Annotated in this window: 52 protein-coding genes and 1 pseudogene (1 of these 53 cut by a window edge); 41 read left to right on the top strand and 12 right to left on the bottom strand. The window is 65.4% G+C overall.

The annotated features are described in order from the left end of the window. Positions 1–925: 925 nt before the first annotated feature. The 3 genes from gspD to gspF are packed head-to-tail and all read left to right on the top strand — an operon-like array spanning position 926 to position 5965. Positions 926–3247 (top strand): type II secretion system secretin GspD, encoded by a 2322-nt coding sequence (gene gspD, locus AQ611_RS01580; RefSeq protein ID WP_059517062.1) that lies wholly within the window; start codon positions 926–928, stop codon positions 3245–3247. Next, entirely contained in the window at positions 3244–4743 is a 1500-nt protein-coding gene (gene gspE, locus AQ611_RS01575; RefSeq protein WP_059517064.1) for a type II secretion system ATPase GspE, read from the top strand. Before gspD ends, gspE begins: the two co-directional genes overlap by 4 nt. A 4-nt stretch (positions 4744–4747) precedes the next feature. Continuing rightward, positions 4748–5965: a type II secretion system inner membrane protein GspF gene (gene gspF / locus AQ611_RS01570; protein WP_059517066.1), complete on the top strand. Its 1218-nt coding sequence runs from the start codon at positions 4748–4750 to the stop codon at positions 5963–5965. A 326-nt stretch (positions 5966–6291) separates the two neighbouring features. Here gspF and AQ611_RS01565 read toward each other — a convergent pair whose 3' ends face one another. Beyond that, positions 6292–6702: a hypothetical protein gene (locus tag AQ611_RS01565; RefSeq protein ID WP_059517069.1), complete on the bottom strand. Its 411-nt coding sequence runs from the start codon at positions 6700–6702 to the stop codon at positions 6292–6294. Positions 6703–6885: 183 nt separating this feature from the next. Between AQ611_RS01565 and gspG the strand changes: the two genes are divergently transcribed. The 8 genes from gspG (at position 6886) to AQ611_RS01525 (ending at position 13137) form a co-directional block, all read left to right on the top strand. Further along, positions 6886–7338: a type II secretion system major pseudopilin GspG gene (gene gspG, locus AQ611_RS01560; protein WP_059517071.1), complete on the top strand. Its 453-nt coding sequence runs from the start codon at positions 6886–6888 to the stop codon at positions 7336–7338. A 39-nt stretch (positions 7339–7377) separates the two neighbouring features. Then, positions 7378–7929, top strand: a complete 552-nt coding sequence (locus tag AQ611_RS01555) for a GspH/FimT family pseudopilin (protein WP_082711923.1) — start codon at positions 7378–7380, stop codon at positions 7927–7929. A gap of 107 nt (positions 7930–8036) precedes the next feature. Beyond that, the gene (gene gspI, locus AQ611_RS01550; protein ID WP_059517906.1) at positions 8037–8390 is read left to right on the top strand and encodes a type II secretion system minor pseudopilin GspI; all 354 of its coding nucleotides are present in this window, start codon (positions 8037–8039) and stop codon (positions 8388–8390) included. Beyond that, a complete protein-coding gene (locus AQ611_RS01545; RefSeq protein ID WP_059517073.1) occupies positions 8368–9129 on the top strand; it encodes a PulJ/GspJ family protein in 762 nt (253 codons plus the stop codon). Before gspI ends, AQ611_RS01545 begins: the two co-directional genes overlap by 23 nt. Before the next feature lie 4 nt (positions 9130–9133). After that, the gene (gene gspK / locus AQ611_RS01540; protein ID WP_059517075.1) at positions 9134–10267 is read left to right on the top strand and encodes a type II secretion system minor pseudopilin GspK; all 1134 of its coding nucleotides are present in this window, start codon (positions 9134–9136) and stop codon (positions 10265–10267) included. Positions 10268–10293: 26 nt separating this feature from the next. After that, positions 10294–11793 carry a type II secretion system protein GspL gene (gene gspL / locus AQ611_RS01535; protein WP_069233559.1) on the top strand — a complete coding sequence of 500 codons (1500 nt, stop codon included), beginning with the start codon at positions 10294–10296 and terminating at the stop codon, positions 11791–11793. Continuing rightward, complete coding sequence (gene gspM, locus AQ611_RS01530) at positions 11790–12296, top strand: type II secretion system protein GspM (RefSeq protein WP_059517908.1); 507 nt, start codon at positions 11790–11792, stop codon at positions 12294–12296. Before gspL ends, gspM begins: the two co-directional genes overlap by 4 nt. A 67-nt stretch (positions 12297–12363) precedes the next feature. Further along, complete coding sequence (locus AQ611_RS01525; protein ID WP_069235086.1) at positions 12364–13137, top strand: type II secretion system protein N; 774 nt, start codon at positions 12364–12366, stop codon at positions 13135–13137. Between the two features lie 119 nt (positions 13138–13256). On the opposite strand, the gene AQ611_RS01520 is transcribed toward AQ611_RS01525, so the two are convergent. Both AQ611_RS01520 and AQ611_RS01515 read right to left on the bottom strand, forming a co-directional pair. Then, the gene (locus tag AQ611_RS01520) at positions 13257–14825 is read right to left on the bottom strand and encodes an efflux transporter outer membrane subunit (protein WP_069233558.1); all 1569 of its coding nucleotides are present in this window, start codon (positions 14823–14825) and stop codon (positions 13257–13259) included. 246 nt (positions 14826–15071) lie between these two features. Beyond that, positions 15072–15347: a hypothetical protein gene (locus AQ611_RS01515; RefSeq protein ID WP_059517081.1), complete on the bottom strand. Its 276-nt coding sequence runs from the start codon at positions 15345–15347 to the stop codon at positions 15072–15074. Positions 15348–15547: 200 nt separating this feature from the next. Between AQ611_RS01515 and AQ611_RS01510 the strand changes: the two genes are divergently transcribed. Further along, on the top strand, positions 15548–16054 hold the full coding sequence (locus AQ611_RS01510; protein ID WP_069233557.1) for a MarR family winged helix-turn-helix transcriptional regulator: 507 nt from the start codon (positions 15548–15550) through the stop codon (positions 16052–16054). A gap of 167 nt (positions 16055–16221) precedes the next feature. Beyond that, complete coding sequence (locus tag AQ611_RS01505; protein WP_059517085.1) at positions 16222–17778, top strand: DHA2 family efflux MFS transporter permease subunit; 1557 nt, start codon at positions 16222–16224, stop codon at positions 17776–17778. 81 nt (positions 17779–17859) lie between these two features. On the opposite strand, the gene AQ611_RS01500 is transcribed toward AQ611_RS01505, so the two are convergent. Continuing rightward, positions 17860–18789, bottom strand: coding sequence for a LysR family transcriptional regulator (locus tag AQ611_RS01500; RefSeq protein WP_069233556.1), 930 nt, complete (start codon positions 18787–18789; stop codon positions 17860–17862). Positions 18790–18955: 166 nt separating this feature from the next. On the opposite strand from AQ611_RS01500, the gene AQ611_RS01495 reads away from it, so the two are divergent. From AQ611_RS01495 to fliR, 10 genes are all read left to right on the top strand, one after another. Continuing rightward, a complete protein-coding gene (locus AQ611_RS01495; RefSeq protein WP_069233555.1) occupies positions 18956–19417 on the top strand; it encodes a CidA/LrgA family protein in 462 nt (153 codons plus the stop codon). A gap of 48 nt (positions 19418–19465) precedes the next feature. Next, a complete protein-coding gene (locus AQ611_RS01490; RefSeq protein ID WP_069233554.1) occupies positions 19466–20188 on the top strand; it encodes an LrgB family protein in 723 nt (240 codons plus the stop codon). Positions 20189–20398: 210 nt separating this feature from the next. Continuing rightward, entirely contained in the window at positions 20399–20899 is a 501-nt protein-coding gene (gene fliL / locus AQ611_RS01485; RefSeq protein ID WP_069233553.1) for a flagellar basal body-associated protein FliL, read from the top strand. Between the two features lie 22 nt (positions 20900–20921). Beyond that, the gene (fliM, locus tag AQ611_RS01480; protein WP_059517095.1) at positions 20922–21920 is read left to right on the top strand and encodes a flagellar motor switch protein FliM; all 999 of its coding nucleotides are present in this window, start codon (positions 20922–20924) and stop codon (positions 21918–21920) included. Continuing rightward, positions 21913–22401, top strand: a complete 489-nt coding sequence (fliN, locus tag AQ611_RS01475) for a flagellar motor switch protein FliN (RefSeq protein WP_059517097.1) — start codon at positions 21913–21915, stop codon at positions 22399–22401. Before fliM ends, fliN begins: the two co-directional genes overlap by 8 nt. Positions 22402–22445: 44 nt before the next feature. Beyond that, the gene (gene fliO / locus AQ611_RS01470; RefSeq protein ID WP_069233552.1) at positions 22446–23294 is read left to right on the top strand and encodes a flagellar biosynthetic protein FliO; all 849 of its coding nucleotides are present in this window, start codon (positions 22446–22448) and stop codon (positions 23292–23294) included. After that, positions 23291–23581 (top strand): hypothetical protein, encoded by a 291-nt coding sequence (locus AQ611_RS26010; RefSeq protein ID WP_197517122.1) that lies wholly within the window; start codon positions 23291–23293, stop codon positions 23579–23581. The genes fliO and AQ611_RS26010 overlap by 4 nt, the downstream gene beginning before the upstream one ends. Beyond that, a complete protein-coding gene (gene fliP, locus AQ611_RS01460; protein WP_059517102.1) occupies positions 23578–24339 on the top strand; it encodes a flagellar type III secretion system pore protein FliP in 762 nt (253 codons plus the stop codon). The genes AQ611_RS26010 and fliP overlap by 4 nt, the downstream gene beginning before the upstream one ends. Before the next feature lie 19 nt (positions 24340–24358). After that, a complete protein-coding gene (gene fliQ, locus AQ611_RS01455) occupies positions 24359–24631 on the top strand; it encodes a flagellar biosynthesis protein FliQ (protein ID WP_069233550.1) in 273 nt (90 codons plus the stop codon). A gap of 84 nt (positions 24632–24715) precedes the next feature. Beyond that, a complete protein-coding gene (gene fliR, locus AQ611_RS01450) occupies positions 24716–25498 on the top strand; it encodes a flagellar biosynthetic protein FliR (protein WP_069233549.1) in 783 nt (260 codons plus the stop codon). 86 nt (positions 25499–25584) lie between these two features. Here fliR and AQ611_RS01445 read toward each other — a convergent pair whose 3' ends face one another. After that, entirely contained in the window at positions 25585–26019 is a 435-nt protein-coding gene (locus AQ611_RS01445; protein WP_069233548.1) for a helix-turn-helix domain-containing protein, read from the bottom strand. Positions 26020–26093: 74 nt separating this feature from the next. On the opposite strand from AQ611_RS01445, the gene AQ611_RS01440 reads away from it, so the two are divergent. The 13 genes from AQ611_RS01440 to AQ611_RS01380 all read left to right on the top strand — a co-directional run bounded on the left by AQ611_RS01440 (position 26094) and on the right by AQ611_RS01380 (position 44487). Then, the gene (locus tag AQ611_RS01440) at positions 26094–26993 is read left to right on the top strand and encodes a class I SAM-dependent methyltransferase (protein WP_059517109.1); all 900 of its coding nucleotides are present in this window, start codon (positions 26094–26096) and stop codon (positions 26991–26993) included. Then, complete coding sequence (locus AQ611_RS01435; RefSeq protein ID WP_374755068.1) at positions 26977–27507, top strand: DUF2938 domain-containing protein; 531 nt, start codon at positions 26977–26979, stop codon at positions 27505–27507. The genes AQ611_RS01440 and AQ611_RS01435 overlap by 17 nt, the downstream gene beginning before the upstream one ends. A gap of 943 nt (positions 27508–28450) precedes the next feature. Then, a complete protein-coding gene (locus AQ611_RS01430) occupies positions 28451–30181 on the top strand; it encodes a S10 family serine carboxypeptidase-like protein (RefSeq protein ID WP_180978127.1) in 1731 nt (576 codons plus the stop codon). Positions 30182–30446: 265 nt separating this feature from the next. Beyond that, on the top strand, positions 30447–31469 hold the full coding sequence (locus tag AQ611_RS01425; RefSeq protein ID WP_069233546.1) for an ABC transporter substrate-binding protein: 1023 nt from the start codon (positions 30447–30449) through the stop codon (positions 31467–31469). Between the two features lie 97 nt (positions 31470–31566). Then, positions 31567–32364, top strand: a complete 798-nt coding sequence (locus tag AQ611_RS01420; RefSeq protein ID WP_069233545.1) for an ABC transporter ATP-binding protein — start codon at positions 31567–31569, stop codon at positions 32362–32364. A 27-nt stretch (positions 32365–32391) separates the two neighbouring features. Next, complete coding sequence (locus AQ611_RS01415) at positions 32392–33240, top strand: ABC transporter permease (protein ID WP_059517117.1); 849 nt, start codon at positions 32392–32394, stop codon at positions 33238–33240. Between the two features lie 77 nt (positions 33241–33317). After that, on the top strand, positions 33318–34700 hold the full coding sequence (locus tag AQ611_RS01410) for a sensor histidine kinase (RefSeq protein WP_069233544.1): 1383 nt from the start codon (positions 33318–33320) through the stop codon (positions 34698–34700). Positions 34701–34710: 10 nt separating this feature from the next. Continuing rightward, complete coding sequence (locus AQ611_RS01405) at positions 34711–35388, top strand: response regulator (protein WP_059517121.1); 678 nt, start codon at positions 34711–34713, stop codon at positions 35386–35388. A 202-nt stretch (positions 35389–35590) separates the two neighbouring features. Then, positions 35591–36718 (top strand): porin, encoded by a 1128-nt coding sequence (locus AQ611_RS01400; RefSeq protein ID WP_069235084.1) that lies wholly within the window; start codon positions 35591–35593, stop codon positions 36716–36718. A gap of 173 nt (positions 36719–36891) precedes the next feature. Then, on the top strand, positions 36892–38913 hold the full coding sequence (locus AQ611_RS01395) for a site-specific DNA-methyltransferase (RefSeq protein ID WP_069235083.1): 2022 nt from the start codon (positions 36892–36894) through the stop codon (positions 38911–38913). A gap of 40 nt (positions 38914–38953) precedes the next feature. After that, positions 38954–41989 carry a type III restriction-modification system endonuclease gene (locus AQ611_RS01390; protein WP_069233543.1) on the top strand — a complete coding sequence of 1012 codons (3036 nt, stop codon included), beginning with the start codon at positions 38954–38956 and terminating at the stop codon, positions 41987–41989. A 271-nt stretch (positions 41990–42260) separates the two neighbouring features. After that, complete coding sequence (locus AQ611_RS01385) at positions 42261–43361, top strand: porin (protein ID WP_069233542.1); 1101 nt, start codon at positions 42261–42263, stop codon at positions 43359–43361. 169 nt (positions 43362–43530) lie between these two features. Beyond that, positions 43531–44487: an AraC-like ligand-binding domain-containing protein gene (locus AQ611_RS01380; protein ID WP_059517921.1), complete on the top strand. Its 957-nt coding sequence runs from the start codon at positions 43531–43533 to the stop codon at positions 44485–44487. A 67-nt stretch (positions 44488–44554) separates the two neighbouring features. Here AQ611_RS01380 and AQ611_RS01375 read toward each other — a convergent pair whose 3' ends face one another. From AQ611_RS01375 to AQ611_RS01345, 7 genes and pseudogenes are all read right to left on the bottom strand, one after another. Then, on the bottom strand, positions 44555–46060 hold the full coding sequence (locus tag AQ611_RS01375; RefSeq protein ID WP_059517125.1) for an aldehyde dehydrogenase family protein: 1506 nt from the start codon (positions 46058–46060) through the stop codon (positions 44555–44557). 38 nt (positions 46061–46098) lie between these two features. Further along, complete coding sequence (locus tag AQ611_RS01370; protein WP_059517127.1) at positions 46099–46491, bottom strand: nuclear transport factor 2 family protein; 393 nt, start codon at positions 46489–46491, stop codon at positions 46099–46101. A gap of 118 nt (positions 46492–46609) precedes the next feature. Beyond that, a pseudogene (locus AQ611_RS01365) lies at positions 46610–48274 on the bottom strand (GMC family oxidoreductase); the annotation flags it as partial. A 143-nt stretch (positions 48275–48417) separates the two neighbouring features. Beyond that, the gene (locus AQ611_RS01360; protein WP_069233541.1) at positions 48418–49407 is read right to left on the bottom strand and encodes a fatty acid desaturase family protein; all 990 of its coding nucleotides are present in this window, start codon (positions 49405–49407) and stop codon (positions 48418–48420) included. A 26-nt stretch (positions 49408–49433) separates the two neighbouring features. Beyond that, positions 49434–50279, bottom strand: a complete 846-nt coding sequence (locus AQ611_RS01355) for a PaaX family transcriptional regulator C-terminal domain-containing protein (protein WP_059517131.1) — start codon at positions 50277–50279, stop codon at positions 49434–49436. Between the two features lie 181 nt (positions 50280–50460). Continuing rightward, on the bottom strand, positions 50461–51213 hold the full coding sequence (locus AQ611_RS01350; RefSeq protein ID WP_069233540.1) for an anti-sigma factor family protein: 753 nt from the start codon (positions 51211–51213) through the stop codon (positions 50461–50463). Continuing rightward, positions 51210–51728: an RNA polymerase sigma factor gene (locus tag AQ611_RS01345; protein WP_069233539.1), complete on the bottom strand. Its 519-nt coding sequence runs from the start codon at positions 51726–51728 to the stop codon at positions 51210–51212. The genes AQ611_RS01350 and AQ611_RS01345 overlap by 4 nt, the downstream gene beginning before the upstream one ends. A 171-nt stretch (positions 51729–51899) precedes the next feature. Between AQ611_RS01345 and AQ611_RS01340 the strand changes: the two genes are divergently transcribed. The 5 genes from AQ611_RS01340 to AQ611_RS01320 all read left to right on the top strand — a co-directional run. Then, positions 51900–53069 carry a catalase family peroxidase gene (locus tag AQ611_RS01340; protein WP_069233538.1) on the top strand — a complete coding sequence of 390 codons (1170 nt, stop codon included), beginning with the start codon at positions 51900–51902 and terminating at the stop codon, positions 53067–53069. Further along, complete coding sequence (locus tag AQ611_RS01335) at positions 53066–53593, top strand: cytochrome b (RefSeq protein WP_069233537.1); 528 nt, start codon at positions 53066–53068, stop codon at positions 53591–53593. Before AQ611_RS01340 ends, AQ611_RS01335 begins: the two co-directional genes overlap by 4 nt. 225 nt (positions 53594–53818) lie before the next feature. Then, on the top strand, positions 53819–54721 hold the full coding sequence (locus AQ611_RS01330; protein ID WP_059517139.1) for a phytanoyl-CoA dioxygenase family protein: 903 nt from the start codon (positions 53819–53821) through the stop codon (positions 54719–54721). Positions 54722–54731: 10 nt separating this feature from the next. Next, positions 54732–55973, top strand: a complete 1242-nt coding sequence (locus tag AQ611_RS01325) for an ATP-grasp domain-containing protein (protein WP_069233536.1) — start codon at positions 54732–54734, stop codon at positions 55971–55973. Between the two features lie 35 nt (positions 55974–56008). Further along, positions 56009–56902, top strand: partial view of an N-acetyltransferase DgcN family protein gene (locus tag AQ611_RS01320; protein WP_069233535.1) — the 5' portion only. 204 nt of this gene lie beyond the right edge of the window; 894 of the gene's 1098 nt are visible here — the first part of the coding sequence; its start codon is at positions 56009–56011; its stop codon lies off the right edge, out of view.

Below are 56902 nucleotides of genomic sequence, written 5' to 3'. Positions count from 1 at the left end.
TATGTTTTTCCATCGCTTGGGCAGTAATATTGATGTGCCTGTAAAAAGGTGTGGAAGCAAGATATAGCGGATTTGCCGGACAAGACGGATTGATGCGGGGACGGTGCGCGATCAGGATTTTTGACAAGGCGGAATGAATTCCACGCCTGCCATGATTGGTGAATTTGTCAATGGAATGCATTGTGGGTCACAGGATAATTAAAGGGTTTTGGCGAAGTAATCCACAGGCCCATCTGGTTTGACTTGGATACGAAAAGCGATTGCCGAGAGATGGTGATTTCGAGAGGCGGAAATTTTGCCGGCAGCGGTTGGAACAATCGAAAAGCCAATTGGCTTTTCAAGAAGACAGGCGATTCGCACTGGATTTGTTGCTCATGGGAAGGAACCGGCGCCACACCGTCATGGCTGCGGAGTGGCCGTGCAGGGATATTGTCTGCGTCAACAATACCAATGCGGGCTGCGAACCGGCTTTCTTTCAAAAATAATATGTATTATTTACATATTTATTGTCGCGACGGAAATGAGGGGTGGGAAAACCCGCACGCGGTTTTCGCCCGGCATCCTGCTGGCGGCCCGTATCATATCCGCACAACGGGTTGCGTCGATGTGACAAGCAGCCGTGCGGCCTGTAACCGCCCGTGCTGTTGTTGGTTCGGACTGCTATCAGGCCGGTGGCGCTGCAGTTGCGAGACGGCCTTGCCGCGGGCTACATGCCTGTTCGGTTCGAGCTTCGTATGCGGCCCGGCAAGAAACCTTACATTTTCCATGCGGAGCGTGCTCCCGATTGTTTTTATGGCATAAGTGAGACAGCCCTCAGTCGAATGTGATATTTCGGACATGAAAAACTGCTAATGTCTGCTCTTTTGATATCGACCTTATGTAATACCGTCGGACACGGCCGCCGCCGGCATTGATCCATCACTCCATGACAAGAACTCGCTTTGTTTTGCGACGCGTCGCAACGGCGCTCATCGTTGCCGGCATTGTCGCCGCTCAGGCCGCTCACGCTCAGGTCACGCTGAATTTCGTCAATGCGGACATCGACCAGGTCGCCAAGGCGATCGGCGCAGCCACGGGTAAGACGATCATCGTCGATCCGCGTGTCAAGGGACAGTTGAACCTGGTGTCGGAGCGTCCGGTGCCCGAGGATCAGGCATTGAAGACGCTGCAATCGGCGTTGCGGATGCAGGGTTTCTCGCTGGTGCAGGACCACGGCGTGTTGAAGGTCGTGCCGGAGGCGGACGCGAAACTGCAAGGCGTGCCTACCTATATCGGCAATGCGCCGCAGGCGCGCGGCGACCAGGTGGTCACGCAGGTCTTCGAGTTGCGTAACGAGTCGGCGAACAACTTGCTGCCGGTGCTGCGGCCGCTGATCTCGCCGAACAACACGATCACCGCCTACCCGGCCAACAATACGATCGTCGTCACCGATTATGCCGACAACGTGCGGCGCATCGCGCAGATCATCGCGGGCGTCGACGGCGCGGCGGGTGCGCAGGTGGCCGTGGTGCCGCTCAAGAATTCGAACGCGATCGACGTGGCCACGCAGCTCTCGAAGCTGCTCGATCCGGGCGCGATCGGCAACACCGACGCGACATTGAAGGTGACGGTGCAGGCGGACCCGCGCACTAACGCCCTGCTGTTGCGCGCGTCGAACAAATCGCGGCTCGCGGCGGCCAAGAAGCTCGCGCAGCAGCTCGACTCGCCGAGCGGCGTGCCGGGCAACATGCACGTGGTGCCGCTGCGCAACGCGGATGCGGTGAAGCTGGCGAAGACGCTGCGCGGGATGCTCGGCAAGGGCGGCGACAGCGGCTCGTCGGCAAGCTCGAACGATGCGAATTCGTTCAATCAGAACAGCAGTTCGTCGTCGAGCGGCTCGAATTTTTCGACGGGCATGTCGGGCACGCCGCCGCTGCCGTCGGGGCTTTCGTCGGGATCGACGGGCAGCGGCGGGTCGGCTAGCTCGAGCGGCGGGCTCGGTACCGCGGGGCTTCTGGGCGGCGATAAGGATAAGGGCGATGACAATCAGCCGGGCGGGATGATCCAGGCGGACGCAGCGACGAACTCGCTGATCATCACCGCGGCGGACCCGGTGTATCGAAACCTGCGGGCGGTGATTGACCAGCTCGACGCGCGGCGCGCTCAAGTGTATATCGAGGCGTTAGTGGTCGAGTTGCAGGCGACGACGCAAGGCAATCTCGGGATCCAGTGGCAGATCGCAAACAATGCGCTTTATGCGGGCACTAATCTGGTAACGGGACAGAGCGGGCTCGGCAACAGCATCGTCAACCTGACGGCGGGGGCGCTGACCGGTCAAGCCGCTGGCCAGAGCGGCACGCTGGCGTCGCTGGGCAATATTACGGGCGGCCTGAATATCGGTTGGCTGCGCAACATGTTCGGTGTGCAAGGACTTGGCGGCCTGTTGCAGTTCTTCGCTGGCTCAAGTGATGCGAACGTGCTGTCGACGCCGAATCTCGTCACGCTCGACAACGAGGAAGCGAAGATCGTCGTCGGTCAGAATGTGCCGATTCCGACGGGCTCGTACTCGAACCTGACCAGCGGCACGACAGCCAATGCGTTCAACACGTATGACCGGCGCGATGTCGGCCTGACGCTGCACGTGAAACCGCAAATCACCGAGGGCGGCATCCTGAAACTGCAGTTGTATACGGAAGATTCGGCGGTGGTGCCCGGCACGAATACGACATCCGCCAATTCGCCAGGCCCGACGTTCACGAAACGCTCGATTCAGTCGACCGTGCTGGCCGACAACGGCGAGATCATCGTGCTGGGCGGATTGATGCAGGACAACTATCAGGTATCGAACAGCAAGGTGCCGCTGTTAGGCGACATTCCGTGGATCGGTCAGTTGTTCCGCTCGGAAGGCAAGACTCGCCAGAAAACCAACCTGATGGTGTTCTTGCGTCCCGTGATCATCAACGATCGCGAGACTGCGCAGGCCGTGACCGCAAATCGCTACGACTACATTCAAGGCGTATCGGGCGCATACAAATCGGATAACCGCGTGATCCGCGACAAGGATGACCCGGTGGTGCCGCCGATGCCGATTGGTCCGAGCCAGGGCGGCTCGCCGGCGATGAATCTGTTCGATCTGGACCAAATGCGGCGCTCGCAGGCGTGGCCGCCGAAGCCGGGAAGCGGCGCGGCCGCCCCTGCCCCGGCGCCGGCCAATGCAGCGCCCTCGAGCGCTTATCCGCCGGCCGGAGCGCCTGGAGCGCAGCCATGACCGAAGCACTCGCCGCCGCTGCCGCCGCCGCCGCGTCCGGCGAACGGGCCGCACCGTCGCCGCTCGCCGCGCGGCTGCTGCCGTATGGGTTCGCGAAGGCCGGTCAGATTCTGGTCGCGCATCAGCACGCGGACGCGCTCGAAGTATGGATCAGCGAGCGCACCAACACCGCGGCGCTCGCGGAGATCGCGCGCAACTTCGGTGCCATCTCCGCCGTGCGCGTGCCGGCCGACGAACTCGCGCTCGCGATCAATCAAGCATACGCAAGGCAGGACGGCAGCGCGGCGCAAATCGTCGGCGAGGTGGAGGGCGAAGTCGATCTGTCGCGGTTGATGCAGGATATTCCCGAGGTCGAGGATCTGCTTGAATCGGAAGACGATGCGCCGATCATCCGAATGATCAACGCGCTCCTGACGCAGGCCGCGCGCGAGCAGGCATCGGACATTCACATCGAGCCGTTCGAGAACGCGTCGGTGGTGCGGTTCCGGGTCGATGGCACGTTGCGCGACGTGGTGCGGCCGAAAAAGGCGCTGCACGGCGCGCTGATTTCGCGCATCAAGATCATGGCGCAGCTCGACATCGCGGAAAAACGGCTGCCGCAGGACGGCCGCATCACGCTGCGCGTGGGCGGGCGGCCGGTGGACGTGCGGGTGTCGACTCTGCCAACCGGGCATGGCGAACGGGCGGTGCTGCGTCTGCTCGAGAAAGACGCGCAGCGGCTGAACCTCGAAGCGCTCGGCATGGGACGGGATACGCTCACCCAGTTCGACAAGCTGATTTCGCGGCCGCACGGGATCGTGCTGGTGACCGGCCCGACAGGCTCGGGCAAGACCACGACGCTGTATGCGTCGATGTCGCGGCTCGAGACGGCGACGACCAATATCATGACGGTGGAGGATCCGATCGAGTACGACTTGTCCGGAATCGGGCAAACGCAGGTGAACGAACGGATCGGCATGACGTTCGCGCGTGCGCTGCGCTCGATTTTGCGGCAAGACCCGGACGTGATCATGATCGGCGAAATCCGCGATCTGGAAACGGCGCAGATCGCGGTGCAGGCGTCGCTCACCGGCCACCTGGTGCTTGCGACGCTGCATACGAACGATGCGGCCTCGGCGGTGACGCGGTTGACCGACATGGGCGTGGAGCCGTATCTGCTGGCGTCGTCGCTGCTGGGCGTGCTCGCGCAGCGTCTGGTGCGGCAGCTGTGCCCCGCGTGCAAGGAAGAGCGGCACGAGGACGGCCGCTCGGTCTGGCATCCGGTGGGATGCGACAAATGCGGGCACTCGGGCTATACGGGCCGGCGCGGCGTCTACGAGCTGTTAGTGGTGGACGAAGCGATCCGCACGCTGATCCACCGCAACGCGGCCGACGCGGAGATTCTCGCCACCGGCCGGGCAAGCGGAATGCGCACGCTGCGCGACGATGCGCAGCGCTGGCTTGCCTCGGGCGCGACGTCGCTCGAAGAAGTGCTTCGGGTGACAGGAGGCGCGTAGCGTCATGCCGGCATTTCGTTTCGAAGCGATCGACGCGTCGGGACGTGCGCAAAAAGGCGTCGTCGAAGCCGACAGCGCGCGCAATGCGCGCGGACAACTGCGCACGCAAGGGCTGACTCCGCTCGTCGTCGAGCCGGCCGCGAGCCGCTCGCGCGGCGAGCGCAGCCAGCGCCTCGCGCTCGGGCGCAAGCTGTCGCAGCGCGAGCAGGCAATTCTCACGCGTCAGCTCGCGAGCCTGCTCGTCGCCGGGTTGCCGCTCGACGAAGCGCTTGCCGTGCTGACCGAGCAGGCTGAGCGCGATTACATTCGCGAATTGATGGCCGCGATCCGCGCCGAGGTGCTCGGCGGCCATTCGCTCGCGAACGCGCTCGCCGAGCATCCGCGCGATTTTCCGGAGATTTACCGTGCGCTCGTCGCGGCCGGCGAGCATACCGGCAAGCTCGGCATCGTGCTGTCGCGGCTTGCCGATTACATCGAACAGAGCAACGCGCTGCGGCAGAAAATCCTGCTCGCATTTACGTATCCGGCGATCGTCACGCTGATCGCGCTTGGCATCGTCACGTTCTTGTTGAGCTACGTGGTGCCGCAGGTCGTCAACGTATTCGCGAGCACGAAGCAGCAATTGCCGATGCTGACGATCGTGATGATGGCGCTGTCCGATTTCGTTCGGCATTGGTGGTGGGCGATCCTGCTCGCGATCGCGGTCGTTGTTTACGTGGTGCGCACGACGCTGTCGCGCGACGGGCCGCGCCTCGCGTTCGACCGGTGGCTGTTGACCGCTCCGCTCGCCGGCAAGCTGGTGCGCGGCTACAACACGGTGCGCTTCGCGAGCACGCTGGGCATTCTGAGCGCCGCCGGCGTGCCGATTCTGCGCGCGCTGCAGGCCGCGGGCGAGACGCTGTCGAACCGCGCGATGCGCGGCAACATCGACGACGCGATCGTGCGCGTGCGCGAAGGCTCCGCGCTGTCGCGCGCGCTCAACAACGTGAAGACGTTCCCGCCGGTGTTGGTGCATTTGATCCGTTCGGGCGAGGCGACCGGCGACGTGACGACGATGCTCGATCGCGCGGCCGAAGGCGAATCCCGCGAGCTGGAACGCCGGACGATGTTCTTGACGAGCCTGCTCGAACCGCTGCTGATTCTGGCGATGGGCGGTATCGTGCTCGTGATCGTGCTGGCGGTGATGCTGCCGATCATCGAGTTGAACAACATGGTGCAGTGACGCAACGCAGTCGGTGTGGCTGGGCCGGTGCGCTGATTTCAGATCTCGGGCACGGCGGCCGATGCGGAGGTGGCCGGTTGCGCGGCTTGACGCGATGCGATGCGATGCGAGTGCGGTGGCGTGAAGCGGGCAAATTGCGCGAGGCGGCCGGAGCGCTCAGGCACGCTGCGGCGTGGCGCGGTCGGATGCCGCAGCCGCGCGACACGGCACCACGAGCCGGGTTCGAGCGCAGCGGCGGCGCGCGGTGATCGCGTCCGCGATGCGCGGTCGAACGGTCCGGCGTCGCGCAGGCTGTGCGTCGGTGGAAGTCAGTCCGCGAACGGGAATCAGCGGACGTAAATCGCGGGCGACGGCGTGTTGGTCGGCAGGAAGATTTCGGAGCGTGCGCCGTTGCGCTCGACGATGATCGAACGGTCGCGCACTTCGGCGAGCTTCGCGCCCTGCGCGATCTCGCTGCCGAGCGACACCGCGTGCGGCGCGTCGCCGCCGATGCCGACAATCGCGGACGCGCCGCGCCGCAGCGCGAGAATGCCGAACAGATGGATGTCCTGTATCGGATTGCGGGTGAGCTGTCCGCCGAACAGCGCTGCGGCGTCTTCCGTGCGCACCGGCGCGCGGGCGGCGGCGGCAGGCAGCGGAGCCTGATGCGCGGACAGCGTGATGACCCAATAAGTGGCCGTCGCGCAAAGTACCGCGAACAGGGCGAGGGAAAGGAGCCGGATCGATAGCGCGTTCATGCGCGTTATTGTACGGAGGATTATGAAATTTGCGTTGAGTGGAAGCCCGAAGTGAGCCACGCCTTACAATGCGGCTTCACGCGGACGGGCGTATGCGGCATGTGCCGCATACGTCGGAAGGCGGCCCCTTCGTTGGGGCATCGTCCGCTCATCGCACTTTTTTGAACGAAAAGGAAGGCACTCATGCAAATGTGGATTACTCGCCGCTCGCAGGCAGCCCGCCGTCAGCGCGGCTTCACGCTGATCGAAATCATGGTGGTGGTGGCGATTCTCGGCATTCTGGCGGCGCTGATCGTGCCGAAGATCATGAGCCGCCCGGACGAGGCGCGCCGGATCGCCGCCAAACAGGACATCGGCACCATCATGCAGGCGCTCAAGCTGTATCGCCTCGACAACGGCCGCTATCCGACGCAGGACCAGGGTTTGAACGCGCTGATCCAAAAGCCGACGACCGATCCCATCCCGAATAACTGGAAGGACGGCGGCTATCTCGAGCGTTTGCCGAACGATCCGTGGGGCAATGCTTACAAGTATCTGAACCCCGGCGTGCATGGCGAGATCGACGTGTTCAGCTACGGCGCCGACGGCAAGGAAGGCGGCGAAGGCAACGATACCGACATCGGCTCGTGGCAGTAAGCCGCTGACGCCCTGCCTGCCCGACGCCCGATTCTTCCGATGTACGCACGACCCGGCATCCGTTCCGCCTGCGTCCCACAGCGTGGCGCGTGCGAGCGCGCCGCCCGCCCGTCCGCCGGATGGGGCGCGCGGGCAGCGCTCGCGCAGCGCGGCTTCACGCTGCTCGAGATGCTTGTGGTGCTTGTGATCGCGGGCATTCTCGTCGGCGCCGCGTCGATCACGATGCGGCGCAACCCGCGTACCGATCTGCGCGAGGAGGCGCAGCGCATCGCGATGCTGTTCGAGACGGCCGGCGACGAAGCGCAGGTGCGCGCACGGCCGATTTCGTGGCGTCCGACCGATCATGGCTTCGTGTTCGACGTGCGCACCGGCGACGGCTGGCGCGCGCTGCGCGACGATCTTTTGCGCGCGCGCGATTGGGACGGTGGCGTGACAGGCGCGGCGATCGATTATCCGGGCTCGGATACTCATCCCGAGCGGGTCGTGTTCGGCACCGAAAGCGTCGATATGCCGGTGCGCGTGACGCTTTACTCGGCGGTCGGCAGCGTGACGATCGTCGGCACCGGCAATGGCCGCTACGAGGTGCGCTGACGATGCGCCCTCCCGTCCACCTCGTTTTGCGCACGCGCTCGCGTGCCGGTGACGCGCGCGGCCGCGCGCATTCCCGGCGGCGGCGTTTCGCGCAACGCGGCTTCACGATGATCGAAGTGCTCGTCGCGCTCGCGATCATCGCGGTTGCGCTGGCGGCGTCGATTCGCGCGGTGGGCTCGATGGCGACGAGCGAAACCGATCTGCACGCGCGCTTGCTTGCCGGCTGGAGCGCCGATAACGCGCTCGGGCAGCTTAAGCTCGCGCACGCGTGGCCCGAGATCGGCACGCAGACTTTCGATTGCTCGCAAGGCAATGTCGCATTGACCTGTACGCAGCGGGTGAGCGCGACGCCGAATCCGGTCTTCCGGCGCGTCGAGATCGCGGTGTCGATGAACGGTCATGTTGGCGTGCTCGCGCAAATGGTTACGGTGGTCGCGAATGAAACCAACCGTTCGCTTTAAACGCCGCGTTTGCGCAGACGGCTGCCCACGGCAGGTTCCCGGACGGGGCCGCGCCCGGCCTGCTCGCTTGGCCGCCGGGCCTGGCGCGCGGGCGCGGTCCGCGCAGCGCGGCTTCACGCTGATCGAGATGATGATCGCGATCACGATTCTCGCGGTGATCGCGATCCTGTCATGGCGCGGGCTCGACCAGATCATTCGCGGCCGCGAGAAGGTGTCGGCCGCGATGGAGGACGAGCGCGTGTTCGCGCAGATGTTCGACCAGATGCGCATCGACGCGCGCCTTGCCGCGACCGACGACGAAGCGGGCCAGCCCGCCGTGCGCGTCTCGGGCGATACGTTGCAGATCGTGCGCGCGCTCGACGCGCCGGGCGTTGCGCCGCGGCTCGTGGTGGTGCGTTACCGGATTTCCGGCGGCCGCGTCGTGCGCTACGCGTCGCCGCCGGTCGGCGATGCCGATACGTTGCGCCGCACGCTGCAAGGCGGCGACACCGAAGGCTGGAGCGCGGTGCCGCTGATGCGCGGAGTCGGCATGATCAATGCGCGCCTTTATGTGCCGAAAGTCGGCTGGACGACCAGCATGCCCGATGCCGACAGCGCGCTCGCGCAGAACAACGATGCGATCAAGGTGCCGCAGCTCGGCAATGCGCCGCCGCCGCGCGCGGTGACGGGGCTGGAGGTCAGCATCGGTGCGACGTCGCTGCATGCGCCGATCACCCGCGTTTTTTTGGTCGGGGAGTAGCGGCATGCGCGCATTTGCCTTCGTCGTGCGTCTGACTTCACGCCGCCACGCGGCCACGCCGGCATGCCGGCCCGCTCGCGCCCGCGAGCGCGGCGTCGCGATCATCAGCGCGTTGCTCGTCGTCGCACTGTCGGCGATCCTCGTCTCCGGGATGCTGTGGCGCCAGCAGGTGCAGGTGCGTCGGATCGAAAACCAGCGGCTGCTCGCGCAGGCGCAGTGGATCGCGCGCGGCGCGCTCGACTGGACCCGGATGGTGCTGCGCTCAGAAGGCGATACGGCGCCGGGCGTCACGTATCTCGGCGGTATCTGGGCCGCGCCGATTGCGAAGACGAAGCTGTCGGATTTTCTCGGCAAGATCGGCGTGACCGACGCGACCGATACTTCCGATACCTATTTGTCCGGCTCGATCGAGGATGCGCAGGCGAAGTTCAATTTGCGCAATCTGGTGTCGGCGGCCACGCCGGGCGCGCTGCAATTGAATGCGTCGCAGGTGCAGACGTTCCAGCGGCTGTTGACGAGCCTCGGCCTCGACCAGCAGCTTGCCAAGGTCATCGCGCGGCGCGTGCGCGCGGGGCTCAAGCAATCGGCCACGCGTTTCCAGACCGCCACGCTGCCCGGTGCCGCGAATGCGCCCGAGCCGATGCCCGATAGCGGCGGCAGCAGCAATTTCACCGACGATCCGGGGCTCGCGGGCGGCGACGGCCGCGGCCCCACGCCGCTCGTGATGACGAGCATCGATTCGCTGCTCGACGTCGAAGGCGTGACGCCCGAGATGGTCGAGCGCCTGCGCCCGTTCGTCACGGTGCTGCCGACGACGACGCCGGTGAACCTGAATACCGCGCCCGCCGAAGTGGTCGCAGCGCTCGTGCCGGGGATGTCGGTGTCGTCGGCGCAGGCGCTCGTGTCGCGGCGCGAGACGGTGTTTTTCCGCAACGTCGGCGAAGTGCAGCTTGCGTTGCGAGGCGCGGGCGCACCGAATGTGAATGTCGATTCGACGCAGATCGACGTCAATTCCAGCTATTTCCTCGTGCATGGCCGCATCGAGCACGATCGCGCGACAATCGATCGCACGTCGCTCGTGTATCGTGATCCGACCACGCATACGACGCGCATCGTGCGCATCCGCGACCAGTTATAACAACGCCATTCTCTGGAGATGAGCCCTTGAGCACGTTGATTGTCCTATTGCCGCCGCGCGAGCCGGCCGTGCCGTTGCAGGAATGGCAATGGCCGGAGCTGCCGTTTGCGCTCGTCGACAAGAGCGGTCACGCGCAGCGCGCGGGCCGCGCGTCGCTCACGTTGCTGCCGCAGGCGACGACGACGGTGCTCGTCGTCGCCGCGCGCGATTTGCTGCTGCTCGAGCAGACGGTGCCGCCGTTGAAGGGGCCGAAGCTCAAGCAGGCATTGCCGAACATCATCGAGGATCAGTTGATCCAGGATCCGCAGGGCTGCCATATCGCGGTCGATCCGACAGCGGCAGCCGACGGGCGGCGCGTGCTCGCGGTGATCGATCGCGCGTGGTTCCGGTTCATCGTCGATGCGTTTACGGCGGCGGGCCATCGCCATTTGCGCGCGGTGCCCGCGACCCGCTGCCTGCCGCCGCAGCAGCAGCAGCGTGCGGCAGCGCGCGCCGATGCCGAAGCCGATGCTGTGCAAGGCGCGCACGGCGCGCCACGCGAGCATGCCGCCGTGGCAGCCGCGCACGACGCTGCGCTTGGCACCGCCGCCGGCGCGGCGGGTTCGGTGCTCGCGCCGCCCAGCGTGGACGACGGCGCAGCCGTATCCGGCGAACCCATGCTGGGCGCGCAGTTGCACGAACCGATCGTCGCGCTCGCGCTGGGGCTGGCCGCGACGGCGAGCGCGCCGTCGCTCGCCGAGGAATCGGCCGATGCCGTGCCGCCGACGGCCGCCGCGCCGCGCGTCGAGCTGGCGCTTGCGCGCGGTGCGCTCGGCGAAGGCTTCGCCGCGCCGCTGCCCGCCGTGGCCGCGACGCTCGAAGCGCTCGCGGACGGCACGCCGCTCGAACTGTACGAACTCGGCGAGCCGGGCGCGGAGCCGCAACTCGCGTCGGTGCGCCCGCTCGACGACAAGCGGCTCGTGCCGGGCGCCGCGATCTGGCCGTTCGATGCATTTGCGCGCCGCGCGCTCGACGAGCGTTTCGATCTGTGCCAGTTCGAATTCGAATTCGCGCCGTGGCGCTTCGACCGCGCGACGCTCACGCGCCTGCGCGTTCCGCTCGCGCTTGCGGCCGCCTCGCTCGTGGTCGCGGTGATCGGCGTGAACGCGCATTGGTGGAAGCTCGCGCGCGAGCGCGATGCGTTGTCGGCGCAGATCACCGAGACGCTTCTGACGGCGTTCCCGAAGACGACGACCGTGCTCGATCCGGCCGCGCAGATGACGCGCCAGCTCGACCAGTTGCGCATCGCGGCGGGCGAGCTGTCGCCGAACGATTTTCTGTCGCTTGCGAGCGGCCTCGCCCGTTCGCTCGGCCCGCTGCCGCCGAACGGTATCGCGTCGCTCGACTATCACGATCGCCGGCTCGACGTCGGCTTCAAGCCTGAGACGAAGGTCGATCCGGATTTCGGCCAGCGTCTGTCGCGCAACGGCCTGACGGGCGAAATCGACAGCAGCACGGGTAAATGGACGATTCGGAGCCGGTCATGAAAACGGAGTTGAATGAAGCGCTGAGCCAGTTTTGGGATGCCCGCACGACGCGCGAGAAGCAGCTGCTCGGCTGGGGCGGCGCGGTGCTCGCGATCGCGATCGCCTATTCGGTGCTGTGGTCGCCCGCACAGGAGGGCCGCGCGCGCATTCAGCGCGAGTTGCCGACGATGCGTCACGAACTCGCGCAGATGAACGCGCAGGCCAACGAGGCGCGCACGCTTGCCGCCGCCGCGCAAGGCGTCGCGCCGACCGGCCTCGCGTTGAAGGACGCGCTTGCATCGTCGCTGTCCGATCACGGTCTCGCGGTCGCGGGGCCGCCGCAGCTCGTCGGCAGCGGCGTGCAGATTCAGCTCAAGAACGCGGCGTTTCCCGTGTGGACGCAGTGGCTCGACGACGTGCGCCACCAGTTCAAGGCGCAAGTTGTCGAAGCGCACGCCACGGCGTTGAAGGACGACGGCCAAGTGGATCTGACGGCCGTGCTGCAGCCGGCGTCGACGAAGTGAGCGCCGGCATGTTCAGGGCCATTCATGTCAGCGGCACGCGGGGATGCGCGCGCCGATGACCGTTGCCATGCGTATTCGCCGCCTGTTGCCGTGGGCGCTGGTCGGCGGCTTGTCGATTCTCGTTGTGCTCGTCGCGCTATTGCCCGCCGCGTGGGTGACGCCGCAGTTCGCCAAAGCGACGGGCGGCCATGTCAATCTCGTCGATCCGGACGGCTCGCTGTGGCAAGGCTCGGCGACGCTGCTGCTCGCGCCCGGCACGGATCGCAGCGCATCGACGCTGCTGCCGGGGCGCATCGAATGGCGCACCGAGTTTTGGCCGCTTTTCACGGGGCGCGTGCGGATGCGGCTGCGCCACACCGATGCGATGCCCGATGCTGTCGTGCTCGACGCGACGCCGCGCAGCGCGGTGCTGTCGGCGGGCACGATGGCCGTGCCGGCCTCGCTGCTCGCGGGCCTCGGCACGCCGTTCAACACGCTCGACCTGCAAGGCGACGTGCGGCTCGATTGGACCGATTGGCGGCTTATCGGCAACGATGCCTTCGGCCAGCTTACCGTGACGATCACCGACATGAGTTCGCGCCTGTCACGCGTGAAGCCGCTCGGATCGTACCGCGCCGTGCTGCAAGCAGGCGGCGCGAATTCGACGCTCGATCTGTCGACGGTGAAGGGGCCGCTGATGATGTCGGGACAAGGGAATTTCGGTGCGGCCGGCGCATCGTTTCACGGCACCGCGAGCGCGACGCCCGAGCAGCGCGACAATCTCGCGGGCCTGCTGAACCTGCTCGGCCGGCCGACCGGCGACGGCTCGGTGTCGCTCGTTTATGGGGACGGCGCGCGCTGAGCGTGGCGGCGGGGCCGTGCCGCTCGAGTGGGCGCAAGCGGCTGGTCGAGTCGTGCCGGCCGCCGAGCCGGCCGCCCGCGCCGCGCCGCGCGGTTACGGGCAAAGCTGAACCGGCGGCGTTAGCGTTGTGCGACGGCAGGCGCGTTCGTCCGCGTCGCGGCCTCGGGAGCGGCCGATGTCGCGCGCGTGTTCGCAGGTGCTGCGTTGACCGGCGCTGATCCTGGCGCTGGCGTGCGCGCCGCCTCGCCGGCGATCTGCGAGACGTCCCAGCCGCCGCCGAGCGCTTTCACGAGACCGACCGACGACACCATCCGCTGTCCGGCGATCGTCGTGAGCTTCTGCCGCGCGCTGAACGCGGTCGTCTGCGTGGTCAACACGTTCAAATAGCCGACCGTGCCCGCCTTGTATTGATTGAGCGCGATATCGAGCGCGTGCTGAGCGGAGTCGACCGCTTGCCGCTGCACGCCGATCTCCTGCTCGAGGATGCGCTGCGATGCGAGGTTGTCCTCGACATCCTGGAATGCGGACAGCACGGCGGCCCGATAAGCGGCGACGTCCTGATCGTAGGTCGCGCGCGCGGCCTCGGTCTGCGCGGCGCGCAAGCCTGCGTCGAACAGCGTCGCGGCGAGTTGCGGCCCGACCGACCAGAAGCGCGCCGGCAGCGTGAAAAGCTGCGACCACACGGAGCTTTGAAAGCCGCCGGACGCCGACAGCGTGAGCGTCGGAAAGAACGCGGCGATCGCCACGCCGATCTGCTCGTTCGCCGCGGCCGCGCGCCGCTCGGCGGCTGCAATGTCGGGCCGCCGTTCGAGGATCGCCGACGGCACGTCGATCGGCATGGCCGGCGGCTCGGCGGCGAGCGGTAGCGGCGGCAGCGAAAACGTCGACGCGGGCTCGCCGATGAGCGTCGCGATCGCGTGCTCGTATTGCGCGCGCGCAATGCCGTTATCGATCGCGCTCGCTTGCGCCGACTGCAATTGCGTTTGCGCCTGGATCACGTCCGAGCGTGCGGCCACGCCCTGCGCATACTGGTTTTCCGTCAATTGCAGCGATTTCTGGTATGACGCGACGGTATCGTCCAGCAGCTTCTGCGTCGCATCGGCGGTGCGCAATTGGAAGTAGGTTTGCGCAAGCGTTGCCTGCGCGGACAGCCGCGCGTTCGCAAGATCGGCGGCGGCCGCCGCTTCGTTCGCCTTCTGCGCGCTGACGGTGCGGCTCACCTTACCCCACAGGTCCGGCTCCCACGATGCGTCGAGGCCGACGTTGTAGCTATTGCTGACGGTGTTGCGCGCGATTGAGCTTGTCGTTGCCGCGCTGCCCGCGCGCGAGCCGCTTGCCGTTACGCCGAGCGTCGGGAAATACGACGCGCGCGCTTGCGCGACGAGCGCGCGCGCCTGGCGGTACGCCGCCGCATATTGCGCGACCGTTTGATTCGATGCGTTGAGCTTGTCGACCAGCGCGTCGAGTTGCGGATCGCCGTAGATCGTCCACCATGGGCCGCGGTCTGCGCGATCGGCCGGCTGCGCCACTTTCCAGCCGGGCGGCGCTTCCTTGTAGGCGGCGGGGATCGTGGCGGCGGGACGCTGATAATCAGGCCCGAGCGCGCAGCCGGCGACGAGCATGGCCGTCGCGGCGGCGACGGCCATGCTCAGCGCGCGGCGCGCACGTGGGCAGGGGACATGCGGCATGCTTTGGATTCCTGTCGAGGCTGCCGCCCTGGGCGGGCAAGCGGGCGACGCGGCCTGCGATTCGCATAAACAGGCCGTGACGCCGGCGGCGTGGCCAAATGGTAACTGACGGCTGCGCAATTGCGCAGCCGCTAGGGTAAAGCGCGTGCGCCGCAGGATGTGTTACCGGCTCAAGGGGACGGATTACCGTGCGTTACGGATGTAAACGCGGATGTCAAACGCGCCGCGCGCCTGCTGCCCGGCTTATTACGGGCAGCGCACCGGCTGAGGAGGCGCGGCGGGCAGGCAAAGCTGCGCCGAAGGCTCCCGGGTGGATGCCGCCCGCGTGCTGCCGCGAGCCGTGCGCTGCCGGCGATGGTCGAACCACGCGAACCCGAGCGCCGCGAGCGAGCCGCCGGGCACGATCAGCATCGCCACATAGAGCGCGATCTTCCAGCCGCGATGCGGAGCGCAAAGCGTATGGCGAGCGGTATCGGTCAGGTTGCGGCGCAATGTGCGCGCGGCTCGTTTCAGGGGCGGCATGGCGGTCAATCCTCGGTACGCACGCCGAAACACGGCGTGCGTAAGCAAACGGTCAGAACATCGTCTCGGGCAGCGCATCGCGCGTAACTCATTGCCTGAAATAATATTGACTAAGCAACCAATATTCAAGATACTGGCGGCGTCTTTCCTTGGAATGCACTGTTGCAGCAACCGCAATCAACGCAGGCGTCCCGGCGAGCATGAGCGGCCTCTACGACCCCGAACACATCGAGCTTGAATCGAACGTCGGCTTTTATTTGACGAAGGCGCGGCAGTTGCTGATCGAGCGGCTGGACCGCGCGCTTGGCCCGCTCGAGCTGACCGCGCAGCAGATCGGCGTGATTCTGCTGCTGGCGCGCGGCTATGCGCGCACGCCGTTCGAGCTGTCGCGCAAGCTGTCTTACGACAGCGGCTCGATGACGAGGATGCTCGACCGGCTCGAACGCAAGGGCTTCATCGCGCGTGCGCGCAGCGAATCGGACCGCCGTGTGATCGAGCTTGCGTTGACCGAACGCGGCGCGCAAGCCGCGCAGGCATTGCCGGGCGCGATCGCGGCCACGCTGAATGCGCAGCTCGAGGGTTTTACGGCAGACGAACTCAAACTTCTGACGGCCCTGCTGCAGCGCGTCATCGCGAACGGATCGGTCACGGCCGATTCGTGCGGCAACGCGCTCGAGACCGCCGGCGCGCAGACGCTCGGCGGCTGACGGAGCCGGGTTGCGCCGGAAAAGACGCAGGATCGTGGCGGACTGGCCGGATATTTATCTGTCTGAGCAGAAGCTGACAAGTCACTTACTTATTGATTGAAATGATCGACCGGAGCATGGTCGATGCGCAGGATGCCGGGGCAATTGAAGCCCGTTAGGAGGCCAGCATGGCGACGGTTCCCGTCACCCCTTCCACTGCCGAGCCCGCGCCGTTTTCGGGCGCCGCGCTCGTGCTTTTGACTGCCGGGCTCGCCTTCGGCACGTTCATGGAGGTGCTCGACACGTCGATCGCAAACGTCGCGGTGCCGACGATCTCGGGCAGTCTCGGCGTCGCGACGAGCGAAGGCACGTGGGTCATTTCGTCGTACTCGGTCGCCTCCGCGATCGCGGTGCCGCTGACCGGCTGGCTGGCGCGGCGCGTCGGCGAGGTGCGGCTCTTCACGCTGTCGGTGCTGGCGTTTACGATCGCCTCGGCGCTGTGCGGCCTCGCCGAGAATTTCGAATCGCTGATTGCGTTCCGGCTGCTGCAGGGCCTGGTGTCCGGCCCGATGGTGCCGTTGTCGCAGACCATCCTGATGCGCAGCTATCCGAGCGCGAAGCGCGGGCTCGCACTCGGCTTATGGGCGATGACGGTGGTTGTCGCGCCGATCTTCGGCCCGGTGATGGGCGGTTGGATCACCGACAACTACACGTGGCCGTGGATCTTCTACATCAATCTGCCGATCGGCCTGTTCTCGGCCGCGTGCGCGTATTTCCTGCTGCGCGGCCGCGAAACGAAGACGAGCAAGCAGCGCATCGACGGGATCGGGCTGACCTTTCTCGTGCTCGGTGTCGGAAGCCTGCAAATGATGCTCGATCTCGGCAAGGACCGTGATTGGTTCAACTCGACGTTCATCACGACGCTCGCGCTGATCGCCGTGGTCTCGCTCGCGTTCATGATCGTCTGGGAGGTGACCGAGAAGGAGCCTGTCGTCGATCTGTCGTTGTTCAAGGACCGCAACTTCGCGCTGGGCGTGCTGATCATCGCGTTCGGCTTCATGACGTTCTTCGGCATCGTCGTGATCTTCCCGCTGTGGCTGCAGACCGTGATGGGCTACACGGCCGGACTCGCGGGCCTGGCCACGGCGCCCGTCGGGCTGCTCGCGCTGGTGCTCTCGCCGATCATCGGCCGCAACATTCAGCGGCTCGACGCGCGGATAATCGCGTGCTTCGCGTTCATCGTGTTCGCGGGCGTGTCGTATTGGAACGCGACGTTTACGCTCGACGTGTCGTTCGGCCAGGTGATCATGCCGCGGCTTGTCCAGGGGATCGGCGTCGCGTGCTTCTTCGTGCCGATGACGACGATCACGCTGTCGAGCATCCCCGACGAGCGGCTCGCGAGCGCGTCGGGGCTGTCGAATTTTCTGCGCACGCTGTCCGGCGCGATCGGCACGGCGATCAGCACGACGTTTTGGGAAAACGATGCGATTTATCACCATGCGAGGCTGTCGGAGGCGGTGAGCGTCTATGCGCAGAACACGCAGGCGTACCAGGATGCGCTCGCGCAGCTCGGTATCGCCGGCCAAGTGTCGTCGGCGCAGATCAACCAGATCGTTACGCAGCAGGGCTACATGATGGCGACGAACGATTTCTTTTTTCTGTCGACGCTCGCGTTCGTCGCGCTGGCCGCGCTCGTCTGGGTGACCAAGCCGAAAAAGGGTGCGGGCGTGGCGATGGGGCATTGACGCGGCGCGCCGGCGCGGGCGGCCGCTGCGTAACGCGCCCCCTGCACTGCACATCGCGCATCGGGCCGCACATCGCAGATCTCAACGCGGATGCATGCGCAAGCCGCCGAACGCGAGATCGTCGCCCGGATCGATGGGCAGCGTCTCGCGCGCGACGTCGAGCCATGCGCGCGCCGCGTGCGACAGGTAGCCCTTCTTCAGCCAACCGATCGCGATCGCCCAGGTGATTTCCGGCTCGACGATCGGCCGGCACGTGAACTGCGCGGCGTCGAGCCGCCGGCAGTATGGTGCGGGCAGCAACGCGATGCCGACGCCTGCGTGCACGAGTGCCGCCATGAAATCCCAATGCCCGCTGCGGCTCACGACCTGCGGCGCGAAGCCGGCTTGCCGGCACGCGTCGAGCACGGCGTCGTGCAGCGCGAGGCTTTCCGCGTAGAACACGAACGGCTCGCCTGCCAGATCGGCGAGCGGCACTGTCGCGACGGTGTCCCAGCGGGCGCCGCGGCGCGCGACGAGCCATAGCGGCGCGCGCACCATCGGCAGCACGTCGAACACGGCGGGATCGACCGGCTCGAGCACCCCGCCCAGCTCCAGCTCGCCCGACACGAGCGCGGCTTCGATCATCCGCGCGCCTTGTTCGAACAGCTTCAGCTCGATCTTCGGATAGCGTGCGCGGAATTCGGCGATTGCCGGCGTGAACAGCGCGCCGCCCAGCGGCGGAATGCCGATCGTCAGCTCGCCGCGCCCGAGCGTGCCCAGGTCGTTCAGCTCGGCCTGTAGCTGCGCATGCGCGGCGAGCACGTCCTGGCCGCGCTGGAACACGATGCGGCCGGCATCCGTCAATATCATCTGGCGGCCGTCGCGCAGCAGCAGCGGCGAGCCGATCTCGTCTTCGAGCGATTTCACCATCTTGCTGATCGTCGGTTGCGTGACGTGCATCTGCTCGGCCGCAACCGTGAAACTCTGCTGTCTGACCACTTCGATGAAATAACGCAGCGCGCGCAGCTCCATCGATATCTCCTTCGGCGAACGGGCCGTCACGAGTCACGAGTTCGATAAGGAATTCGGCAAAGAATTCCAAAATGGAATGATTTTTATAAAATCAAGTCATTTTATTTATGTCTGCGTGAATCCTATACTGACTCCGTTTGGTAATGCAAGGGATCAGGAGGACGTCATGACGAAACGCCCGGCCGCGACAGCGCCGCGCGCAGCGGGCCTGCACCGCACGGCGCGCATCGTGCTGCAGACCGTCGCGCTCGCCGCGTTGTGGGCTGCGACCGACTGGGCCGTCCGTAAGCTCGGCGTGCCCGTGCCGTCGGGCGTGGTCGGGCTCGCGGTGTTGCTTGTCCTGCTGCTGTCGGGCGGTATCGCGCCCGGCTGGGTGAAGGACGGCGCGAACTGGCTGCTGTCCGACATGCTGCTGTTCTTTATCCCGGCGACTGTCGCGGCGGTCCAATATGGCGGGTTGTTTCGCGACGACGGCTGGCGGCTGGCGCTCGTCGTCGTTGCGGGCACGGTGTTCGTGATGGGCTCGGTTGCCGTCGCGGTCGATATCGCGGCGGGCTTCGAGCGGCGGCTCGCGCTTTCGCGCACGCGGGCCGAACGCCGCCGCGCGCGCCCGTGCGCGGGGTGCTGAGCGCGTTACCCGCCCGTTGTCCGGCGCTCCATTTCATTCGACGACATCATGACGACACCCGCCTGCGCGCTGCTCGCCGAGCCCGCGAACACGGCGATCTCCGCCGGCTGCTTCGTGCTGACGATCGCGCTTTATTTCGCGTCGAAGCGCCTTTATGCGTACCGCAAAACCTTGTTTTTCTCGCCGCTCGTGTTCGTGCCGGCGCTGCTCGTTGCGTTCGTCGCGCTGACGGGCATTCCCTACGCGGTCTACTTGCGCGATACGCGTTGGCTGATGTGGCTGCTCGGCCCGGCGACAATCGCATTCGCCGTGCCGATCTACGAATACCGCGAGCTGATGCGGCGGCACTGGTTCTCGCTGTCGGTCGGCGTCGTGGTGGGCATTGTTGCCGCGGTGTGCGGCTCGCTGCTGCTCGCGAAGGCGCTGCATCTGTCGCCCGAATTGCAGCGCAGCCTCGTCACGCGTTCGATATCGACGCCGTTCGCGCTCGCGGTGTCCGACCGGATTCACGCGCCGCGCGATCTGAGCGCGCTTTTCGTGATCGCCACCGGCATTTGCGGAATGCTCGTCGGCGAACTGGTGCTCGCGCTCATGCCGCTGCGCTCCAGGCTCGCGCGCGGCGCGTTGTTCGGCGCGGCCGCCCATGCGGTCGGCACGGCGAAGGCGCGCGAGATCGGCAGCGAGGAAGGCGTCGTGTCGAGCCTCACGATGATGATCGCGGGTGTCGCGATGGTGCTGATCGCGCCATTGCTGACGTACTTGCCGATCTGAGCCGAGCCCGTCACGCCGGTTACGCTCGCCCCACCCGCTCACCCGCTCACCCGCTCACCCGCGGCGTCGGCCGTGCGCGTTGGCAAACGCCGCCGCCGTCCTCCCGCCGGACAAACGAACGAGATAACCGCAAATCCCCCTTCTATTCCGCCCATCGCGCCGGCCGCCGATGCCGAACAATGCAGGCTACCTAAAGTCTTCCCGCATGCCATGGCTATCACGACCGCAAACCTGTCCGCCGACAAACCGGCTTCGTCCGGCAAGTTCAAGCGAGTGGCGCTGCTCATGCTGATCGGATTCGGCGCGGCGGCGGCGGCCGCGGCCGGCACGTATTTCGTGCTGACGGACGGCGGCGTGCGCCACGACAGGCCCGGCGCGCCAGCGCCACTTGCCGTGCCGGTCTTTTTCGCGCTCGAGCCGCTCACCGTGAACCTGCAGTCGGACGACGGCATCCAGCATTATCTGCGCGTCGGCTTGTCGCTGAAGCTCACCGATCCGAAGGCGCAGGAGTACCTGAGCCGGCACATGCCCGAGCTGCGCAGCCGGGTCCTGCTCGCATTGTCGAACAAGCGTCCGGACGAGCTTGCGACGCTCGCCGGCAAACGCGCGCTCGCCGACGAGCTGAAGGCCGTGATCGAGCAGCCGACCCAGCCGGGCAACCAGAGCGTGCGCGTCGACGACGTGTTGTTTACCGAATTCGTCGTCCAGTAACGCCGCGGGCGAAGGAGCGCGTATGGGCCACGAAGAGTTCATGTCCCAGGAGGAGGTCGATGCACTCCTGAAGGGCGTGACGGGCGAGGACGAATCGGCCGACGAGCCCGCGGACACGTCGGGCATCCGTCCGTACAACATCGCGACGCAGGAACGGATCGTGCGCGGCCGGATGCCCGGCCTCGAGATCATCAACGACCGCTTCGCGCGCCTGTTGCGCATCGGCATCTTCAATTTCATGCGGCGCACCGCGGAGATTTCGGTGAGCCAGGTGAAAGTGCAAAAGTACAGCGAATTCACCCGCAACCTGCCGATCCCCACCAACCTGAACCTGGTGCACGTGAAGCCGCTGCGCGGCACGTCGCTGTTCGTGTTCGATCCGAACCTGGTGTTCTTCGTGGTCGACAACCTGTTCGGCGGCGACGGGCGTTTTCACACGCGCGTCGAGGGCCGCGACTTCACGGCAACCGAGCAGCGAATCATCGGCAAGCTGCTCAATCTCGTGTTCGAGCACTACACGAGCGCGTGGAAGAGCGTGCGGCCGCTGCAGTTCGAGTTCGTGCGCTCGGAGATGCATACGCAGTTCGCGAACGTCGCGACGCCCAACGAAATCGTGATCGTCACGCAGTTCTCGATCGAATTCGGGCCGACGGGCGGCACGCTGCACATCTGCATGCCGTACTCGATGATCGAGCCGATTCGCGACGTGCTTTCGTCGCCGATCCAGGGCGAGGCGCTGGAGGTTGACCGCCGCTGGGTGCGCGTGCTGTCGCAGCAGGTGCAGGCGGCCGAGGTCGAGCTTGCCGCGGATCTCGCCGAGATACCGACGACCTTCGAGCAGATTCTCAATCTGCGCGCGGGCGATGTGTTGCCGCTCGACATCGCGGACACGATCACCGCGAGAGTGGACGGCGTGCCGGTGATGGAGTGCGGGTACGGCATTTTCAATGGCCAATACGCGCTGCGCGTGCAGAAGATGATCGGCGCGAGCGATACGATGAAGGAAGGTGGATATGACTGAGCTGAACTCCACGCCCGAGGCGGGCGGCGCGGACGACGACGCGTTCGCGCAGGCCGCGGCGGCGGCCGGCGAGCCGGTGGCGGACGCGCCGCGAGAGGACGCCGGCATGGACGACTGGGCGGCGGCGCTCGCCGAGCAGAACCAGCAGCCGATCGAGGCCGGTGCGACCGGCGCGGGCGTGTTCCGGCCGCTGTCGAAGGCGGGCGCGGCGCCGACGCACAACGATATCGACCTGATTCTCGACATCCCGGTCAAGATGACGGTCGAACTCGGCCGCACGAAGATTGCGATTCGCAACCTGCTGCAGCTTGCGCAGGGCTCGGTCGTCGAACTGGACGGCCTCGCTGGCGAGCCGATGGATGTGCTGGTCAACGGCTGCCTGATCGCGCAGGGCGAGGTGGTGGTGGTCAACGACAAGTTCGGGATTCGGCTCACCGATATCATCACGCCGTCCGAACGCATCCGGAAGCTCAATCGGTGAAACCAGGCGCCAGGCTGAGATGGCGCGGCGGGAAGCGCCGGGACATGGTTGCGCGTGCCGCCGTGAGTGCCGTTGCACCGCGTGCGGCGCAACGGCGGCGGCCGGTATTGCACGGCGGCACGCCCGCATGGGCCGACGGTTCGCGCATTCGGCGCGCGCCGTTCGCGAGACGCTGCGTTGGCGCGGCCGCGCGCGTCGCGGCACGCGTGGCCGGCATATTCGGCATATTCGGCGCGGCCGTACCGCGCGCGTTTGCCGCCAGTGTCGCCAGTCTCGATACGGTGAATCATGCATCGCCGCTTGCGTCGAGCGTCGTCGCGGGTTCGGCCGCGCCGTCGCTTGGCGCCGGCGCGGTGCTGCAAACGCTCGTTGCGCTCGCGCTGGTGATCGGCGCCGTGTTCGGCTGCGCGTGGCTCGCGCGCCGCTTCGGCTTTCAACCGGCACGCGGCGGCAATGTTGCGCTGAAAGTCGTCGCGAGCGTCGCGGTCGGCGGCAAGGAGCGCGTGACGATCGTCGCGATCGGCGATACGTCGCTCGTGCTGGGCGTCGCGCCGGGCAACGTGCGGCTTTTGCATGCGCTGTCCGCGCCGGCCGCGAGCCCGGCGGGCGGCGCGCATCCGGCGAACCTGGCCGGCGCGGCAATTGGCAGCGTGGCGGCCGGTGGCGCGGCTGAGCGCACGTTGGATGCGGCCGGCATGTCTTCGCCCGGTGCGACGTCGTGCGTTGCATCGGCCGATGCGGATGGAAGCGCCGCAAGCGCGGGGGGCGCCGTCAGCCCGGCATCGGCCTTCCCGCACCGCCCTACCCTTGCCGGCGCATCCGCCCAGCGTTTTCGCGACGCGCTGCTGGAGGTCGCCGCAAAGCGTTTCCGGATGGGCGGCGAAAGCCGTTGAAGACGATGCAACCGGCCTATTCACTGCTTACGCCATCCTTTTTGCTCATGGCGCTTCCTTTGCGAAGCGAACGCCAGCGCCGGCGTGCTTGGCGCCGCCGGGCGCATGCCGGGGCCGCGCATTCCCGGCGTTCCTCCGGTTCGCCGCTTTCTTTGCCGGCGAGATTGCCTTCGCGGCGCGAGCGCGTGCGCCAGCACATTCGCGGCGGCCCGGCGTTCGCCGGAATGCCGCATTTGCGTTGCGCCGCGCGCCCCGCGCTTTTCGACATTTCCGCCATTACTCGATGAAAACCCCTCTGTTGCGCGCTGCCGCGCGCTGGTTGCCCGCGCTCGCGATCGGTCTCGCGCCCGCGCTCGCCTGCGCGCAGGCGGCGGGCCTGCCTGCGTTCAACGCGGCGCCCGGCCCGAACGGCGGCACCACCTATTCGCTGAGCGTGCAGACGATGCTGCTGCTCACGATGCTGTCGTTCCTGCCGGCGATGCTGCTGATGATGACGAGCTTCACGCGAATCATCATCGTGCTGTCGCTGTTGCGGCAGGCGCTCGGCACGGCGACGACGCCGCCGAACCAGGTGCTCGTCGGCCTTGCTTTGTTTCTGACGCTGTTCGTGATGACGCCCGTGCTCGACAAGGCTTATGCCGACGGCTATAAGCCGTTCTCAGAAGGCACGCTGCCGATGGACCAGGCGGTGCGCGGCGGCGTGGCGCCGTTCAAGACGTTCATGCTGAAGCAGACGCGCGAGACCGATCTCGCGTTGTTCGCGAAGCTTGCGAAAGCCGCGCCGATGCAAGGTCCGCAAGACGTGCCGCTGTCGCTGCTCGTGCCCGCGTTCGTCACGAGCGAGTTGAAGACGGGGTTTCAAATCGGCTTCACGATCTTCATTCCGTTTCTCATCATCGATATGGTCGTGGCGAGCGTGCTGATGTCGATGGGGATGATGATGGTGTCGCCCGCGACGGTGTCGCTGCCGTTCAAGCTGATGCTGTTCGTGCTCGTCGACGGCTGGCAGTTGCTGATCGGCTCGCTCGCTCAGAGTTTCGCGTGATCGTGGGAGGCATATCGAGATGACTTCGGAAAACGTGATGACGCTCGCACATCAGGCGATGTACGTCGGCCTTCTGCTTGCCGCGCCGCTATTGCTCGTCGCGCTCGCGGTGGGCCTCGTTGTGAGCTTGTTTCAGGCCGCGACGCAGATCAACGAGGCGACGCTGTCGTTTATCCCGAAGCTGCTCGCGGTTGCCGCGACGATGGTGATCGCGGGCCCGTGGATGCTGTCGACGATGCTCGATTATCTGCGTGAGATTTTGCTGCGCGTCGCGACGCTTGGCGCGAGTTGACGCCGGTGTCGCGCGCTTGCGTCCGCTTTGTCCGTTTCGCTTTTTTCAAGGTTCCGCGGCAGTCCGCGGTTGCGATCCCGACCGATGTTTTCCGTCACTTACGCGCAATTGAACGGCTGGCTCACGGCGTTTCTGTGGCCGTTCGCGCGGCTGCTTGCGCTCGTCGCGACGGCGCCGCTCACGGGCCATCGCGCGACGCCCGCACGCGTGAAGATCGGGTTGGCGGCTTTCATCGCGTTGGCCGTCGCGCCCACGCTCGGGCCGGTGCCGGCCGTCACCCTGTTTTCCGCGCAGGGTGTGGGGATCATCGTCAATCAGTTTCTGATCGGCGTGGCGCTCGGTTTTGCGATGCAGGTCGTGTTCGCTGCGATCGAGGCGGCGGGCGACTTCATCGGCCTGTCGATGGGGCTCGGCTTCGCGACGTTCTTCGATCCGCACGCGAGCGGCGCGACGCCCGTCATGGGGCGCTTTCTGAACGCGATCGCAATGCTTGCGTTCGTCGCGCTCGACGGGCATTTGCAAGTGTTCGCGGTGCTCGTCGATTCGTTCCGGCTCGTGCCGGTGTCGGCCGATCTGCTGCGCGCGCCCGGCTGGCGAACGCTCGCCGCGTCCGGCGCGGCGATCTTCGAGATGGGGTTGCTGCTCGCGCTGCCTGTCGTCGCGGCGCTGCTGATCGCGAACCTGGCGCTCGGCATCCTCAATCGCGCGGCGCCGCAGATCGGTGTGTTCCAGGTTGGCTTTCCGGTGACGATGCTGGTCGGGCTGTTGCTCGTGCAACTGATGGCGCCGAATCTGATTGCGTTCGTCGGGCGGGTGTTCGAGATGGGAATCGATCTGGCCGGGCGCGTGGCGGCGGGGTTGCGCTGAGCACGGCGCCCGGCACGGTGCGTGCGGATGCGCACTGATGCGCGTCGCACCGCGTTTCGAAGCGTGAGCCTTGGCGCGGGCCGGCCTCATGCCGATCGCATCGCCCGTTTTTTTCGCGTCTGCCCTATCGCGCCCGCCGCTGCCGCGCGCAGCAAACGGCGGAATGTCGGGCATTCCAGATGGCTCGGCGCGGTGCATGCGGCCGCGTGCCGCAGTCCGTCGCGCATCGCGCTCAGCGAACGAATGGTCCGATCGAGTTCGTCAGCCTTTGTCACGAGCATCTGCCGGTCGATGCGCGGCCGCCCGTCGGGCGCGAGCATTCGCGCGATCTGATCGAGCGACAGGCCGGCGGCGCGCCCGAGCGCGATCAGCGCGAGCCGTTCGAGCACGCCAGCGTCGAATTGGCGGCGCAGTCCGAGCCTGCCGGTCGAGGCGATCAGCCCTTTTTCCTCATAGAAGCGCAACGTCGACGCAGGGAGGCCGGATTGTCGAGCGACGTCGGCGATATCCAAATTTCCCACGGTCTTGACCTCAAGTTAACTTGAATTGGCACAGTGTAGCTTCCGCCTCTTGATGGCATACACGGGAAAGCATCATGACTGTCGCGCAATCGGCCGCTTCGCGGCCAAACGAGCAACGCGTGCTCTGGAACGGCCGCACCGGACGTGCATGGGTCGACACGCAGGCGGTGCTCGACCAGATGTTCGCGCCGCTCGAGGCGTTGCTTGTCGACGCAGTGCGCGTGAGCGGTGCGCGCCGGGTGCTCGACGTCGGCTGCGGCACCGGCGGCACGACGCTTGCCGTCGCGCGCCGGTTGGGCGACGCGGGGAGTTGCGTTGGCATCGACGTGTCGGTGCCGATGATCGTTGCCGCTTGTGCCCGCGCCAAGCGCGAAGGCGCGCGTGCGAGCTTCGTTTGCGCCGATGCGCAGACCCACGCGTTCGCGCCCGCCCGCTTCGACACGATCATTTCGCGCTTCGGCGTGATGTTTTTCGACGATCCGGCGCAGGCGTTCGCGAATCTTCGGCGCGCGGCGACGGACGATGCCGTGCTTTGGTTCGTGGCGTGGCGCGATCCCGCCGACAATCCGTTCATGACGACGGCCGAACGGGCCGCCGCTGCGCTGCTGCCGGATTTGCCGGTGCGCCGGCCGGGCGCGCCGGGGCCGTTCTTCTTTGCCGAACCTGGCCTGATTGCGTCGACGCTGAAAGCGGGCGGCTGGACCTCAATCGACGTGCGGCCGCTCGATGCCGGCTGCTCGTTTGCCGAAAAAGATCTCGCCGATTATTTGAGCCGAATCGGGCCGGTTGCCCACGCGCTGAAGGATGCGGACGAACTCACGCGAAGGCGGGTGGCCGTTGCCGTTCGCGATGCGTTCGAGCCATTCGTCCATCAAGCCGAGGTTCGTTTTACCGCCGCGTGCTGGCTGGTCAGCGCACGGGCGGCGCCCACGTCGACGCAGGCGCAGGAGGCGGCCGATGGGCGCGCTGGCTGATATCGCGGCTTATTCGGCCGGCGCGCTGCTGATCGGCGTCGGCGCGACGGCGGTAACGGACGCGTGGGCCATCGTGCGCCAGCGGTGGTTCGGCGTCGTGCCGTTGGATTACGGCTTGGTGGGCCGCTGGCTCGCGCATGTGGCGCGCGGCCGCTTCTTTCATGATGCGATTGCCTTATCGCCGCGCGTGCGGTGCGAGCGGGCGATCGGCTGGCTCGCCCATTATCTGATCGGCACCGGATTCGCGGCCGTGCTGCTGGTCGGCTGGGGGCTCGGCTGGGTTTGCCGGCCGACGCTCGCGCCGGCGCTGATCGTCGGCATCGGCAGCATCGCCGCGCCGTTTTTCGTGATGCAGCCGGGCATGGGCGCGGGCGTTGCCGCGAGCCGCACGCCGCGCCCGGCGCTGGCGCGCTTGCACAGCCTCATGACGCATGGTGTTTTGGGTGTCGGCTTTTATTTGACCGGCTGCGCGATCAGCGCGATGCATGTACTGGAGTGGCGGCAGGTTTGTTAGAGCGTCGTCGATCGGCGGGCGGGCGCGGCGTGGCTGCCGGGCGCCGCCGTCCGGCAGCCACGAAAATCGATAGGAAAAAGAAATAATAAAGAAAGCCATCGGAATGTTTAGTTTTTCCGGTTTCGTTGTTTCGACAATATCCCGCTTATGCGCGGCCGATTGCCTTTCATATTCGTGATGCGGGTAAATCGTTATTGCAAACGCTGCCGATATACGCAAATCGACGATAAAATTTACAGGGTATTTTTAAGAAATCTCAAAAAAAATTGTTGGAAATCTCACATACTGAGTATGTTGAATATCGCTTGCGTGCCGGTTGGCGCCTCCTTACGCTTCATTGCGCTATATTGCAAAGGAACCGGCTCTGCGCCATCTAAATCATTTCGAGATGGGATTCAGTCGAATTCGGCTGACCGAATAACAGGTTTTTCGGAATCCAATCCACGGACAGTGCGCCGGCGAGCCCGCGGACATTGCGTTTGGTTGTATGCGTAATGAAAGAAAGGCCGGCGAATCGATTTGCGCGATGCCGATTAAAGTGAAATCAATTTAGAGATTGGGTATGGATATCGGGATAACGGCTTCTCGATTTCCGGCGCTCGGCGATTCATCGATGATTTCAAAATAGGAGGAGACGGAAAATCCCAATATAGATGGATGCTTCGAATTAATTCGAACCAATTGTTTCAGTCAAAAGCTGACAACTCGACGGCAGGCCAGTCATCCGGCTTGGGGCAATCCGCCCCCGGCGGAGCGTTGTCCGTGAGTTGTTTTTATACAGGGGTATTCGAAAATGACATCGTTTGTATCGATCGGCACGTCAAAACGACGGAACGCGCCATTTGCCCTGCCGGGGCGCGCGGCGGTGCTGTCCTCGGTTGCGGCCCTCTTCCTATTGAGCGCGTGCGGCGGAGACGGTTCGTCGCCTGGCTCGTCGGCGGGCGTGACCAGTTCCGCCACGGCGTCCGGCGCGTCGTCCGCGCCCAAGCCTATCGCGCCGGAGGTTACGTCGGCCACGGTCCAGGTCGACCAGAACAGCCAGGGCAACCAGGGCAACCAGGCGACGCAGCAGGCGCTGACGCCGCTTCCGGCCGATCAGCCCTACGTCGACAACACGCTTTACGACGCGAGCCCGACCGCGTCGCTGCCCACGGCCACCGAGGCCGCTGCCGTCACGCATCACCGCATCAAACTCAACGGCGTCAACATGACCTATACGGCGACGGCGGGCCACCTGATCGTGCGCGACCCGAATACCAACGCCGCGCAGGCGTCGATCTTCTATACCGCGTACACGCTCGACAACCAGAACACGACACGCCGGCCAGTGACGGTGTTTTTCAACGGCGGCCCCGGCTCGCCTTCGTCGTTCCTGCACATGGGTTCGTTCGGCCCGATGCGCGTCTTCACGGCGCAGGGCTCGACGGTATCGGGGCCGAACGACGTGACGCTCGGCGAAAATCCGCAGACCTTGCTGGACAAGAGCGATCTGATCTTCGTCGACCCGGTCGGCACGGGCTATTCGGAGGCCATCGCGCCCAGCAAGAACCAGGATTTCTGGGGCGTCAACCCGGACGTCAATATCATGGCGGGCTTCATCAACCGCTACATGATCACGAACAACCGGGGCAACTCGCCGCTGATGGTGTATGGCGAATCGTATGGCGGGCCGCGCGCGGGCATTTTGTCGTATGCGTTGCAGGATCAGTACGGAATCAAGTTGAGCGGGCTGATGATGCAGGCGCCGGCGCTGAATTTCTACGAACCCGAGCCGGCTCGCCGCGATCCGCTGCCGCCGTTCCTGCTGCCGACGATCACGATGGCGGCCAAGTACTACGGCAAGATCACCGATCCTTCGCTGGCGCAGCTTAGCGACGCCGATCTGTTCCAGGCCTCGGAGAACTTCACGTTCAACGATCTGCGCTCGGTCACGCCCAATCCGTACAACTCGGTGCCCACTGCCGCGCAGTATGCAAAGGCGGGCACGCTGGTCGCACGCTTGCAGGCGCTGACGGGCAACACGCCGGTCATCTACAACAACGCGACCCAGGGCGACACGCCAGTCAGCTCGGCGACCGACGTGCTCGCGGCGGTTACCGGCTCGCTGGATGCCACCGGCATGATCCCCGGTCAAACCTTGGGCTACTACGATCTGCGCAAACAGCTGGCGGGCAATCTCGCGAAGGTTTTCCCGATGCCGAACAGCTATTTGACCTACGATCCGTCGCTCAACGATCTGGCCGCGTATACCCCGATCTTCGCGTCGTATGCGTATAACACGCTGAAGTATCAGACGCCGTCGCTGTACCACGGCTTGACGGGCACGATCGCCGATGCGTGGGATCACAATACGACCTATCCGGACGGCTCGAAGCTGGCATTCCCGGATGCGACGATCTTCATCGCGGACGAAATGATGATCAACCCGCACATGCAGGTGCTGACATCGGCGGGCTATTACGATTCCGTCGTGCCGGCGGCCCAGGTCGATTGGGACATGCAATCGGTCGCGCAGGCGGTTCCGACGCAGCAGATGGCCCAGATGTATACGCGGATTCTCTATCCGGCGGGCCACATGGGTTATGCCGACGATCCGACCCGGCAGTTGCTGCGCAACGCGCTGTCGGCTTTCTACGACAAGGCGGTGAAGACCTCCGTGGCGTCGATGAAGTAAGCATCGCGATACGTGAAACGCGCGGGGCGTGGTGACGCGCCCGCGCGTTTTTTCATTGAAGCGCCCTCCGACCGGCGGTTCGTGCGGCCCGTCTCCCCGTCCGCATCCGATTCGAACCCGCGTCTACCCCGCTCCCGTCTTGCTGGAAAACCCCTAAGAGAAAGCAACTGCCGCGAAAGCTCGCAGAAGGCTTCGGCTTCCTATACTCGTCCCGACGATGCGCCACGCGTCGCTCGCCACAAACAGACAACATTGGAGACTCCCGATGCGCTTTCCTCTTCGTGCTCGTGCGTTCAGCCTCGCCGCGCTCGCGGTCGGCCTGGGCGCAGGCCTCGCTTCTCCCGCCGCCCTTGCCGCCGACGACGGCGGCAAGATCACGATCATGGTGGGCGGCATCACGAAATTGATCTACCTGCCTGCGCGCCTCACGCAGGAACTCGGCTACTTCAAGGAGCAAGGGCTCGATGTCGAGCTGCTGTCGCAGCCGGCGGGCGTCGATGCGGAGAACGAATTGCTCGCGGGCGCGGTGCAGGCGGTCGTCGGCTTCTACGACCATACGATCGATCTGCAAAGCAAGGGCAAGGACGTGAAGGCGATCATCGTGTTCGGGCAGGTGCCGGGAGAAGTCGAGATGGTCGCGACGAAGGCGGCGGATTCGATCAAATCGATGGCCGACGTGAAGGGCAAGACGCTCGGCGTGACGGGCCTCGGCTCGTCGACGAGCTTTCTCACGCAGTACCTCGCGCAACAGAAAGGAATCGCGTCGAACCAATACACGATGCTGCCCGTCGGCGCCGACGCGAGCTTCATTGCGGCGATCAAGCAAGGGCGCATCGATGCGGGGATGACGACCGAGCCCACGGTGTCGGCGCTCGAAAAAGCGGGCGATGCGAAGGTGCTCGTCGACATGCGCACGCTCGACGGCACGCGTGCGGCGCTCGGCGGTACGTATCCGGCGTCCAGCCTGTACGTGCAGTCCGCGTGGGCCGACACGCACAAGGCGCAGGCGACGAAGCTCGCGCACGCGTTCGCGAAGACAATGCAATTCATTCACTCGCACAGCGCGGACGAGATCGCCGCGAAGATGCCCGCCGATTATCAGAAGGACAAGGCGCTTTACGTGAACGCGCTGAAGGCGTCGCTGCCGATGTACACGGCCGACGGCAAGATGCCCGCGGATGGTCCGGCGACGGTATTGAAGGTGTTGTCCGCGTTCAACCCGTCGGTGAAGGGCAAGCATATCGATCTGTCGAAGACGTATACGAACGAGTTCGTCAGCGCGAAGTGAGCGCGGCGAACATGATCCGGCGGGCCGGCGCGCTGGCCCGAACTTCAAGCTGCCGGCGCGGTTCGCGCAGCGCCGGCTTCGATGCAGGACGATAGCGATGAATCAACCTCATGCGGCGAACGCGCCGGCGATCGAGTTTCGCAACGTGTCGTGCCGTTTCATCTCGACGGACGGTCATGCGACCGTCGCGCTGCGCGATTTCACGATGTCGGTCGCGCGCGGCGAGTTCGTCGCGATCGTCGGCCCGACGGGCTGCGGCAAGTCGACGACGCTCAATTTGATCACGGGCCTCCTGAAACCGGTCTCGGGCGAGGTGCGCGTGATGGGACGGCCGGTCGACGGCATCGATCCGCGGATCGGCTTCGTGTTCCAGGCCGACGCGGTATTTCCGTGGCGCAACGTGCTCGACAACGTCGCGGCCGGCCCGCTCTTTCGCGGCCGCTCGAAGGCATCCGCCTATGCCGACGCGGAAGAATGGATTCGCCGCGTCGGGCTCGGCAAATTCGCGAAGCATTACCCGCATCAACTTTCGGGCGGGATGCGCAAGCGCGTCGCGCTCGCGCAGACGTTCATCAACCAGCCGGAAATCCTGCTGATGGACGAACCGTTCTCGGCGCTCGACATGCAGACGCGCACACTGATGCAGGACGAGCTGTTGCAGCTTTGGTCGGCGAACAAGGGCTCGGTCGTGTTCGTCACGCACGATCTCGAAGAGGCGATCGCCCTCGCCGACCGCGTGTTCGTGCTGACGTCGCGCCCGGCGACGCTCAAGCGCGTGTACGACATCGATCTGCCACGCCCGCGGGTCACGTCGGAGGTGCGCTATGAGCCGCGTTTCATCGAAATCTCGAAAGATATCTGGCATGACCTGCGCGAAGAAGTGCAGATCGGCTGAATGACAAAGGATTGGAGCATGACTGACATGACGCTTTCGCCGCCGCTTCGCCCCTCCCCGTCGCTCGAAGACGAATCGCGCGCCGCGCAGCGCCGGCTGCGCCAGCGGCGCATGCTGATCGTCGGGCTGCGCATCGCGGTGCTCGTCGCCGCATTGGGCGGCTGGGAACTGGCCGGGCGGCTCAAATGGATCGATCCGTTCTTTTTCTCGATGCCGTCGCTGATCGCCGCGCAGATTGTGGACTGGTTCGTCAACGGCACGTCGCAGGGGCCGCTGCTGTTGCAGGTTTGGGTGACGCTTGAGGAGACGATCGCGGGCTTTCTGATCGGCTCGGTCGCCGGTGTGTTCTGCGGGATCGTGCTCGGCCGCAACAAGCTGCTCGCCGACGTGTTCGGCCTTTACATCCAGATTGCGAATTCGATTCCGCGCGTCGTGCTCGGCTCGGTGTTCGTGATCGCGCTGGGGCTTGGGATGGCGTCGAAGATCGCGCTCGCCGTCGTCATGGTGTTCTTCGTCGTGTTCGGCAACGCGTTTCAAGGCGTGCGCGAGGCCGACCGCTATCTGATCGCCAACGCGCAGATCCTCGGCGCGTCGCGCCGGCAGATCACCACCGCCGTGGTGATTCCGTCCGCGCTGAGCTGGATTTTGGCGAGCCTGCACGTGAGTTTCGGCTTCGCGCTCGTCGGCGCGGTGGTTGGGGAATTTCTGGGTTCCAAGCAGGGTATCGGTTTGCTAATCTCCACGGCTCAGGGCGCGTTCAACGCGAGCGGCGTGTTTGCCGCGATGATCGTGCTTGCCGTCGTGGCGCTTGCCGCCGACTTTCTACTGACTCGGCTCGAGAAGCGGCTCTTGAAGTGGCGGCCTGCGTCGTTCTGAAGTTCAGACCATAACGATATTCGTGGCGATATGGCGCGTGGCGCGCCGTATCGCTCCAGGGTTTGGAGATACCGGGCATGTCGCACAGCCTGCGCGGCCGGCTGCTCTGGTGGCTGCTGCTGCCGCTCGCCGTTTTCGTCTCGATCGCGGGCGCGATGGCTTATGGCACCGCGCGCACGACCGCCGATCTGGTGCAGGACAGCGCGCTCGTCGCGTCGGCGCGCGCGATCGTCGAAGACGTCGAATGGGCGAACGGCGCGCTCGTCGCCGACGTGCCTCCCGTCGCGCTGGAGCTGTTCGAATCGCCGGCGCACGATCATGTGTACTACATGGTCCGAACGGAAGACGGCCGCCTGCTCGCCGGCAATCCCGCGCTCGATTGGCCGGCCGCGCGGCCCGTGCCCGGCGAGCAGCCGGCGCTGTTCGACACGACGTTCGCCGGCGCGCCGATCCGCGCGGTCGCGGCGACGCGCGAGCTGTACAACGAAGGCCGTACGGAAACGGTGACGGTGGTCGTCGGCAAGACACAGGAATCGCGCCGGATGATGCTCGCCGCGATCTGGCGGCCGCAATTGCTGAAGCTCATGGCGATGCTTGCGCTCGCGATGGCGCTTGCCTATCTGGGGCTCACGTTCGAACTGCGGCCGTTGATCAAGCTGAAGAACGACGTCGCGGACCGTGGGCCGATGGAGCTTGAGCCGATTCACTCCGAGCGCTTGCATTTCGAGCTGCGGCCGATCGTCGATGCGATCAATCAATGCATTGCGCGGCTCAATCTGCACGCGGCGACGCAGCGGCGCTTCATCGCCGACGCGGCACACCAGTTGCGCACGCCGATCGCGGTGATCGATACGCAGCTCCAATGCGCGTTGCAGCGCGAGCACGACCCGGCCGCGCTGGTCGGGCTCGTCGCGTCGATGCAGCGCAGCAGCCGCAAGATGGCCGACGTAACCGACAAGCTGCTGTTGCTCGCGCATGCCGAGGCGGCATCGCCCGCGCGGCTCAACGCGCGCGTCGACGTCGCGGCCGTGGTGTCGGGCGTGCTCGAAGAGGCGATCGTGCTCGCCGAGCGGCGGCGCATCGATCTCGGCGCCGCGCTCGACGACGGCAGGCTGTACGTCGCGGGGAGCGAAAGGTTGCTGTCGGCGCTGTTGATGAACCTCGTCGACAACGCGGTGCGCTACACGCACGAAGGCGGCTGCGTGACGGTGAGCGCGCGCCGCGACGGCGAATCGATCGTGCTCGACGTTGCCGACAACGGGCCGGGCATTCCGGCCGAAGCGCGGCCGCACGTGTTCGAGCGTTTCTACCGCGTCGCGCGCGACGAGGGGGGCACGGGCCTGGGGCTCGCGATCGTCGACGAGATCGCGCATTCGCATGGCGGTACGGTCGCGCTTGAATCCGGGCCCGGCAATCGCGGCGTCAGGATGATCGTGCGTCTGCCTGCCTACCGCAATTGAGAAAAATCCAATGAAACTGCTGCTCGTGGAAGACAATGCGGAGCTTGCGCACTGGATCGTCGATCTGCTGCGCGGCGAGGGCTTCGGCGTCGATTCGGCACCGGACGGCGAAAGCGCGGACACGGTATTGAACGCGCAGCGCTACGATGCGCTGCTGCTCGACATGCGATTGCCCGGCATGAGCGGCAAGGAACTGCTCGCACGCCTGCGCCGCCGAGGCGACAACGTGCCCGTGCTGATGCTGACCGCGCATGGCTCGATCGACGACAAGGTCGACTGCTTCAGCGCCGGTGCGGATGATTATGTCGTGAAGCCGTTTGAATCGCGCGAGCTGGTTGCGCGGATCCGCGCACTGATCCGGCGGCAATGCGGCGTTGGCGCGACGCAGCTTGCCTGCGGCGATCTGCTGTACCGCTTCGCGACGCGCGAGTTTCAGTGCAACGGCGCGCCGCTCACGCTGCGCCGTCGCGAGCACGCGATCCTCGAGGCGCTGATGCTGCAGCAAGGCAAGACGGTATCGAAGGCGCGGCTGATGGACAGCATCTACGATCTCGACGACGAACCGAGCGCCGACGCGATCGACATCTACATCCACCGGCTGCGCAAGCACCTGACGGGTTCGCTGGCGCAGATCATCACGCTGCGCGGGCTCGGCTACATTCTTCGGACGAAGGAAGCATCCGCATAACGTCCATCGATCGCATGCGCATCCGCGCATGCGGCTCCTTCCGTGTTTATCCCGAGACAACCGGCTTTCGCGCGAAAGCGGCGCGAAGGATTGCGCCGACTACGATGGCAAGGTCGCGCGATGCGTGTCGTGCGACCAGTGCGGGATCGAATCTGCGCAGTCCAAACGAATCTCGCTCACCCCGATACAGGAGGAGACGATCTTGAAACGACAATACCTGGCAATTTCCGTCGCGGCGGCGGCGTGCGCGACACCGCACGCATATGCGCAGTCGAGCGTCCAGCTTTACGGGCTGATCGATCTCAGCGCGCTGACGTATCAGTCGCACGCGAACGCGAACGGCAACCATATGATCGGCATGGGACTGCACGGCGAGCCCTGGTTCAGTGGCAGCCGCTGGGGCTTGAAGGGCGCGGAGGACATCGGCGGCGGCACGAAGGTGATCTTCCGGCTCGAAAGCGAATACACGGCCGCCGACGGCAACATGGAGGACCCGGGCCAGATTTTCGATCGCGATGCGTGGGTCGGCATCGAAAACGACACGCTCGGCAAGTTCACCGCCGGCTTTCAGAATACGATCGCGCGCGACGCGTCGGCGATCTACGGCGACGCGTATGGTTCGGCGAAGCTGACCACGGAGGAAGGCGGCTGGACCAACGCGAACAACTTCAAGCAAATGATCTTCTACGCGGCCGGTGCGACGGGTACGCGCTACAGCAACGGCCTCGCGTGGAAGAAACTGTTCAGCAACGGCATTTTTGCGAGCGCGGGCTACGCGTTCAGCAATTCGACCAGCTTCGGACTGAATTCGACTTGGCAGGTCGCGCTTGGCTACAACGGTGGGCCGTTCAACGTATCGGGCTTTTTCAGTCACGTGAATCATGACGGCTTCTCGAACAAGTCGTTTTCGGTCGGCGGCAACTACACGTTCGATATTTTCCGCGTGAACGCCGGCTATTTCCGCTATCTCGGCAATCAGGGTGCGCTGGGCCAGCGCCAGGACAACGCGTGGACCGTGTCGTTCAAGCTCGCGCCGAAGGGGCCGCTCGACTACGAGCTGGGCTATCAGCAGATGCGCGTGCACAACGCCGCGTACAACAGCGACGGCGACATCCCGAACGCGAACCTCGGCGCTTTCAGCCTGACGTCAGGCGTCGGCAACGGCTATAAAGAGACGCTGTACGGATCGGTGTTCTATCACCTGTCCAAGCGCACCGAGGTCTATCTCGCGGGCGACTACATGCGGCTGCATGGCGGTTACACCGTCGCGTCGACGTATGGCGCGCGCAATCAGGTCGAACTGACGTCGGGCATCCGCACGCGGTTCTGATTCGCCCCGAAGCATGCGCGGGCGCGCCCGCGCGCCGCGCGTTTCATCTCTCCTGTTTCGTTCGCTCGTTCTCCTGCGAGATAATGCGGCCTTTGGCAGCCCGGCTCGAGCCGGGCTCTTTGTTTGCCGCGCGCCCGCCGCGCCGGCACGAAGACGAGCAATTGATGGGAAGGATGATGCAAAAACTCGATGCGGCGAGCCCGGAGGCGCAATCCGCGGATCTCGTGTCCGCAAACGTCGAGCGGCTGAAGGCGCTGTTTCCGGAAGTGGTCACCGAAGGGCCGGATGGCGCGGCGGTCGATCTCGATGCGCTCGCGGCGCTCGTTGGCGCGCCCGCGCTGACCGACGCGGACGAGAAATTCGGGCTGAACTGGCACGGCAAGCGCCGCGCGCGCCGGCTCGCGCTCACGCCTTCGACGGGCACGCTGCGCCCGAGTCCGCGCGAAAGCGCCGAATGGGCTTCGACGCGCAATCTGATGATCGAGGGCGACAACCTCGAAGTATTGAAGCTGCTGCAAAAGAGCTATGCCGGCAAGGTCAAGCTGATCTATATCGATCCGCCGTACAACACCGGCAAGGACTTCGTCTACTCGGATCATTTCGCCGACAGCCTGCGCCACTATCTCGAATTGACCGGACAGACGACGGGCGGCGCGAAGATCAGCAGCAACACCGAGGCGAACGGCCGTTTCCATACCGACTGGCTGAACATGATCTACCCGCGCCTGAAGCTTGCGCGCGATCTGCTGGCGGAAGACGGCGCGATCGTCGTGCATATCGACGAGCATGAGCTGCACGCGCTCGTGCTCGTGATGCGCGAGATTTTTGGCGAGGAGAACGAACTGGGCGTTGCGGTGTGGGACAAACGCAATCCGAAGGGCGATGCGCGCGGAATCGCGTACCAGCACGAATCGATCGTGCTGTTCGCGCGCAACGCGCAGTTGCTGTTCGCCCGCTCGCCGCTCAAACGGCCCAAACGCAACGCGCAGCGCATGCTCGACGCGGCGGCGAGCGCGGTGGCGAGCGCGGCGAGCCGGGACGACGCGAACGCGGCGTACCGGAGCTGGGTGAGGTCGCAGACGACATTGTCCGGCGGCGAGGCGATGTATGACCGTATTTCGGCGGACGGCCGCGTGTACCGGCTCGTGTCGATGGCGTGGCCAAACAAGAAGAAAGCTCCCGACGAATACTTCGTGCCGCTCGTGCATCCGGTCACGGGCAAGCCGTGCGCGGTGCCCGAACGTGGCTGGCGCAATCCGCCGGCGACGATGCAGATGCTGCTCGACAAAGGGCTCATCGAATTCGGTGCCGACGAAACCACGCAGCCGCAGCGGATTTATTTTCTCGACGAGAACATGCACGAGAACGTGCCGTCGATCCTGCCGTTCGGCGGCTCGGACGACATGTTGCTCAAATCGCTTGGGATTCCGTTCGATTTGCCCAAGCCGGTCGAATTCGCCGCGTCGATCATCGACTGGTTCGCGCAGCGCGACGATCTGATCGTCGACTTCTTCGGCGGCTCCGGCACGACGGCGCATGCGGTGATGGCGCTCAACGCGGCCGACGGCGGCCAGCGCCGCTATCTGCTCGTGCAGTTGCCGGAGCCGCTCGATGCCGGCAACAAAGATCAAAAGGCCGCGGCCGATTTTTGCGCGGCGCTTGGCGTGCCGCTGAATCTTGCCGAGTTGACCAAGGAGCGGATACGGCGCGCGGCAAAGCTGATCGCGGCCGAATATCCGGGCAGGCGCGCCGATCTCGGCTTTCGCGTGTTCAAGCTGGATTCGACGAACGTCGCCGAATGGGACCCGTACAGCGACGACGTGCAGCAATCGCTGCTCGCGGCGGTCGAGCATGTGAAGCCGAACCGCTCCGATGAAGATTTGCTGGCCGAACTGATGCTGAAACTCGGCCTGGACCTGTGCGCGCGCATCGACACGCAGACGATCGCCGGCAAGACGGTTCACCTGATCGACGATGCGATCGTCGCGTGCTTCGATGCGCCGATTTCCCGCGCGGATACCGACGCGCTCGGCGAAGGCATCGGCGAGCTGATCGGCGCGATGGACGCGGGCCCGCTGTTTGCCCGCGACGTGACTTGCGTGTTTCGCGACAGCAGCTTCGTCGACGATGTCGCGAAGGTGAACTTGTCGGCAATTCTCGAACAGCATGGCGTGAAACGCATCCGGAGCCTCTGATGCAGGCACGCGGCCACGACGCACAACACGAAGGTTGATTATGCAGTTGCATTTCGAGTCGGATCTCGACTATCAGCTCGAAGCGGTCGAAGCGGTATGCGGCCTGTTTCGCGGCCAGCAAGTGTGCGATGCGGCGTTCAGCGTGACGGCGGCGCCGCGCGCGCCGCGGCGCGCGACGCCGCAAATGTCGCTCGGGATGACCGAGTCGGCGCTCGGTGTCGGCAATCGTCTGATGCTCGATGCGCGCGCGCTTGCCGAAAATCTCGCGCACGTGCAGGCGCGCAACGGTTTGCCGCCGTCCGGCACGCCGCGCTCGAACGATTTCACCGTCGAAATGGAGACGGGCACGGGCAAGACCTATGTTTACTTGCGCACGATCTTCGAACTGCACCGGCGCTACGATTTCACGAAATTCGTGATCGTCGTGCCGTCGGTGGCGATCAAGGAGGGCGTGCACAAAACGCTGGAGATGACCGAGCGGCATTTCAGCGGCTTGTATGCCGGCGTGCCGTTTGACTATTTCGTCTACGATTCGACGAGGCTCGGTGATGTGCGCGGCTTCGCATCGAAGTCGACGGTGCAGATCATGATCGTCACGGTTGCCGCGATCAACAAGAAGGACGTCAACGTACTTTATAAGGAAAGCGAAAAGACCGGCGGAGAAAAGCCGATCGACCTGATTCGCGCGACGCGGCCGATCGTGATCGTCGATGAGCCGCAAAGCGTCGACGGCGGCCTGGAGGGGCGCGGCAAGGAAGCGCTGGATGCGATGCAGCCGCTTTGCACGCTGCGCTATTCGGCCACGCACGCCGACAAGTATCAGATGGTGTACCGGCTCGATGCGATCGACGCTTACGAGCGCCGGCTGGTCAAGCAGATCGAGATCGCGTCGGCGAGCGTGGAGGATGCGCACAACAAGCCGTTCGTGCGCGTGCTGTCGATCAGCAACCGGCGCGGTGCGATCACCGCGCGCGCCGAACTCGATGTGGCCACGCCCGATGGCGGCGTGCGCAGGCAGACGCTCACCCTCGTCGACGGCGACGATCTCGAACGGGTCGCGAAGCGCGCGGTCTACGCGAATTTCAGGATCGGCGAGATTCACGCGGCAAGAGGCGCCGAATATCTGGAGCTGCGCTATCCGGGCGGCACGGCGTTTTTGTCGGTCGGTGACGCGTATGGCGACGTCCAGGCGCTGGCGATCCAGCGCGAGATGATCCGCCGCACGATTCGCGAGCACCTCGACAAGGAGCTGCGCTTGAAGCCGCTCGGCGTGAAAGTGCTGTCGCTGTTCTTTGTCGACTCGGTGGCCAACTATCGCAAGTACGACGCGAACGGCCAGCCGGAGAAGGGTGATTACGCACTGATTTTCGAGGACGAGTATCGTCGCGCGGCACACATGCCCGCGTATCGCTCGCTGTTCGACGGCATCGATCCCGCCAGCGCCGCCGAAGCCGTGCACGACGGCTATTTCTCGATCGACAAAAAGGGCGGCTGGACCGATACCAACGACAAGACCGCCAGCAGCCGCGAGAACGCCGAGCGCGCATACGGCCTCATCATGAAGGACAAGGAGCGGCTGCTGTCATTCGATACGCCGCTGAAGTTCATCTTCTCGCATTCGGCGCTCAAAGAGGGCTGGGACAATCCGAACGTCTTCCAGATCTGCACGCTGCGCGACATCCACAGCGAGCGCGAACGGCGGCAGACGATCGGGCGCGGGTTGCGTCTGGCCGTCAATCAGCGCGGCGAGCGGGTGCGCGGCTTTGGCATCAATACGCTGACGGTGATCGCGGGCGAAAGCTATGAGCAGTTTGCCGAGCATTTGCAAAAGGAAATCGAGGCCGATACTGGCATTCGTTTCGGTATCGTCGACGTGAATCAGTTCGCCGCGCTGCCCGTGGTGGCCGAGGACGGCAGCGTGCAGCCGCTCGGCAGCGAGCGCTCGAACGCGCTGTGGACGTATCTGGCGGGCGCGGGCTATCTCGATGCGCGCGGCAGGGTGCAGGATACGTTGCGGGCCGCGCTCAAGCTGCGCGCACTGCCGCTGCCGGACGCATTCGACGCGCAGCGCACGCTCATCGTCGATATGCTGCGCAAGCTCGCGGGCCGGCTCGACGTGCGCAACGCCGACGAGCGCCGCGATATCGCGTTGCGTCGCGATCAAAACGGCAAGGCCGTTTATCTTAGCGACGCGTTTCGCGCACTGTGGGCGCGGATTCAATACCGGACGGCCTACCGCGTGAATTTCGACAACGCGCGCCTGATCGAGCGTTGCGTCGCCGCGCTGCGGGCCGCGCCCGCCGTCGCACGTGCCCGGCTGCAATGGCGTAAGGCCGATATTGCGATCGAGGCGGCGGGCATCGAGGCAATCGAGACGGAGAATGCGGGCGCAATCTTGATCGACGAAGGCGACATCGCTCTGCCGGATTTGCTGACGGAGCTGCAGGACCGCACGCAGCTTACGCGGCGCACGATTGCGACGGTGTTGATCGAAAGCGGCCGGCTCGACGAATTTCCGCGCAATCCGCAGCGCTTCATCGAACTCGTCGCCGATACGCTGGAGCGCTGCAAGCGCGATGCGCTCGTCGACGGTATCGAATACAAATTGCTCGGCGAGCGGCACGTGCATGCGCTGTCACTGTTCGAGGACGAGCCGTTGACCGGTTATCTGAAGGACCTGCGATGCGAGGCGGCGAAATCGATCCACGCCGACGTGCGATGCGATTCGGCAGCCGAGTTCGCATTCGTCGACGCGCTCGAGCGCGACGCCGCAGTCGAGCTGTATGCGAAACTGCCCGGCTGGTTCAAGATCCCGACGCCGCTTGGCAACTATCACCCGGATTGGGCGGTGGTGACGGCCGGCGGCGACGGCGAGGCATCGCGGCTCTATTTCGTGGTGGACACGAAGGGCGGCCTTGCCGACGGCGATTTGCATACGAACGAGCGTCGCAAGATCCAGTGCGCCGCGGTGCATTTCCGGGCGCTGGAGCAGGCCGGCAATCCGGTGCGCTACCTGCGGGCGCGCACCGTGGACGATCTTTGGTCCGCGACGACGGATGAGCGCGACGTTTCATAAGCATTTGCGCCGTTTCATTCGCACGTTGCCGTTTTAGCCGCGCGCTTGCGCGCGGCGCTGGTGCGGCTTTTGCCGCAGCGTGCGATATCACGCCCGTTTTCTTCGATTCGTTCCCCAGAGCATAGAGCAGACGATTGAGTGCATCGTCGGGCTAGTTTTTGTGCGCGTTCGGAAAAGATGCGCGCCGCCTGCTGCCACACACTCGTCGCGAGCTATCGGCACCGCCGCGTCCGGCGCGAGGCCCATAACAATATTTCTGGTGGAGACGGCGATGAAAAAGTATGCAATGACGGCGGCCAGCCTGGCCGTCATGACGAGCGCGCACGCATCCGACGGCGGCGTGACGCTGTCCGGCCTCGTCGATGCGGGCGTGTCCTTTATATCGAACAAGGCCGGCAAGCGCAGCCTGTATTTCGACGACGGCATCGCGGTGCCGAATCTATGGAGCTTGAAGGGAACCGAGGCGCTCGGCGGCGACGTGACGGCGATCTTCGAGTTGACGTCGCAATACATGCTCGGCAACGGTGCGGCGTTGCCCACGGCCGGTTCGATGTTTTCGCGCACTGCGTTCGTGGGTTTGAAGAGCACGCGGCTCGGCAGCGTCACGTTCGGTCAGCAATACGATTTCATGATCGATACGCTGACCTTCGGCTCGTTCGACGGCGCGTTCCGCTACGGCGGCCTCTACAATTTCCGCCAAGGGCCGTTCGCCAAGCTTGGGATTCCTGACAACCCGACCGGTTCGTTCGACTTCGACCGGCTGGCAGGCTCGGTCCGCGTACCGAACGCCGTCAAGTACACGAGCGCGAACCTCGGCGGCCTCGTGTTCGGCGCGCTGTACGGGTTCGGCAACCAGGCGGGTGGCGGATTGTCGGCGAACAGCACGGTAAGCGCGGGCATCCGGTACGAGGCGGGAGCGGTATCGCTCGGCGCGGCTTATGTCGAGGTGAAATATCCCCAAATGAACAATGGACATGACGGCCTGCGCAACTGGGGGCTCGGCGCGCGCTACACGATGTCGTCGCTCGATCTGAACCTGCTCTATACGAATACGCGCAACACGTTGACGGGCGCAGCGATCGACGCGATCCAGGCCGGCGCGAGCTATGTCGCCGCGCCATGGACGATCGGCGCGAATTATGAGTATATGAAAGGCAACGCGCAGCTCGAGCGCAACTATGCCCACCAAGTCACGACGGCTGTCCAGTATGCGTTGTCCAAGCGCACGTCTGCCTATGTCGAAGGCGTTTATCAGTATGCGGGCGGCGGTGCTGGCGCGTATGCGTGGATCAATGGCGTGATGGGGCCGGATGCGCAATCGAGCACGCGCTCGCAATTTCTCGCGCGCATCGGCATGTTGACGCGCTTTTAAGCCGGCCAGACGAGGCCGCAAACCGGTGCGCAATCGAGCGCAATGAGCCGGTGCCGTATTCCGGAGTAAACCGGATGCTGCCGCTCGCATATATTTAATATGCTAACTATATTCGGGAAGGCGCAGGCGCCGGTTGCCGCATGGCTGCACGCGTTCCCGCAAGGAGCGCATAGTGAATGGCAGATTCTTCACGACGTCGGGTGAGGTGCCCGCGTCGCGTGGTCCGGCTTGGGGACGGGTCGTCACGCATTATTTCGGCGGACTCGATGCATGTTGCGACGACGACGTGTTCGACGCGCAGCTGCGCCAATACGAAGTCGGCTCGATGCGCGTGTTCCAGATTTCCGCGCCCGCGCACCGGATCGTGCGTCCCGTTGGGGCGTTGCACGATCATGGTTCGGACTACTTCAAGCTGTTGTTGCAATTGAGCGGTGTCAGCGAGATCGAGCAGCACGGCAAGCTCGTCCGGCTGTGCGAAGGCGATTGGAGCCTGTACGATCCGCGCATGCCGTATTGTCTGTCGAATCTTACGCACGTCGAGCAACTCGTGATTCAGATTCCGCGCAAGCAGTTGAGCGGTGTCGCGCCCACCGGCCTGCACACGTCCAACGTGCACGAGTTCGAGTTGAAAGGGCTGTTTTCGCTGCTGTCGTCGTTTCTCGTGTCGCTGTCCGAGCAATTGCCCGCGCTGCCGGGGACGACAGGCATTGCGTTATCCGAAACGATTCTGGGGCTTCTCGTCTCGGCGCTCGCCGCGCAGCGCGACGCGCGCGGCGCACACGTGACGCTGCCTGCCGTGCTGCGCATGCGCGTCAAGCAATACATCCACGGGCACCTTGCCGACGCCGATTTGTCGATCGAGCGGATCGCACGCGAGTTGCGCTGCTCGAAGCGATATCTGCACCGGATCTTCGAGGAAGAGGGTGTGACGATCGACCGTTATATCTGGTCGAGCCGGCTCGAACGCTGCCGGGAAATGCTGGCCGCCGCACGCACGGCGAAGCCGGCGATCCTGGAGATCGCGCTTAGCTGGGGCTTCAGCAGCGGCGCGCATTTCTGCCGCAGTTTCAAGCAGCGTTACGGGATGACGCCGCGCGAATTCGTGCGGCAGCGTGCGCTGGCCTGACGGGCTTCGACGGCCGCGCGGCGGCGCCAGGCCGGTGCCGCCGCGGTTGCGTTGCCTCGAGGCGCGATCAATGCGCGATGCACACCGATTTCAATTCGGTGAACTGTTCGAGCGCCGCGCGGCCGAGTTCGCGGCCGTAGCCCGATTGCTTGAAGCCGCCGAACGGCAGGTTGCTGTCGAGCATGTTGTGCGCGTTGACCCATACGATGCCTGCCTTCAGGCGCGGCACGATACGATGCACGAGTGACAGGTTTTGCGACCACACGCTCGCCGCGAGCCCGAAATCGGTGTCGTTTGCGAGCCGCAGCGCTTCGTCGACCGTATCGAACGGCGTGACGGTCACCACCGGGCCGAATACTTCTTCGCGCACGATCCGCATCGACGGCGTTGCATTGACGAACACCGTCGGCTTGACGAAATAGCCGCTGTCGAGCGCGCGCGTGCCGCCCGTGACGAGCGTTGCGCCTTCTTCGCGGGCCGCGTCGACGTGAGCGAGCACGCGCTCGAAGTGCGGTTTCGATACGAGCGCGCCGATCTGCACGTCCGGATCGAACCCCGAGCCGATCTTCATCGATTCGGCTGCCGCCGCGATGCCGCTGACCACGCGCTCGTAGAGCCGTTTCTGCACGTAGACGCGCGAGCCGGCCGTGCAGACCTGCCCCTGGTTGAAGAAGATGCCTTGTGCGGCGCCGCGCGCGGCGGCGTCGGGGTCCGCGTCGTCAAGAACGATCAGCGGGGATTTGCCGCCCAGCTCCAGCGTAAAGCGCGCGAGCCGGTCGAGCGCCGCGTGGCCGATGGTCTTGCCGGCGCCGACCGATCCCGTGAACGTGATCTTGTCGACGCCGGGATGCGCAACGAGCGCGGCGCCCGCCTCCGCGCCCGTGCCCGTCACGACGTTCAGCACGCCCGCCGGCAGCCCGGCCTGCTGCGCAAGTTCGGCGGCGTACAGCGCGGTGAGCGGCGTTTCCTCCGACGGTTTGAGCACGACCGTACAGCCGCACGCCAGCGCCGTCGCCACTTTCCACAGGGCGATGGCGAGCGGAAAATTCCACGGCACGATTGCGCCGACGACGCCGAGCGCTTCGCGCCGCGTGTACGCGAAATACTCGGTGCCGGCCGGCACCGCGATCGACGTGTCGAGGGTCGAGCCTTCGATCTTCGTTGCCCAGCCCGCCATGTAGCGAACGAATTCGGCGCCGCCTTGCACGTCGATCGCGCGCGCGATGCCGACGAGCTTGCCGGTTTCGAGCGTTTCGATTGCAGCGAGTTCGTCAGCATGGCGCTCGATCAGCTCAGCGAATCGATATAGCAGCTTTTCGCGGTCCGCAGGACGCATCCGCGGCCAGTCGCCCGAATCGAATGCGCGCCGCGCGGCGGCAACGGCCGCATCGACGTCGCGCGCATCGCTTGCGGCAGCCTGTGCGATCGTCTTCTCGGTTGCGGGATCGACGACGCTCAGATAGCGGCCCGAGCGCGGCTCGCAGATGCGGCCGTCGATCCAGTTGCCGAACGTGCGGCGTGCGAGAAATTCCGATCGACGTTGATATTGGGTGGAAAGGTCGGACAGATTCATGAAAGCCTCATGTCGAATCGAACGGCGCGGCGGCGCGCTCAGCGCTGCATCGCCTGCGCGACGAGCAGCGTGTCGGTGAATTGCTCGAAGCCCACGATCTGTCCGGCCTCGACGCGCCACACGTGCGCCACGCGGCATTCGAACGATTTGCCGGTCTGCTTGTAGGTGCCCGAATAACGGCCGATGCCGATCACGGTGTCGCCGGCGTCGTGAAGCGCGTCGAGCTTGAACGTGTAGTTATCCCAATCGTTGCCGAGACGCTCGAACACGTTGCGCACGATTTCTTCCTTGCTGTGGTAAGTGCCCGCGCAAGGGAAGCCGGCCATCTCGGTCCATGCGATCGTTGGCGCGATGTCGGCCATCATGGCGGCGGGGTCGCGCCGGTCGGACGCAGCGTAGTGGTCGGCGACGATTTGATAGGGGGTACGCATGCGGGATTCCTCAAATGGGTTGTGCATCGTCCGGACGGACGGTCTGCGATAAGCCGTGGGATGGCGCGCGGGACAGGGCGCGAAGCAGCGAATCGGCCGGCTGGTTCGCGATCGGGGCGCTGTGCGCCTCGCTTGGCGGGAGGCTTGCCGAACGGCCCGCGCTCGCGGATGCCGTTGCATCGGCGGGCGAAAGCATGAATTGCGCGCAGCGCTCGGCGATCATGATGGTCGGCGCGTTCGTGTTGCCGGACACCAGCGTCGGCATGACCGACGCGTCGCAAATCCGCAGCCCGCGCACGCCGCGCACGCGCAGTTGCGGATCGACGACCGACTCGGAATCGCCACCCATGCGGCATGTGCCGGACGGGTGATAGACGGTTTTCGCGTGCGAGCGGACATAGGCGTCGAGATCGAAGCGGCCGCCATCGCTCGGCAGCATCTCGCCCGCGATCACTTTCGTCATCGACGGCATGCGCAGGATGTCCCGCGCCATCTCGAAGCCGCGCACCAGCGTCGAATAATCGTCCGGATGACTGAGGAAATTGCCGTCGAACAGGATGGGCGCATGCGGATCGGCGCTGCGCAGCCGCACGGTGCCGCGCGACTTGGGCCGCAGAAAGCACGGATTGATCGAGATGCCATGCCCGGCGAGCGGCTCGCGCCCCACATCGCCGACAAGCACCGGCAACACGTGAAATTGCACGTCGGGGCGCCCGCAGCCCGCCGTATCGGCGAATCCGCCGCTTTCGACGACATTCGACGTCAGCAAGCCGGTATGGAACAACGTGTACTGAAGGCCGTGGCGCACTGCGTTGAGTCCGCGGTCCTGACCGGCGAGGCTGACGGGCTCGCGCGTGCGGCCGTACAGCGACAATTCGAGATGGTCCTGGAAATTGAGCCCGACCTGCGGGGCGTCGTGTACGACCGCAATGCCATGCTGCCGCAACTGGCTGGCCGGGCCGACGCCGGAGAGCATCAGAAGCTTCGGGCTCGCGAGCGCGCCCGCGCTGAGCACGATTTCCGCGCGCGCGCGGGCGAGCCGCTTTTCGCCATCGCGCGCGACGTAGCGCACGCCTACCGCCGCGCCGTTGTCGAATACGATTTGCGTGACGAACGCGTCGGTTTCGATCGTCAAGCGCGGGTTGTGCTTGACGGCGGCAAGGTACGTTGCCGCGGTGCTGCCGCGCCGGCCGTCGAAGGTGGTCGTCTGATAAAAGCCCACGCCCGCCTGTGACGCGCCGTTGAAATCGTCGTTGTAGGGCAGTCCGAATTCCTGCGCGCCCTTGACGAATGCGAGGCTGAGCGGATGGCGAAAGCGCGTGTCGCTGACGTGCAGCGGGCCGTCGACGCCGTGCAGCGGCCCCGCGAGCCGTTGGTTGCGCTCGGCGCGGCGAAAGAACGGCAGCACGTCGTCCCAGCCCCAGCCGTCGCAGCCGGCGTCGCGCCACGCGTCGTAATCGGCGGGCGTGCCGCGAATGTAGACCATCGCGTTGACCGAACTGCCGCCGCCCAGCGTGCGGCCCTGCGGCACGTACATTCGGCGGCCGGCCGCGTGCTGCTGCGGCTCGGTTTCGTAGATCCAGGTTCGTTTCGTGCCAATCACGCGCACGAAGGTGGCGGGCGTCTGGACGAAGAACGAATTGTCGGGCGGGCCGGCCTCGAGCAGCAGGACGCGGTGCCCGGCATGGACGAGCCGGTGCGTGACGACGCAACCGGCCGACCCGCCGCCGATCACGATGTAATCGAATTCGGCCGCCTGGCCGTTGCGATTTTCCTCGGACATATCTCGGTTGCTCGAATGAGAGGTCAGGATTTCACTATGACGGAAATTGTCCGACGCGGAACAGAAAGTGCGCTGTGGATCAATTCAAACTGCGTCGACGGGCGGGGAATCGGGCGAGGGCGGCGCGCCGGACGGGCCGCGCGTCAAACCGGCGCGGTCTTCGTGCTGACCGTCTTCAATACTTGCCAGTACGACGGCGGCGCAGCGGCGCGGCCGCGTTCGCGCAGCAGCCGATGCATGCGCGCGAGCCGAAAATATGGGACAGATGCCATCAAGTGATGCTCGGCATGGTAATTCACGTGCAGCGGCGCGACCGTCAGACGTGCGAGCCAGCCGGCGCGGGTCGTGCGGGTGTTGCGTAGCGGATCGTCGCAGGTTTCGACACACGCATGCTCGGCCATCGAGCGGATCCGGATAAAAAGCGGAAACGGCGTCAGATACGACAGCACCCACACGCCGTACAGCCACGGATGAGCGCACGCCCACAGCACGCCGAACAGGATGCCGTTGGTCGCGAGCATGCCGGCCGCGTTCGTGATGAACGCGAGCGGATAATCCCGCACGCGCCGGCCCGCTTGCGGCAGGCGTTCGATGTCGTTCGTCAGCGACCACTTGAGCACGCCCGCGTCCATCAGCACGCGCCCGGCTACGAACTTGACGCCCGAGACGCCGGAGATATCGCGCAAAAACTTGCGCGCGAGCGACGCGCGCGTCGTCGGCAGGCCGGCGATCAACGACAGGTCCGGATCGGCGCGCGACGATGTGGCCGCGTGATGCATCAGGTGGTAAGGACGGTATTTGCGCAGTTCGTTCCACACCGGGCGCGCGCATAGCCAATCGGCGAGCACGTCGTTGGCCCAGCGCGTGCCGAACAGCGTGCCGTGTGCTGCGTCATGTTGCAGGATGCCCAGGCAAAGCTGGCGTCCGGCGATGACGGTCATGCCGGCCGCCAGTGCGAGCGCGAAGCCCCACGGCGCAAAATGCGCGCGCGCATAGGCGAGGCCCGCGAAAGCGAGCGCGATCACGCCCCACGTCGAGCCGACGGCCCATGCGCCGCGCCAATCCGAGCGGGCGGTCAGCGAGCGGATCTCCTCGTGGCTGAAGACTTCGCGGGCACGGGTTTTGTCTGTCATTTCAGCGGCTCCTCGCGCGTGGCGCGCTAGGACAACGCATCGGCCGTGGCGCGCGCCGGCGCATCGCGCGGCGCGGCCGGCTCCAGCCGCTCGCTGTCGAACAGCGCCCGCCAGATTCGATGCCCCGTCGCAACGTAGCGGCGCGTACAGGCGATGAACGCGCTGCGCGCGTCGCAATCGACGAACGGCTCGGGCAGCAGCGGATCGAACACGACCTGCCGGATTGCCCGGCCGCCGAGCAGGAACGCTTCGCGCGCGGCGATATCGAGATCCAACCCCGGCGCGCGCGCGAGCCAGTCGTTGAGCTGGTGGCCGAGCGTGCGGTACGTGTCGGTCAGCGTGTGACCATCCCAGAGCGCGCGGATGCGCGCCTCCTGATCGGCGTCGAACCCGCCCGCGACGAACACGGCCGCCGACGTCTCCACGCCGAGCTTCACGAGACGCCGCCGCACCGCATCGACGTTCGCTTCAATGTTGTCCGGACGCACATAGAGGCTGCGGTCCCATTCGCGAAAGCCGAGCATGCGCAACGCGCGCTCGCGGCGCGCGAGCGCGGTGCGATCGACGCGGCCGAGCGGCAGGCACGACACCATCAGATACGCGCCGCTCCAGCGCCGCAGCCGCGTTTCGACCGTGCGCCACGCGCTCAGCTCCTCGGATAGCTCGGCGGCCGACGAGCCGATCCGGTAGCTGCCGCGCTCGGTGCTTTCGACCAGCGATTCAGCCGCGAGCCGTGCCAGCGCGACGCGCACGCTGTTCTCGGTCAGGCCGAACAGCCGGCACGCGATGATCGCCTCGCGCACTTGCAGCGGCTCGCCGTTTTTCGCGACGAGTAAATCAAGGATCAGGTGTTTCGCGGGAGGTTGCAGCATCGGGCGCCAGGTTGCCGCGTGGCCGCGGAAACGAAAAGGGGGAAAAGGTGATTACACAAAATCTATTTATATTTCATTATGTGTAATATTTCAAGGCGAATGAAATGGCGATGCCGTTAGGTCGGATCGGTTGGTGATGATCGCCGGGCGGCGCGCACGGGCGCCGGCGGCCGGTTTCGGGTCAGATCTGCGCGTCGAGCGCGCGCGCCACGGCGGTTTCGTCGAGGCTGCCCGCGCGCCCGACGATCGCGTAGTTGAAACCGTGCGACGATCCGTAGCGCGCCAGCAGCCCGCCGTCGATGCGTTGGCCGGCCGCGAGCAGCCGATGCGCGGATTCCGGCGGGCGCACGTAGAAGCTCAGCGTTCGGCCGTGCGCATCCTCGTACAGCACCATCGCCGCCGCGCCGCGCTCGGTCGCGAACAGGCGGCCGCCGACCGGCCGGAAACCCGCGCCGCTCAGATCGGGCAGCTTCACGGCCGAGCCCACGCGCGCTTCGAGCCACGCTTGCAGATCGGCCGGCCGGCGTGAAGGGAAGTCGATCCGCGCGCTGCGCTCGACCACTATCAGCTTATAAGCCTCGAGCGCATCGCTCATCGGCGCGGCGGGCGTGCCCGTCAAGCGATGCGCGTGCCAGCCGCCGAGCGTGCCGATCCCCACGCAGAGCACGAGCGACGCCGCCAGCGCGAAGCGCGCCCGCGCGCGCTCGGCGCGGCGCGCGCGCAGCGCCGCGGGGTCGAGCGCCGGATTCGCGGGCGGCGGCGGCAGGCTCGCGAGCGCCGCGCGCAGCCGCTGCGCGTCCTGTTGCCAGCGGTGCACCTGCGCCGCACGCTCCGGGTCGCGCGCGAGATAGCGCTCGACGGCGGCGCGCTCGGCTTCGTCGAGCCAGCCGTCGACATAGGCATGCAAGTCGTGTTCGTCGGGAGGGAGCTTCATTTCATCAATCGCAGCGAAGGAGCAGAGGGCTCGCCGTCGCACAGGCCGCGCAGCGCCTGGCGCGCTCGGGACAGGCGCGACATCACGGTGCCGATCGGCACGCCGAGCAGATCGGCGACTTCCTGATAGCTGAAGCCTTCGACCGCGACGAGCAGCAGCAGGCTGCGCTGCTCGTCGCAGAGGCGGCCGAAGGCCGTGAGCATCGCGCGGGCGCTTGCCTCGCGCTCGGCGGATGGCCATTGCGGTTCGTCGTCCTCGTGCAGACGGCCGAGCATCCACGCGTGCCGTTTCGCGCGGCGCCGCGCGTCGAGAAATTGCCGGTACAGGATCGTGAAGAGCCAGCTACGCAGCGCCGTATCGTCACGGCGCTGCGACCAGCGCGACAGCGCGCGCTCGAGCGAGGCCTGCACGAGATCGTCGGCGCTGTGGACGTCGCGGGTCAGCCAGAGCGCGAAGCGGCGCAATCTCGGCAGGAGTTCGCGCAGTTGTTCGTCTAGATCGTCGGCAGGCGGCATGGTGGGCGGCAGCAGGCGAAAAGCCGGCTCGGGCATGGGTTCGTCGCGTATGACGCCGGCCGACGCAGTTTATTCCCCGTGGCTGACAAAAAAATTTTCGATGGAATAGACCGGGCGGTGCGACGTCTTACGCGCATTCGACACATGACCTGGCGGTCGGGAGCGCATGCGATGGCGGATTCTTCCTCGTCTTCTTCGTCACGGCGCGCGGCAGCGCGCGGCCGATGGCGCTGGATGCTGATCGGCGGCGCGGTGACGGCGTGCGTGGCGGCGTTCGGCTACGCCGGCGGTTGGCTCGCGCCGCAGCGGCTCACGCCCGAGCGGCTCGTGGACGCGTTGCAGCGCAATGGCGGCCTGCACCCAGGGTATCGGCGCAATCACGCGAAAGGCATATGCGTGACGGGTTATTTCGAAGGCAACGGCGCGGCGAGCGCGTATTCGATCGCGCCGTTTTTCGCGGCGGTGCGCACGCCTGTCGTTGGCCGCTTCGCGCTGCCGGGCGGCAATCCCTACGCGCCGGACAGCAGTGTGCCGATTCGCAGTCTCGCGCTGCGTCTGAGCGCGCCGGACGGCGAGCAATGGCGCACCGGGATGAACAGCATGCCGGTATTCCCGGTCGCGACGCCGCAAGCGTTCTACGAGCAGACGATCGCGAGCCGCCCCGATCCGCGCACCGGCAAGCCCGATCCCGCGAAGCTCTCGGCATTCTTCGCCGCACACCCGGAGACGGCCGCGTTCCGTGCGTGGGTGAAGCGTGCACGGCCGGGCGCGAGCTATGTCACCGAGACGTATTACAGCCTGAACGCGTTTTATCTCGTCGATGCAAACGGTGGCCGGCATGCGGCGCGCTGGCGCGTCGTGCCGGAGCGGACGGCAGGCGTGGGCGATAAGGGGGGCGCGAGCGATACGGGTGGTACGGGTGACAAGGGCGACGGTCATGCGCGCAGCCCGGGCGCGCCGAACGATGCGGTGCGCGCGGGCGATCCGGACATACTGCGGCGGGATTTGCTGCAACGCCTGGCGTCCGGCCCGCAGCGCTGGCGTTTGCTGATCACGCTGGCGGCGCCCGGCGATCCGGTCGACGACGCGACGCGCGCGTGGCCCGACGAGCGCGCGACGATCGACGCGGGCACGCTCGTGATCGAGCGCGCGCAGGCGCAGGACAGCGGGCCGTGCCGCGACGTCAATTACGATCCGACGATCCTGCCCGATGGTATCCGCGTATCGGGCGATCCGCTGCTCGCCGCGCGTTCGGCCGCGTATGCCGATTCCTATTTGCGCCGCACCGGCGAGCAAGCCGGGGTGCCCGGCGCTGCGCGCCCCCTTCCGGAGAAACGATGATGAAACCTGTGTTCAGTCCGCTCGCACGCCTGCTGCATTGGGTGATGGCCGCGATGATCGTCGCGATGCTGTTTATCGGCGTGGGGATGGTGGCGTCGGTGTCGCATCGGCATGCGGCGTTGGTTGCGTTGCATCGGCCGCTCGGGATCGCGGTGCTGGTGCTCGCATGCGTGCGCGTCGCGGTGCGGCTGCGCCGGCGGCCGCCCGCGTTGCCGGGCGATTTGCCCGAATGGCAGCGGTTCGCCGCGCACGGGTCGCATCTCGTGCTGTATGCGCTGATGATCGCGATGCCGATGATCGGCTGGGCGATGTTGTCGGCGGGCGGGTATCCGGTCACGCTCGGCGAGGGCGTGCGCTTGCCGGCGATCGTGCCGGCCGATCCCGTGTGGTTCGCGTGGCTGCGGCTCGCGCATCGATGGCTCGCTTATCTGTTTTTCGTGACGTTCGTCGCGCATTTCGCGGCGGCGCTCTATCACGGACTGATTCGTCGGGATGGCGTGATGGGGGCGATGGTCGGGCGGTAACGGGCAGGACGAAGAGGAGAGGATTCGGACGATGAGGGCCTCGGGCAACGAACGACAACGAGCGTTGCCCCACGCGCGCTGGGCGGCACGCTATACCTTTGTCTAGCTGTCGACCCGATTGGCACGGCTATACGATGGGTTCCGGCAAACAAGCAATGCGCCGGAGAGACCGGCAAATTCGCCGGCAAATTCGCCGTCAAATTCGATTACCCAGCGAGGGCCGACATGTCCTTTCACCTTTCCGATGAAGAAGTGGCCGCGTTCGGCGAGAACGGTTTCCTCGTCGTTCGAGATTTGTTGGACGCCGAAGCAATCGCCTCGATGCGCTCAGCGATCGACGAGATTATCGGTTCTGCCGGCGATCTGCGCGAAGTCGCGGAGCTGGAGCCCAGCGATCCGACCGTCATCCGGCGCATCTGGCAGCCATCCAAGCGGCATGCCGCTTTCCGTGCGGTACAGGAAGACCCGCGCCTCGTCGATCGGCTCGAATCGCTGATTGGGCCCGATATCGTCTTCCATCACAGCAAGCTCAACATGAAGGGGCCGCGCGTCGGCTCGCCGGTCGAATGGCATCAGGATTTTTCTTATTACCCGCACACGAATTCGAAGCTGATTGCGTGCCTCATTTATCTGGACGACGCGTCCGAGGATAACGCGTGCCTGCGGGTGCTGTCCGGTTCGCATCGCGCGTCGATCTACGACCACACGGAAAACGGCCATTTTCGCGGCAAGGTCGACCTGGCGCATCTGCCGACCCAATACCCGGAGATGACAGCGGCCGGCGGTGCGGGCACGGTTGTATTTCTGCATTGCAAAGTGCTGCACCGGTCTGATCCGAACCACTCGGCGCGGTATCGCCGCTGCTTCATTCCCGCTTATCGCGCGGCCGACGCGCTGCCCATCTACTACGGGCCGCATGCCGCGCACAACGAAGCGGGAACTTATCTGCTGCGCGGGCAACGCCGTTCGGTCGCGCTTTGCGAAGCGGGTGTTTATCCGATGCCGATCACACAGAAGGCTTTCAACTCGCTCTATGCGCTTCAGCAAGGCGAGCATCTGCTTGCCGACGAGCTGCACACGCGCTCGAGCGGATACGCCACGCACGCTCTGACCACGGAAAAAATGTGACGAGGATGCGATGAAGCCTCATGTCCTGGTGATGAACCGATGGCCGCAGTACCGCAACGCCCGGCAATGGGATCATGAGCTTTGCCGATACGACGAGATCATTCCGCCGGATTGCGACGTCAGCTATTTATGCGACGACGAGGGCCGTACCGGCGTGCCGATTACGGCGGATGTGCGGCGCGTGCATGCCGTCGCGAGCTTCGACGATATCGGCGAGGTGATTGCACGGGTGGCACGCGTAATCAGCCTGCACGGGCCGGTTACGCACGTGCTCGCATTCTCGGAGTATTTGCTCGATGCGGCGGCGGCCGTTAGAGCGCATTTCGGGATTCCGGGGCATCGCCCCGGCGACGTCGACCGGTTTCGCGACAAGACCGAAATGAAGCGCCTGCTGCACGCGGCGGGCATTCGCGTGCCGGCCTGGTTTGCATGCGATGCGGATGGCGCGGGCGATAACGATGCGCACGCGCTCGAATTGGGATTTCCGCTGATTTTGAAGCCTGTGCGGGGCGCATCGAGCAAAGGCGTGCTGAAAGTGGAGTCGATCGATGCGTGGCGCCGTATTGTGCAGACGCGCGAGCTTCGAGGATTCGAGATCGAGGAGTACATCGACGGCGACATTCTGCACGTGGACGGCGTGGTCGATGCATTCGGGCAGAGCGTGTTCATGTCGGTGAGCCGTTATATCTCGTCGTGTCTCGAATTCGAAGCGGGCGTGCCGCTCGGCTCAGTCATCCAGACCGAATCGCCGGTGACGGCCGCGTGCCGGGCGTTCGCGGCGGCATGCGTGCAAGCGCTCGGGCTGCGCGGCTCGGCATTTCATCTCGAATTGTTCGAACGGGACGGCGAATTGATCTTTCTCGAAGTCGGCGCGCGCGTGCCGGGCGCCGACGTGCCATACGTCGTGCACCGCGTGTTCGGCGTGAATCTGTTCCGGCTGTGGGTCGACGTCGTGCTGGGCAATTCGTCATCGCCGCCGCGAAACGTTGCGACGAGCGGCGGCTGGCTGACGATTCCGCGGCCAGCGCCGCTGCCGCGCAAAGTGGTGATTGCCCGCTCGCTCGTCGGGCGCGTGCCGGGGCTGTATCGCGAGCTGATTCCCGCGGCGGGCGAGATGTTGACCGATACCGGTGGCGGCTATACGCACCTGCAAGGCGGGCGCTTTCTCGTCGAGGGGCGCAACGAAGCCCAGGTGTTGGCCTCGATGGACGCGATCAGGACGCAATACGTGCTGGAAACCGTTCCTGCATGACTCGCTTTTATTTGCCCCGTTCAATGGAGACCCGGATGCAAACCCTATCTCATGCCGAATTGCTTGCAAAGAAATGCGTGGTTTTCGCCGAAGGCTGTTTTGGACTGTTCACGAGCAAAGTGGCGGCGTCCTATCTGCGCTACCGGCCCGAGCGCTGCCTCGCCGTGATCGATAGCACGCAGGCCGGCAAGCGTGTGCAGGACGTGATCGGATACGGCGGCGATATCCCGGTTGTGGCGGATATCGAACAAGCGCTGGCTTTCGGCCCGGAGGTGCTGTTCATCGGCAAGGGGCTGCATTCCGCGCAACTGCCGCCCGGATGGAAGGAGCCGATTCGCACGGCGATGCAGCGCGGTTTGCATGTGATCAACAGCATCCATTTCAGATTGCATGCCGATCCGGATCTCGCGAAAGCGGCGAGCGAAGCGGGCATTACCGTCTGGGAGACGAAAGAGCCGGTGCCGCTCGAACTCAACAAGGCGCGTGTGCTGGAATTGGACTGTTTCGTCGTGCATACGTGCGGCAGCGATTCGAATATCGGAAAAAAGACAGCGGCGCTCGAAATCACTCACGAAGCCAACCGGCGCGGTATTCGCACCGGATTTGCGGCGACGGGGCAAACCGGCATGCTGATTTCCGGCACCGGAATCGTCGTCGATTGCATTCCGAGCGACTTTGTCGCTGGCGCGGCGGAAAGGGTGGTGCTCGATGCGGCAGTGGGAAACGATTGGGTCGTGCTTGAAGGGCAGGGGTCGCTCAATCACATCGGCGCGAGCGGCATTGCGTTGGCGCTGCTGCATGGCGGTTTGCCGCATGCGCTGATTTTTTGCCATCGGCTCGGGCTCGAGCGCACGAAGGTCTGGAATACGAAGATTCGGCCGCTTGCGGAGCTGATCCGGCTCAACGAAGCGCTGACCGTCTTCGAGCGG

Source organism: Burkholderia singularis, from assembly GCF_001718875.1.
GTDB lineage: Bacteria > Pseudomonadota > Gammaproteobacteria > Burkholderiales > Burkholderiaceae > Burkholderia > Burkholderia singularis.
The sequence above is the reverse complement of the archived record's forward strand: the minus strand, read 5'-3'. Positions and strand labels throughout refer to the sequence as shown.

What these genes read in the sequence shown, in the direction of transcription:
- gspD (WP_059517062.1), top strand. Translation starts at nt 926, where the DNA reads ATGACAAGAACTCGCTTTGTTTTGCGACGCGTCGCAACGGCGCTCATC.
- gspE (WP_059517064.1), top strand. Translation starts at nt 3,244, where the DNA reads ATGACCGAAGCACTCGCCGCCGCTGCCGCCGCCGCCGCGTCCGGCGAA.
- gspF (WP_059517066.1), top strand. Translation starts at nt 4,748, where the DNA reads ATGCCGGCATTTCGTTTCGAAGCGATCGACGCGTCGGGACGTGCGCAA.
- AQ611_RS01565 (WP_059517069.1), bottom strand. Translation starts at nt 6,702, where the DNA reads ATGAACGCGCTATCGATCCGGCTCCTTTCCCTCGCCCTGTTCGCGGTA.
- gspG (WP_059517071.1), top strand. Translation starts at nt 6,886, where the DNA reads ATGCAAATGTGGATTACTCGCCGCTCGCAGGCAGCCCGCCGTCAGCGC.
- AQ611_RS01555 (WP_082711923.1), top strand. Translation starts at nt 7,378, where the DNA reads ATGTACGCACGACCCGGCATCCGTTCCGCCTGCGTCCCACAGCGTGGC.
- gspI (WP_059517906.1), top strand. Translation starts at nt 8,037, where the DNA reads ATGATCGAAGTGCTCGTCGCGCTCGCGATCATCGCGGTTGCGCTGGCG.
- AQ611_RS01545 (WP_059517073.1), top strand. Translation starts at nt 8,368, where the DNA reads ATGAAACCAACCGTTCGCTTTAAACGCCGCGTTTGCGCAGACGGCTGC.
- gspK (WP_059517075.1), top strand. Translation starts at nt 9,134, where the DNA reads ATGCGCGCATTTGCCTTCGTCGTGCGTCTGACTTCACGCCGCCACGCG.
- gspM (WP_059517908.1), top strand. Translation starts at nt 11,790, where the DNA reads ATGAAAACGGAGTTGAATGAAGCGCTGAGCCAGTTTTGGGATGCCCGC.
- AQ611_RS01525 (WP_069235086.1), top strand. Translation starts at nt 12,364, where the DNA reads ATGCGTATTCGCCGCCTGTTGCCGTGGGCGCTGGTCGGCGGCTTGTCG.
- AQ611_RS01520 (WP_069233558.1), bottom strand. Translation starts at nt 14,825, where the DNA reads ATGCCGCATGTCCCCTGCCCACGTGCGCGCCGCGCGCTGAGCATGGCC.
- AQ611_RS01515 (WP_059517081.1), bottom strand. Translation starts at nt 15,347, where the DNA reads ATGCCGCCCCTGAAACGAGCCGCGCGCACATTGCGCCGCAACCTGACC.
- AQ611_RS01510 (WP_069233557.1), top strand. Translation starts at nt 15,548, where the DNA reads ATGAGCGGCCTCTACGACCCCGAACACATCGAGCTTGAATCGAACGTC.
- AQ611_RS01505 (WP_059517085.1), top strand. Translation starts at nt 16,222, where the DNA reads ATGGCGACGGTTCCCGTCACCCCTTCCACTGCCGAGCCCGCGCCGTTT.
- AQ611_RS01500 (WP_069233556.1), bottom strand. Translation starts at nt 18,789, where the DNA reads ATGGAGCTGCGCGCGCTGCGTTATTTCATCGAAGTGGTCAGACAGCAG.
- AQ611_RS01495 (WP_069233555.1), top strand. Translation starts at nt 18,956, where the DNA reads ATGACGAAACGCCCGGCCGCGACAGCGCCGCGCGCAGCGGGCCTGCAC.
- AQ611_RS01490 (WP_069233554.1), top strand. Translation starts at nt 19,466, where the DNA reads ATGACGACACCCGCCTGCGCGCTGCTCGCCGAGCCCGCGAACACGGCG.
- fliL (WP_069233553.1), top strand. Translation starts at nt 20,399, where the DNA reads ATGGCTATCACGACCGCAAACCTGTCCGCCGACAAACCGGCTTCGTCC.
- fliM (WP_059517095.1), top strand. Translation starts at nt 20,922, where the DNA reads ATGGGCCACGAAGAGTTCATGTCCCAGGAGGAGGTCGATGCACTCCTG.
- fliN (WP_059517097.1), top strand. Translation starts at nt 21,913, where the DNA reads ATGACTGAGCTGAACTCCACGCCCGAGGCGGGCGGCGCGGACGACGAC.
- fliO (WP_069233552.1), top strand. Translation starts at nt 22,446, where the DNA reads ATGGTTGCGCGTGCCGCCGTGAGTGCCGTTGCACCGCGTGCGGCGCAA.
- fliP (WP_059517102.1), top strand. Translation starts at nt 23,578, where the DNA reads ATGAAAACCCCTCTGTTGCGCGCTGCCGCGCGCTGGTTGCCCGCGCTC.
- fliQ (WP_069233550.1), top strand. Translation starts at nt 24,359, where the DNA reads ATGACTTCGGAAAACGTGATGACGCTCGCACATCAGGCGATGTACGTC.
- fliR (WP_069233549.1), top strand. Translation starts at nt 24,716, where the DNA reads ATGTTTTCCGTCACTTACGCGCAATTGAACGGCTGGCTCACGGCGTTT.
- AQ611_RS01440 (WP_059517109.1), top strand. Translation starts at nt 26,094, where the DNA reads ATGACTGTCGCGCAATCGGCCGCTTCGCGGCCAAACGAGCAACGCGTG.
- AQ611_RS01435 (WP_374755068.1), top strand. Translation starts at nt 26,977, where the DNA reads ATGGGCGCGCTGGCTGATATCGCGGCTTATTCGGCCGGCGCGCTGCTG.
- AQ611_RS01425 (WP_069233546.1), top strand. Translation starts at nt 30,447, where the DNA reads ATGCGCTTTCCTCTTCGTGCTCGTGCGTTCAGCCTCGCCGCGCTCGCG.
- AQ611_RS01420 (WP_069233545.1), top strand. Translation starts at nt 31,567, where the DNA reads ATGAATCAACCTCATGCGGCGAACGCGCCGGCGATCGAGTTTCGCAAC.
- AQ611_RS01415 (WP_059517117.1), top strand. Translation starts at nt 32,392, where the DNA reads ATGACGCTTTCGCCGCCGCTTCGCCCCTCCCCGTCGCTCGAAGACGAA.
- AQ611_RS01410 (WP_069233544.1), top strand. Translation starts at nt 33,318, where the DNA reads ATGTCGCACAGCCTGCGCGGCCGGCTGCTCTGGTGGCTGCTGCTGCCG.
- AQ611_RS01405 (WP_059517121.1), top strand. Translation starts at nt 34,711, where the DNA reads ATGAAACTGCTGCTCGTGGAAGACAATGCGGAGCTTGCGCACTGGATC.
- AQ611_RS01395 (WP_069235083.1), top strand. Translation starts at nt 36,892, where the DNA reads ATGATGCAAAAACTCGATGCGGCGAGCCCGGAGGCGCAATCCGCGGAT.
- AQ611_RS01390 (WP_069233543.1), top strand. Translation starts at nt 38,954, where the DNA reads ATGCAGTTGCATTTCGAGTCGGATCTCGACTATCAGCTCGAAGCGGTC.
- AQ611_RS01385 (WP_069233542.1), top strand. Translation starts at nt 42,261, where the DNA reads ATGAAAAAGTATGCAATGACGGCGGCCAGCCTGGCCGTCATGACGAGC.
- AQ611_RS01375 (WP_059517125.1), bottom strand. Translation starts at nt 46,060, where the DNA reads ATGAATCTGTCCGACCTTTCCACCCAATATCAACGTCGATCGGAATTT.
- AQ611_RS01370 (WP_059517127.1), bottom strand. Translation starts at nt 46,491, where the DNA reads ATGCGTACCCCCTATCAAATCGTCGCCGACCACTACGCTGCGTCCGAC.
- AQ611_RS01360 (WP_069233541.1), bottom strand. Translation starts at nt 49,407, where the DNA reads ATGACAGACAAAACCCGTGCCCGCGAAGTCTTCAGCCACGAGGAGATC.
- AQ611_RS01355 (WP_059517131.1), bottom strand. Translation starts at nt 50,279, where the DNA reads ATGCTGCAACCTCCCGCGAAACACCTGATCCTTGATTTACTCGTCGCG.
- AQ611_RS01350 (WP_069233540.1), bottom strand. Translation starts at nt 51,213, where the DNA reads ATGAAGCTCCCTCCCGACGAACACGACTTGCATGCCTATGTCGACGGC.
- AQ611_RS01345 (WP_069233539.1), bottom strand. Translation starts at nt 51,728, where the DNA reads ATGCCGCCTGCCGACGATCTAGACGAACAACTGCGCGAACTCCTGCCG.
- AQ611_RS01340 (WP_069233538.1), top strand. Translation starts at nt 51,900, where the DNA reads ATGGCGGATTCTTCCTCGTCTTCTTCGTCACGGCGCGCGGCAGCGCGC.
- AQ611_RS01335 (WP_069233537.1), top strand. Translation starts at nt 53,066, where the DNA reads ATGATGAAACCTGTGTTCAGTCCGCTCGCACGCCTGCTGCATTGGGTG.
- AQ611_RS01330 (WP_059517139.1), top strand. Translation starts at nt 53,819, where the DNA reads ATGTCCTTTCACCTTTCCGATGAAGAAGTGGCCGCGTTCGGCGAGAAC.
- AQ611_RS01325 (WP_069233536.1), top strand. Translation starts at nt 54,732, where the DNA reads ATGAAGCCTCATGTCCTGGTGATGAACCGATGGCCGCAGTACCGCAAC.